Origin of the sequence: Paraliomyxa miuraensis (assembly GCF_026337845.1) — a bacterium.
GTDB classification, from domain to species: domain Bacteria; phylum Myxococcota_A; class Polyangia; order Nannocystales; family Nannocystaceae; genus Paraliomyxa; species Paraliomyxa miuraensis.
On record NZ_JAOVZF010000151.1, the window covers coordinates 115,343 to 173,013 of the forward strand.

Annotated in this window: 45 protein-coding genes (2 of these 45 running past the window's edge); 19 read left to right on the plus strand and 26 right to left on the minus strand. The window is 70.4% G+C overall.

Going from position 1 to position 57,671, the window contains the following annotated elements; genetic code table 11:
* Positions 1-114 carry the 3' end of a RidA family protein gene (locus tag OEB96_RS18525; protein WP_266217450.1) on the plus strand. The gene continues 270 nt to the left of window position 1, outside the view, so the window shows 114 of its 384 coding nt (coding positions 271-384); its start codon lies off the left edge, out of view; its stop codon occupies positions 112-114.
* 12 nt (positions 115-126) lie between these two features.
* Here OEB96_RS18525 and OEB96_RS18530 read toward each other — a convergent pair whose 3' ends face one another.
* Both OEB96_RS18530 and OEB96_RS18535 read right to left on the minus strand, forming a co-directional pair.
* Positions 127-1,260, minus strand: a complete 1,134-nt coding sequence (locus tag OEB96_RS18530) for a lanthionine synthetase LanC family protein (RefSeq protein WP_266217452.1) — start codon at positions 1,258-1,260, stop codon at positions 127-129.
* A gap of 80 nt (positions 1,261-1,340) precedes the next feature.
* Positions 1,341-1,526 (minus strand): hypothetical protein, encoded by a 186-nt coding sequence (locus tag OEB96_RS18535; RefSeq protein WP_266217453.1) that lies wholly within the window; start codon positions 1,524-1,526, stop codon positions 1,341-1,343.
* 312 nt (positions 1,527-1,838) lie between these two features.
* Between OEB96_RS18535 and OEB96_RS18540 the strand changes: the two genes are divergently transcribed.
* Both OEB96_RS18540 and OEB96_RS18545 read left to right on the plus strand, forming a co-directional pair.
* A complete protein-coding gene (locus OEB96_RS18540) occupies positions 1,839-2,993 on the plus strand; it encodes a lanthionine synthetase LanC family protein (RefSeq protein WP_266217455.1) in 1,155 nt (384 codons plus the stop codon).
* A gap of 14 nt (positions 2,994-3,007) precedes the next feature.
* Positions 3,008-4,276: a JmjC domain-containing protein gene (locus OEB96_RS18545; protein ID WP_266217457.1), complete on the plus strand. Its 1,269-nt coding sequence runs from the start codon at positions 3,008-3,010 to the stop codon at positions 4,274-4,276.
* Positions 4,277-4,308: 32 nt separating this feature from the next.
* Here the strand turns inward: OEB96_RS18545 and OEB96_RS18550 are convergent, their stop codons facing one another.
* Positions 4,309-5,655: an arginase family protein gene (locus OEB96_RS18550; protein ID WP_266217459.1), complete on the minus strand. Its 1,347-nt coding sequence runs from the start codon at positions 5,653-5,655 to the stop codon at positions 4,309-4,311.
* Positions 5,656-5,796: 141 nt separating this feature from the next.
* Here OEB96_RS18550 and OEB96_RS18555 point away from each other — a divergent pair, with 141 nt between their 5' ends.
* The 4 genes from OEB96_RS18555 to OEB96_RS18570 are packed head-to-tail and all read left to right on the plus strand — an operon-like array spanning position 5,797 to position 13,106.
* Positions 5,797-8,925, plus strand: coding sequence for a lantibiotic dehydratase (locus tag OEB96_RS18555; protein ID WP_266217460.1), 3,129 nt, complete (start codon positions 5,797-5,799; stop codon positions 8,923-8,925).
* 52 nt (positions 8,926-8,977) lie between these two features.
* On the plus strand, positions 8,978-10,945 hold the full coding sequence (locus tag OEB96_RS18560; protein WP_266217462.1) for a RiPP maturation radical SAM C-methyltransferase: 1,968 nt from the start codon (positions 8,978-8,980) through the stop codon (positions 10,943-10,945).
* Positions 10,942-12,162, plus strand: coding sequence for a JmjC domain-containing protein (locus tag OEB96_RS18565; protein WP_266217463.1), 1,221 nt, complete (start codon positions 10,942-10,944; stop codon positions 12,160-12,162). The genes OEB96_RS18560 and OEB96_RS18565 overlap by 4 nt, the downstream gene beginning before the upstream one ends.
* A gap of 23 nt (positions 12,163-12,185) precedes the next feature.
* Positions 12,186-13,106, plus strand: a complete 921-nt coding sequence (locus OEB96_RS18570; RefSeq protein ID WP_266217465.1) for a JmjC domain-containing protein — start codon at positions 12,186-12,188, stop codon at positions 13,104-13,106.
* Here the strand turns inward: OEB96_RS18570 and OEB96_RS18575 are convergent.
* The 8 genes from OEB96_RS18575 to OEB96_RS18610 all read right to left on the minus strand — a co-directional run bounded on the left by OEB96_RS18575 (position 13,084) and on the right by OEB96_RS18610 (position 23,498).
* Positions 13,084-15,153, minus strand: a complete 2,070-nt coding sequence (locus tag OEB96_RS18575) for a sulfotransferase (RefSeq protein ID WP_266217466.1) — start codon at positions 15,151-15,153, stop codon at positions 13,084-13,086. The two genes, OEB96_RS18570 and OEB96_RS18575, sit on opposite strands and share 23 nt — an antisense overlap.
* A 2-nt stretch (positions 15,154-15,155) precedes the next feature.
* Positions 15,156-15,950 (minus strand): sulfotransferase family protein, encoded by a 795-nt coding sequence (locus tag OEB96_RS18580; protein ID WP_266217468.1) that lies wholly within the window; start codon positions 15,948-15,950, stop codon positions 15,156-15,158.
* A gap of 7 nt (positions 15,951-15,957) precedes the next feature.
* Positions 15,958-17,118: a sulfotransferase family protein gene (locus OEB96_RS18585; RefSeq protein ID WP_266217469.1), complete on the minus strand. Its 1,161-nt coding sequence runs from the start codon at positions 17,116-17,118 to the stop codon at positions 15,958-15,960.
* Between the two features lie 5 nt (positions 17,119-17,123).
* Positions 17,124-17,798 (minus strand): DUF6445 family protein, encoded by a 675-nt coding sequence (locus OEB96_RS18590; RefSeq protein ID WP_266217471.1) that lies wholly within the window; start codon positions 17,796-17,798, stop codon positions 17,124-17,126.
* Between the two features lie 29 nt (positions 17,799-17,827).
* Positions 17,828-18,844, minus strand: a complete 1,017-nt coding sequence (locus OEB96_RS18595; protein ID WP_266217473.1) for an aldo/keto reductase — start codon at positions 18,842-18,844, stop codon at positions 17,828-17,830.
* Positions 18,845-18,952: 108 nt separating this feature from the next.
* Positions 18,953-20,911, minus strand: coding sequence for a carbamoyltransferase family protein (locus OEB96_RS18600; RefSeq protein WP_266217475.1), 1,959 nt, complete (start codon positions 20,909-20,911; stop codon positions 18,953-18,955).
* Entirely contained in the window at positions 20,908-21,729 is an 822-nt protein-coding gene (locus OEB96_RS18605) for a flagellar basal body-associated FliL family protein (RefSeq protein ID WP_266217477.1), read from the minus strand. Before OEB96_RS18605 ends, OEB96_RS18600 begins: the two co-directional genes overlap by 4 nt.
* A gap of 467 nt (positions 21,730-22,196) precedes the next feature.
* Complete coding sequence (locus OEB96_RS18610) at positions 22,197-23,498, minus strand: ABC1 kinase family protein (protein ID WP_266217479.1); 1,302 nt, start codon at positions 23,496-23,498, stop codon at positions 22,197-22,199.
* Between the two features lie 210 nt (positions 23,499-23,708).
* Here OEB96_RS18610 and OEB96_RS18615 point away from each other — a divergent pair, with 210 nt between their 5' ends.
* Both OEB96_RS18615 and OEB96_RS18620 read left to right on the plus strand, forming a co-directional pair.
* Positions 23,709-26,180 carry an FG-GAP repeat domain-containing protein gene (locus OEB96_RS18615; protein ID WP_266217480.1) on the plus strand — a complete coding sequence of 824 codons (2,472 nt, stop codon included), beginning with the start codon at positions 23,709-23,711 and terminating at the stop codon, positions 26,178-26,180.
* Positions 26,181-26,297: 117 nt separating this feature from the next.
* Positions 26,298-27,356, plus strand: coding sequence for a choice-of-anchor D domain-containing protein (locus OEB96_RS18620; protein ID WP_266217482.1), 1,059 nt, complete (start codon positions 26,298-26,300; stop codon positions 27,354-27,356).
* A gap of 37 nt (positions 27,357-27,393) precedes the next feature.
* Here OEB96_RS18620 and OEB96_RS18625 read toward each other — a convergent pair whose 3' ends face one another.
* Genes OEB96_RS18625 through OEB96_RS18635 form a run of 3 tightly spaced genes read right to left on the minus strand, consistent with a single transcriptional unit; the run spans position 27,394 to position 29,863 of the window.
* Positions 27,394-28,437 carry an MlaD family protein gene (locus OEB96_RS18625; protein ID WP_266217483.1) on the minus strand — a complete coding sequence of 348 codons (1,044 nt, stop codon included), beginning with the start codon at positions 28,435-28,437 and terminating at the stop codon, positions 27,394-27,396.
* On the minus strand, positions 28,434-29,087 hold the full coding sequence (locus OEB96_RS18630; protein ID WP_266217485.1) for an ATP-binding cassette domain-containing protein: 654 nt from the start codon (positions 29,085-29,087) through the stop codon (positions 28,434-28,436). The genes OEB96_RS18625 and OEB96_RS18630 overlap by 4 nt, the downstream gene beginning before the upstream one ends.
* Positions 29,084-29,863: an ABC transporter permease gene (locus tag OEB96_RS18635; RefSeq protein ID WP_266217487.1), complete on the minus strand. Its 780-nt coding sequence runs from the start codon at positions 29,861-29,863 to the stop codon at positions 29,084-29,086. Before OEB96_RS18635 ends, OEB96_RS18630 begins: the two co-directional genes overlap by 4 nt.
* A 105-nt stretch (positions 29,864-29,968) precedes the next feature.
* On the opposite strand from OEB96_RS18635, the gene OEB96_RS18640 reads away from it, so the two are divergent.
* From OEB96_RS18640 to OEB96_RS18650, 3 genes are all read left to right on the plus strand, one after another.
* On the plus strand, positions 29,969-30,763 hold the full coding sequence (locus OEB96_RS18640) for a hypothetical protein (RefSeq protein ID WP_266217488.1): 795 nt from the start codon (positions 29,969-29,971) through the stop codon (positions 30,761-30,763).
* 77 nt (positions 30,764-30,840) lie between these two features.
* Positions 30,841-31,584 (plus strand): hypothetical protein, encoded by a 744-nt coding sequence (locus OEB96_RS18645; protein WP_266217490.1) that lies wholly within the window; start codon positions 30,841-30,843, stop codon positions 31,582-31,584.
* 235 nt (positions 31,585-31,819) lie between these two features.
* A complete protein-coding gene (locus OEB96_RS18650; RefSeq protein ID WP_266217491.1) occupies positions 31,820-33,619 on the plus strand; it encodes a peptidoglycan DD-metalloendopeptidase family protein in 1,800 nt (599 codons plus the stop codon).
* Between the two features lie 132 nt (positions 33,620-33,751).
* On the opposite strand, the gene OEB96_RS18655 is transcribed toward OEB96_RS18650, so the two are convergent.
* Entirely contained in the window at positions 33,752-34,384 is a 633-nt protein-coding gene (locus OEB96_RS18655) for an MSMEG_1061 family FMN-dependent PPOX-type flavoprotein (RefSeq protein ID WP_266217493.1), read from the minus strand.
* Between the two features lie 160 nt (positions 34,385-34,544).
* On the opposite strand from OEB96_RS18655, the gene OEB96_RS18660 reads away from it, so the two are divergent.
* Together OEB96_RS18660 and OEB96_RS18665 are read left to right on the plus strand one after the other, a co-directional pair.
* On the plus strand, positions 34,545-35,645 hold the full coding sequence (locus tag OEB96_RS18660; RefSeq protein WP_266217495.1) for an efflux RND transporter periplasmic adaptor subunit: 1,101 nt from the start codon (positions 34,545-34,547) through the stop codon (positions 35,643-35,645).
* Positions 35,646-35,654: 9 nt separating this feature from the next.
* Complete coding sequence (locus OEB96_RS18665) at positions 35,655-38,792, plus strand: efflux RND transporter permease subunit (protein WP_266217497.1); 3,138 nt, start codon at positions 35,655-35,657, stop codon at positions 38,790-38,792.
* 412 nt (positions 38,793-39,204) lie between these two features.
* Here the strand turns inward: OEB96_RS18665 and OEB96_RS18670 are convergent, their stop codons facing one another.
* From OEB96_RS18670 to OEB96_RS18685, 4 genes are read right to left on the minus strand one after another with little or no spacing between them, the layout of a single operon-like run.
* Positions 39,205-40,398, minus strand: coding sequence for a choice-of-anchor L domain-containing protein (locus OEB96_RS18670; RefSeq protein WP_266217498.1), 1,194 nt, complete (start codon positions 40,396-40,398; stop codon positions 39,205-39,207).
* 30 nt (positions 40,399-40,428) lie between these two features.
* Positions 40,429-41,289, minus strand: coding sequence for a hypothetical protein (locus OEB96_RS18675; RefSeq protein WP_266217500.1), 861 nt, complete (start codon positions 41,287-41,289; stop codon positions 40,429-40,431).
* A complete protein-coding gene (locus tag OEB96_RS18680) occupies positions 41,286-41,876 on the minus strand; it encodes an RNA polymerase sigma factor (RefSeq protein WP_266217502.1) in 591 nt (196 codons plus the stop codon). Before OEB96_RS18680 ends, OEB96_RS18675 begins: the two co-directional genes overlap by 4 nt.
* Positions 41,877-41,887: 11 nt before the next feature.
* Positions 41,888-42,955, minus strand: coding sequence for a hypothetical protein (locus OEB96_RS18685; protein WP_266217504.1), 1,068 nt, complete (start codon positions 42,953-42,955; stop codon positions 41,888-41,890).
* Positions 42,956-43,194: 239 nt separating this feature from the next.
* On the opposite strand from OEB96_RS18685, the gene OEB96_RS18690 reads away from it, so the two are divergent.
* The gene (locus tag OEB96_RS18690) at positions 43,195-44,172 is read left to right on the plus strand and encodes an SGNH/GDSL hydrolase family protein (protein WP_266217506.1); all 978 of its coding nucleotides are present in this window, start codon (positions 43,195-43,197) and stop codon (positions 44,170-44,172) included.
* Between the two features lie 17 nt (positions 44,173-44,189).
* On the opposite strand, the gene OEB96_RS18695 is transcribed toward OEB96_RS18690, so the two are convergent.
* On the minus strand, positions 44,190-44,576 hold the full coding sequence (locus OEB96_RS18695; RefSeq protein ID WP_266217507.1) for a hypothetical protein: 387 nt from the start codon (positions 44,574-44,576) through the stop codon (positions 44,190-44,192).
* Positions 44,577-45,250: 674 nt separating this feature from the next.
* Here OEB96_RS18695 and OEB96_RS18700 point away from each other — a divergent pair.
* A complete protein-coding gene (locus tag OEB96_RS18700) occupies positions 45,251-46,423 on the plus strand; it encodes a PDDEXK nuclease domain-containing protein (protein ID WP_266217510.1) in 1,173 nt (390 codons plus the stop codon).
* Positions 46,424-46,501: 78 nt separating this feature from the next.
* Here OEB96_RS18700 and OEB96_RS18705 read toward each other — a convergent pair whose 3' ends face one another.
* Both OEB96_RS18705 and OEB96_RS18710 read right to left on the minus strand, forming a co-directional pair.
* A complete protein-coding gene (locus OEB96_RS18705; RefSeq protein ID WP_266217512.1) occupies positions 46,502-47,104 on the minus strand; it encodes a hypothetical protein in 603 nt (200 codons plus the stop codon).
* A gap of 107 nt (positions 47,105-47,211) precedes the next feature.
* Positions 47,212-48,147: an NmrA/HSCARG family protein gene (locus OEB96_RS18710; RefSeq protein WP_266217514.1), complete on the minus strand. Its 936-nt coding sequence runs from the start codon at positions 48,145-48,147 to the stop codon at positions 47,212-47,214.
* A 111-nt stretch (positions 48,148-48,258) separates the two neighbouring features.
* Here OEB96_RS18710 and OEB96_RS18715 point away from each other — a divergent pair, with 111 nt between their 5' ends.
* On the plus strand, positions 48,259-48,657 hold the full coding sequence (locus OEB96_RS18715; protein WP_266217516.1) for a hypothetical protein: 399 nt from the start codon (positions 48,259-48,261) through the stop codon (positions 48,655-48,657).
* Positions 48,658-48,721: 64 nt separating this feature from the next.
* Entirely contained in the window at positions 48,722-49,285 is a 564-nt protein-coding gene (locus OEB96_RS18720) for a Uma2 family endonuclease (RefSeq protein ID WP_266217517.1), read from the plus strand.
* A gap of 11 nt (positions 49,286-49,296) precedes the next feature.
* Here OEB96_RS18720 and OEB96_RS18725 read toward each other — a convergent pair whose 3' ends face one another.
* The 3 genes from OEB96_RS18725 to OEB96_RS18735 form a co-directional block, all read right to left on the minus strand.
* On the minus strand, positions 49,297-50,961 hold the full coding sequence (locus OEB96_RS18725) for a serine/threonine-protein kinase (RefSeq protein ID WP_266217519.1): 1,665 nt from the start codon (positions 50,959-50,961) through the stop codon (positions 49,297-49,299).
* A gap of 114 nt (positions 50,962-51,075) precedes the next feature.
* The gene (locus OEB96_RS18730) at positions 51,076-53,928 is read right to left on the minus strand and encodes a M16 family metallopeptidase (protein ID WP_266217521.1); all 2,853 of its coding nucleotides are present in this window, start codon (positions 53,926-53,928) and stop codon (positions 51,076-51,078) included.
* 103 nt (positions 53,929-54,031) lie between these two features.
* Entirely contained in the window at positions 54,032-54,751 is a 720-nt protein-coding gene (locus OEB96_RS18735; RefSeq protein ID WP_266217523.1) for a hypothetical protein, read from the minus strand.
* 164 nt (positions 54,752-54,915) lie between these two features.
* Between OEB96_RS18735 and OEB96_RS18740 the strand changes: the two genes are divergently transcribed.
* Entirely contained in the window at positions 54,916-57,216 is a 2,301-nt protein-coding gene (locus OEB96_RS18740) for a YgiQ family radical SAM protein (protein WP_407674646.1), read from the plus strand.
* A 35-nt stretch (positions 57,217-57,251) separates the two neighbouring features.
* Here OEB96_RS18740 and OEB96_RS18745 read toward each other — a convergent pair whose 3' ends face one another.
* Positions 57,252-57,671 carry the 3' portion of a DNA glycosylase AlkZ-like family protein gene (locus OEB96_RS18745; RefSeq protein ID WP_266217525.1) on the minus strand. The gene runs 864 nt beyond the window's last position, so the window shows 420 of its 1,284 coding nt (coding positions 865-1,284); its start codon lies beyond the right edge, outside the window; it ends in the stop codon at positions 57,252-57,254.

The window sequence follows — 57,671 nt, forward strand, 5'->3', positions numbered from 1 at the left end:
CGGGCCCACGCGGAGTTCTTTGGCGAGCATCGACCGGCCACCACCATGGTGCAGGCCGGTCTCATCGGCGAGGAGTTCCTGATCGAGATCGAGGCCGACGCGGTGGTGGGCTAGGGAGGCCGTGCGTCAGTCGGGCCACAGCAAGAATCGCGAGGCCCAGTGGGGTGGCCGTGGCGAGATCGCGGCGACCCAAGCCAGGCCGATCCCCGCGAGGCCCTCGAGCATTCCCCAGGGAGCGCGGTCGGCGGGAGGGCGCGCGAGGTGGAGGCCATGCTCGAGCCAGCGCCGTGCTGCGTCGCGCAGGGGCTCGGCTCGCATGAGGTGATGGAGCAGCTGGAACGTGAAGGCGAGGCCCGCCGCGCCGTGACAGAAGCCGGCGTCGGGCTCACCGGCGCTGGCCAGATCGCGGGCGGCCGCTCGTACGGCCACGTCGACCGCCAGCTCGGACGGCTCGGCTCGTTGCAGGCTCGTGCCCGCTCCCCACAGCGCCGCCGCCACGCCGAGGTCGCCGTAGCACCACGCCAGGCGGCTCGCTACGGGCGGCCGGCCCTGGTAGGCCCTTCCCGGGAATCCTCCGTCGTGGAGCCGATGGCTCGAGAGCTGCGCCGTGGCGCGCTCGAGCAAGGGCACCGTGCGATGCGGTGCGATCCCGAGCCGCACCAGCCTGGCCAGGAACGCGATCACGCCAGCGCTGCCGTGCGCGAGCCCGAGGTCCTCGTAGTGGTCGGCGTCGCTGGCCGCCGCGCGCCAGGTGACGCCGTGGGTGGTGCTCAGGGCCGCACCCTCGAGGCGGTCGGCGATGGCGGCGAGCAACCGGCGGCTGTCACGGCGCGACAGCAGCAGGCGCTCGAGCTCGAGCACGCCGTGGCCCACGCGTCCGTAGGCGAGCTCCGCCGCATGTCTGGGCTCGGGATCCACCGTTTCGAACAGCACCACGTCGTGCACGTCCTCGGTCGGATCATCGTCCCAGCTCCATCCGCGCGGCTCGCTGTCGTGCCTTGGCTGGGGGTGCGCGAGCATGTGCTCGATTGCCCAGGCGACGCCCACCAGGCCGTCGTAGAGGCCCAGGCCCGCATGACCATCGGCGCGCTCGACCGCCATCGCGGCCAGCTCGAGCGAGCGAGTGGCGAGCTCGGGGCGCGCGAGGTGCTGCCCGGCATGGGCGAGGAACACGGCCGCGTCGGCAAGCTCGGTGGCGCTCCGGGCTCCGGGGTCGGCGTTGGCGAGCTCGACGGCGAGGTCTTCGAGCGCCTGCTCCACGAATCGAGCCGCTGCCCCGACGGACAGCGGCTCCCAACTCGCGCGAGCCCTGGAATCAGCGCGAAGAAGCGATGCCAAGGCTACGGGACGGTATGGCTGACGCCGGTGTTGTAGCAGAAGCCGGTTGCAGTACAGCGGCCGACGCGGCCAAAGAAGATGCTGGGCTGGCTGCTGCCTTCCTTGACGCTCTGGAGCGCGTCTTCATCCACGCGAACCGATTGCTTGTCGAGCTTGATGCGCTTCTTGATACCGTTGCTGTCACTCATGGTCGAGGTCTCCTTCTTGACGGATCACCGATGACCAACCGGACGCAGCAGCGACACGACTGGTCGAGGGCAGAGTCGAGGGTATGCGTCGACGATGGCGAGGGCAATGTGCTTTCGTCCCTGGGATCGGTCCGATCGTCCCAAAGTGTGAGCCGTGGGCGAAACCAACCGCGTGTTCCATGGGTCGATGGTCGGGGCGAGTGCTTCATACGAGGTTGTCGGGTGTCAACCAGGCATGTGAGCGACGTTCGTCGCTGGTGACGCCGGCGTTGTCCCGCGGTGGCGCTCCATGGTTCAATCGTCAACCGCGTCATGGAGTGGAGCCCCATCGTGGATCCTGCGGTCGCTCGCCACCACCGCGAGCTCGTGACGCAGTGGGTCGACGCCAACATCGCGGGCGTCGACGGCCTCGACGCCGTACACCTCGCGATGCTGCTGCTCTACGCCGATCTCGACGGCGACCATGACGTGGCCGCGCTGGTGAGCCGCGGAGTCGGCGAGGCGCTGTCGGAGCCCGGGCGCTTCGGGGCGTTCGTGGGGCCGTTCGCTGCGGCGTGGGCCCTGGCGGTGTTGCAGACGTCGGCGTGGAGCGGCATCGAGGCCGACGATCTACTGGTCGAGCTCGACGACGCCGCGCAGGCCTGCGTACGAGGAGCGCGAGCGATGTCCTACGGGCTGCGTGCGGGCGCTGCGGCTCCTGGCGGCTACTTGCTCGAGCGCGCCGAAGGATCCCGTGACGCTCGGTGGGCCCCTGCACTGCTCGACCGGCTGGAGGTCTGCGCGGTGCCTCGCCCCGAGGGCATCGCGCTCTACACCGATCCGCACTGGCTCTCCCCGCTCGTGGGCATCGAGCACCCGCGCGGCCGCTATGACCTGGGCATGGCCGATGGAGCAGCAGGGGCCGTCGCATTGCTGTGCGGTCTGGTCGAGCGGGGGATCGAGCGCTCGCGGGCATCCGAGCTGCTCGAAGGGGTGTGTTCGTGGCTCGTGGCGCAGGTCGAGCGCCATGGCGGCGTGCCGGCGTGGGTGTCGCTCGATGATCGGCCCGGTCCGATCGGCCTGGGCTGGTGCTCGGGAGCGGTGGGAGTGGCGATGAGCATGCATCGCGCGGGTCGAGCGCTGGCTCGGCCCGAGTGGTGCGATTGGGCCATCGATCAGGCCGAGCGCTGGACGCTCGGCTCCGCGTTGGGGGCGAGGGAGCCGGAGGCGAGCGCTGCGGGGTGCCTGTGCCACGGATCCGCCGGTGTCGTGTACGGCCTGGCTCGTCTCCATGGGGCATCCGGGCGGCGATCGCTGCGAGCGGCGGCGCAGGCCTGGATCGATGCCCGGCTCGTGCCTCACTTCGTAGGCGAGCCCAGGGGTGCTCGAGCGGGGGCCACCTTGCTCGGTCGGCTCGGTGGAGCGCTGGTCTTGTCGTCGATGGGCTCGGAACGTCCGCCGAGCTGGAGTCGTCTGCTGCTCTGCTAGCCGTGTGAGCCGACATGCCCGACACCGATCGAGACCTCACGCGGACGTACGAGCAGGTTCGGCTCGCCTGGGAGCAGCGACCCGTGCACGTGCCGGCGCCGTGGTCCCGGCCGTTTGCGAGCGAGGCGCTGGTGATGGATGCGCTGCGCGCCGCGGCCGATCGCATGCGCCGCGACGGGATGGGGACCCAGCGCATGCGTTGCTTCGTGGAGACCATGCAGGTCGAGGCCGACGTGGGCGACCTCCTGCCGCAGCGAGGCGAGGACCTCGGTGGCTATCATGCGCGGGCCAAGGCGCGGGTCGGTGGTCGCGGCTTTGCGCTGATCGCAGACGAGCTCGACCACGTGAGCCGACCGCTGTGGTTGGCGGCCACCGAGCTCGTCGGGCCCATCGTGGCCGGGACCTCGCCCCGACACTCCTCGATCGGGGTGTTCCTGGGCGACGGGCGGTTCACGGGCTTTGGGCTCCACCGCGATCCGCACTCGACCCTGATGGTGGTGGTGCGTGGTCGCAAGCGCCTGCGCCTGTGGCCTGGCGATGGGGTGCTCGAAGCGGCCCTGGTGGCGCACGGTCGTAGCACGCGCTACGAGGCGCTGCTCGACGACTCGATCGTGATCGACGCGCAGGAAGGCGACCTCGTCTACTGGCCATCCTCCTACCATCACGTGGCCGAGAACCCCGAGGGCACGCTCAGCCTCACCGTGAACCTCGCATTCGGCAGCGAGCAGGTGACCCCCCAGCTGCTGTGGCGGCACTATCGACAGCAGTGGTTTCGTCGCGTGGGCGAGCTCGAGGAGCCGAGCTGTACTCGCGACGGACGGGTCGACCTCGAGGCGATCGAGGCCGCGTGCACGGCGATCGAGGCCGTGGTCCCCGACCCACGCGCGGCCCGGCAGGCGGTGCGACGCTCGCTGGCCGTGGAGCTGCTGCGCCTCGAGACCGCGCTGGGGTTTGGTGCCCCGCCGCTCGTCGACGGGGTCGAGCTCGGAGACGACGCGGTGGTGCGATGCGTTCCCGGGCGACCGATCCGCGTCGAGCAGCTTCGCGAGGCAGGGCTCGTCGTTGCTGCCCAGGGGCACGTGCTCGAGCTCCGCGACGAGCCCCGGATCGCAGCGCTGTTGGAGGGCGTTCGCGGCGATCGCCCGAGGCGCGTGGACGGGCTGGTCGATGCTGCGCAGCGTGCTCCCGGGGCCGCCGAGCGGGGCGAGCTGTTGGAGTTGCTCCACGCGCTCGCCCGCATCGGGGCGGTGCAGGTGGTGGAGCGGACGGGGGACGAGCGGTGAAGTCCTCGTGGCCTGCGTGCGGTCGGGATGCTTCAGCGTGGAGCCGATGCGCGCGCGAGGCGGTCGATCATCAGCACCAGCAGGGCGGGCAGCTCGAGGGGCTCTTCGCGCGTGGTGCCGTTGCTCGGGCACAGCTCCACGATGTCGGCCGCGATCACTCGCCGTTCCTCCATGATGATGCGCACCGCATCGTAGAGCTCGTGCCACTCGAGGCCAGTGCCGGCCGGGGTCGAGACGCGGCCTCGCATGGCCTCGGTCGAGAGCACGTCGAGATCGATGCTCAGGTACACCGGGCGCTCGGCGGGGATCGAGCGCAGCAGGGCCTGCAGCCGCTCGGGGGTCGCGATGAGCCGCTTGGTCTCGGCCAGCGAGTAGGGGTGCAGGCGCGGGGCGAGCCCGGAGCCGGCGAGATCGTCGTAGCCACGCGCGTTGGGGTCGAGCCCCGCTCGCAGCCCGAACGAGTACACGCTCTGCAGGTTGGAGTGGGCCAGCAGGCCACGAATGGGCAGGGCGTGATCGAAGGCGATGCGGTCGTCGTAGAGCGCGTCGTGGTGGGCGTCGAAGTGGATGAGGCACAGATCGGGGTGGTGGTGCAGCAGGGCGTGCACGATGGGAAACGTGATCGCGTGGTCGCCTCCAATGAACACCGTGGGGCGCTCGGCCTCGATCACGGTGCGATCGACCACGGTGCGGAGCTCCTCGAACAGCGCGCGGACGGTTCGGGCGTCGGCCCCCACGTCACCACCGTCCTCGAGCACGACGCCGCGGGCCAGGGGCTCGGGCAGGCTGCCGTTGCAGGCGATCTCGGAGTAGAACCCACGACGATGGGCGTCGAACCATGTGCCCATGCGCATGGTGAGCTGGCGCAGGTAGCCGGGGCCGAGCACGGTACCGCTCGACACCGGGCGCGAGGCCACCGGGACCCCCACCACCACCACGTGGGCGTCGGAGTCGTCGAGGTCGGTGGGTACGTGGAACAAGCTGCGCGGCGGCAGCGAGTAGCCCAGGCCGGCATCCGCGAAGTCGTCCACCTGCGCGCGCAGCCGGGTGTCGGGGTCGGGATCGGCGTTGGCGTCGGCGTCGGCGCTGGAGGTCCCGGGGGGAGCCTGCTCGAGGTAGCCCGCGGCCCACAGCCGCTCGACGTGAGCCTGGCGCTCCGGCTCGTCGGCGAACAATGCCGCGATCTCGTCGGGGGTGAGTGTCCCCTTGGCCGAGGCACTCGCGGCGAGCTGCTCGAGCGTTTCGAACAGCGGCGAGGAGATCCGCTGGGTCGGCACCACCAGCACGCATCGTTCCTGCGCACGAGCGTCGTAGACGTAGCAGTGCGGGCCGAGCCGTGCGAAGGCAAGGGAGGGGATGAGTCGAAGGGAGCTCAACATCGACCTCGTACGATCGTGATGCCCACGCGTCAATGCTCATCCGTCGGGATCGCATCGAGAATTGGCTGCGATCACGATCACGATCATGATCATGGGAGGCCTCGACCGAGGTAGCCAGCGATGGGGGAGACGCACGCTGAAGTGGAACGGCTGCGAACGGCGAGCGGGACCTACGAGGTTTCCGGCTTCTTCGCGTGGCGAGTGCCGCTGTTGTCGTGGGACGAGCTGATGTCGCTGTTCCACGACGAGGAGGGACGGAGGTGGGAGAGCCCGCTGCTGCGCGAGGCGATCTGGCTGGCATCGCCGGGTCTGCTCGAGGCGGTCGATGGCGAGCGCAGGGGTCCCGGGGGACGGCCCTCGCCGGCCGTGGACGCGGCGGTGCGGCGCTACCTGGTGCGCGCCGCCACCCGGCCCACGCCGTTCGGGCTGTTCGGAGCCTGGTGTGCGGGCGAGCTGGGGAGCGAGGCGCGGCTCGAGCTGCTCCCGCGGGCCCGTACCACCCGCTGCTCCCGACTCGACGCCGCGATGCTCGAGGCGCTGGTCCGCGGGCTGCGGGCGAGCGTGCCCGCGGACCAGCGAAGCTACCGCCGCAACCCGACCTCGTACCGGGTGGGCGAGCGGCTTTGCTTTGGCGTGCAGACCGACGGCGGCCGAGCCGAGGGCTACGAGCTCGCGTCGGTGCTCGATCATCCGGTGGTCTCGGGGCTGCTCGAGCGCTGCGACGAGCCGCTGTCGGTGGCGGCCCTGGTCGAGCACGTGGTGTCGCTGGAGCCCGAGCTCGCGGCCGAGGACGCGGCCGCGCTGGTGCTGGAGCTGGTGGACGCGGGGCTGCTGCACGACGAGCTCACGCCTCCACTGACGACCGTGCACCCGCTCGAGGCGGTGGGCGCGGTGCTCGAGCGGACGGGAGCGCCACCAGAGCTGCGCGAGGCGCTGGCGCGGGTCGTCGCCTCGCTGCGGCGGCTCGATGCGCAGCTCGTGCCCGCCAAGGCGAGCTACGACGAGCTCGGGCGAGCGCTGGAGCGGCTGTCGGTGTCGATGCCCCCGGGCTGTCCCGTGCAGGTCGATGCCGAGCGACCCTGTGCCCGGGCCACGCTGCCGTTGCCCGTGGTGCGGGCGCTGCTCGCCGGAGTCGAGGCGATGCGGCGCCTCGGCGCGCGCCACGAGCCCTCGGCGCTCGACCGCTTTCGCGAGCGCTTCGAGGCTCGCTTCGGCGACGTCGAGGTCCCGCTCGGGCTTGCGCTCGACGAGGACCACGGGGTGGGCTTCGATGGGCTGCATCACCCCGCGCGGAGTCATCCGCTGCTCGTGGGTCTCGGGGGGCCCGCGTCGGTGCCCCGCGTGATCTGGGGGGAGCGCGAGCGTCGACTGTCGATGAAGCTCGAGGCCATCGATCGCGGCGGGGGGCTGGAGCTCGAGCTCGACGACGAGGATCTGCAGGCCTGCGCCGAGGTGGGGCCGCTTCCGTCCTCGTTTGCCGTACACGGCATGCTGCTGGGGAACGCCGACGACGTGGCCCGGGGGCGCTTCACTGTTGCGTGCAGCTCGTGGGCGGGACCCCCGGGAGGGCGCACGCTGGGCCGGGCGGCGCACCTCGGCGGGCTCGAGCGGGGCATCGCGGCGCTGATGCAGAGGGAGCAGGCCGTCCATGGCGAGGCCGTGGTCGCCGAGATCGTCCACCATCCCGATCACCCCGAGCGCATGGCCAACGTCACCCGAAGGCCGCGGCTGCTGGCGCACGAGATCGACTGTCTGGGGCCCTCGTCGGCGCCACCCGGCATGCGGATCGGGCTCGATGATCTGTGGCTGAGCGTGCGCGGCGGGCGGCTGTGCTTGCGCTCGCGCCGGCTCGGGCGCGAGGTCGTGCCGCGCCTGACGGCGGCGCACAGCTTTCGCCAGCCATGGCACCTGCCGGCCTATCGATTCCTGTGCGAGATGCAGCACGACCCGCGGGTCGGCGCGCAGAGCTGGAGCTGGGGTCCGTTCGAGAGCCGCACCTTCCTGCCGCGCGTGCGATACCGACGGGCGATCCTCGCCCCGGCGTGCTGGAGCCTGGCCGGCGCATCGATCCCCCGCACGCAGGGTCGGGCACCCGACGAGCTGCTGGCCGAGATCTCCGCCTTGCGCCGCCAGTGGGGCATTCCCCGCTGGGTGACCGTCGACGAGCTCGCGGTCGATCTCGAGGATCCCACCATGATCGAGCTCGGGCTGCGCGGGCCCGAGCGTGGTGCAGTGGTGCGCCTGGAGGAGCTGCTGCCCGCCACGCTCGGGATGCCGGCGATGGGTCCCGAGGGGCGCTATGTGCACGAGCTGACGGTTCCGTTCGTTCGCCACGAGGACGTCGGTGAGCATTCCGCGATCGCTCGCCCCCCCGACGTCGTCTCGGTCGGCGAGCGGAGGCAGGCCGTGCTGGTCCCGGGCTCGTCATGGCTGCAGATCAACGTATTCGCGGGGGGCCGCACCATCGATGCCTTGCTCGTGGGTCCCGTGCTCGAGGCGCTTGGCGAGCTCGACGCGACCAGCCACCTGCGGCGATGGTTCTTCGTGCGCTACGACGACCCCGACCGTCACCTGCGGCTGCGGCTCGAGGGTGAGCCGCGGTGGCTGAGCCGGGAGGCGTGGCCCCATCTGCTGCAGGTGCTCTCGCCCCATGCCGAGGCGGGAGCGGTGCATCGCATCCAGGCCGACACCTACGCGCGCGAGCTCGATCGCTACGGTGGCATGCTGGGAATCGAGGCCGCAGAGTCGATCTTCTGCGCCGACAGCACGGCGGCGCTGGCGATGCTGCGCCTTGGCCCATGCGGACACGAGGCCCAGGTCCAGCGCATGCTGGCCAGCCTCGATGCGCTGGCCCGAGACCTCGGACTACGCACGCTCGAGCAGCGCCTGGCGGTCGCGCAGCAGTGTCGATCGAGATTCATCGACGAGCACGCGGACCCGGCCGCCATGCGGCGCGAGCTCGGTCGCCGCTATCGCACCCTCCGTCCCGCCTGTGAGGCTCTCGGGGCCGATCCTCCGCCGGTCGCGGTCGCGGAGCTCGAGGGGGTGCTCGCAGAGCGTGGCCGTGCCATCGCCGCCGCGCTCGCGCGACTGCGGGAGGCCGACCCGTCGCACGTGCTCCTCGGTGAGCCCGCTCGCTTGCTGCCCTCCTATTGGCACATGCACCTCAATCGCCTCCAATCCCATCCTTCGCGGACGCTGGAGACCGTGCTCTATGCGTTCCTGACCCGACTCTACGCGGCTCGCCGTGCTCGGTCGAGCCGAGCATGATCACCGAGCGTGGTCACCGAGGTACATCGTCATGCGCACTGCTCTCATCGCCATGCCCTGGGCCCAATGCGACATGCCCTCGGCCGCCCTGGGGATCTTGGCGGCCTTCGTTCGGGATCGGCGTCCCGAGCAGCGCGTGTCGTGCGAGCATGCCTTCGTCGAGGTGGGGCAGCGCCTGGGTCGGATCTACGGCGTGGTGGCTGCGGACGATCGCATGGGCGAGGTGCTCTACGCCTCGTTGCTGCACCCCGAGAACGTCGCGCGCACGCAGGAGTATCTTCGGGGCTGGCTGGCCGAGCGAGACCATGACGAGCACGAGATCGACCGCGCCGTGGCCACGGTACACGGCGCTCTGCGCGAGCACGCCGAGGCGCTCGCCGAGCGGCTCGCGGGGCGCCACGAGCTGCTGGGCTTCACCACGTCGTACAACCAGCTGTTCGCCAGCCTGCTCGTGGCCAAGCTGGTGCGCGAGCGCGATCCCGACGTCCGCATCGTGCTCGGCGGGATGGGGGTGCCTCAGCCCACGGGGTCGTCGGTCCTCGAGCACTACCCGTTCGTGGACTACGTGATCCAGGGGGCGGGCGAGCAGCGGCTGGTGCAGCTGCTCGACCGGCTCGAGGCGGGTCGGCCCACGACCGAGCTCGAGGGGACGCTCGACCGCGCCGCGCCGGGGGCCGTGGGGGCGCACGCGGCCCCGCGCGAGGAGCTGCTCGATCTCGATGCGCTGCCGCGGCCCGACTACGACGCCTACGCCGAGCTGGCCGAGCGCCACGAGCTCCGCTGGACGATCCCGCTCGAGGGCTCGCGCGGGTGCTGGTGGGATCGCGTCGAGCGAACCGGCGACGTGATGGACACGTGCTACTTTTGCTCGCTCAACACCACCGCGTACCGCGAGAAGAGCCCGGCCCGGCTCGCCGCCGAGATGCACGAGCTCGCCGACCGCTACGAGGGCACGTCGTTTCGCTTCCTCGACAACATCATCAGGCGACGCGGGGTCGAGGAGCTCTGCGCCCACATCCGCGAGCGCGGACGCGACTATCGCTTCTTCTACGAGGTGCGGGCCCAGATCTCTCCCTACGAGCTGCTGTGCCTGTGGGAGGCCGGGTGCTTGGAGGTGCAGATCGGCATCGAGGGGCTCTCCACGGGCTACTTGCAGCGCATCGGCAAGGGGACCACCACGATCCAGAACCTCCAGGCCATGCGCACGTGCTACGAGCTCGGAATCTCGAGCGCTTCGAACCTCATCGTCGACTTCCCCGGGGCAACGGCGGCCGAGGTCGCGCAGACCCGGGAGACGATCCTCCGGCATGCGATCGCGTACCAGCCCGCCGATCTGGCCTCGTTCGCCGTGTATCCCAACAGCTCGGTCCATCGCCTCCCCGAGCGCTTCGGGGTGGCCTCGATGAGCAACGCCGAGGAGTTTCGCCATGCCCTGCCCGAGCCGCTGTGGCAGGCGCTCGAGCTGTTCTGGAAGGACGTGCGCTACGAAGACGAGGCCGTGGACTGGTCGCCGGTGCAGGAGGCGTGCGTGCGGTGGAGGAGGCTCCACCGTGCGCTCGGGGCCAGCTCGGGGGTGCAGTGGTTCTCGAGGCTGCGCACGCTCTCGTACCGGGACGGGGGGGCCTTCCTCGAGATCATCGATCGAAGGGGCCAGCTCGAGCGACCCGGTCACGAGCTCGTCACGCTGCAGGGGGCCGCGCGCGAGATCTTCCTCGAGTGCCTCGAGATCCAGTCGCGGGCCGACGTGATGCGGCGGTTCGCACCCGAGCACGGCGAGGCGAAGGTGATGGGGATCCTCGACGAGCTCGTCGCCGAGGATCTGCTGTTTCACGAGCGAGGGCGGCTGCTCTCGCTCGCCGTGGCCGAGCGACCCGAGGCCGCGGCCGCACGCATCCGCAAGGCTCACGCACGCCGCCGCCGCGCATCGGCGGCCCCGGCCGGACCTCGTCTGGCGGTGCTGAGCACGCCTCGGGTGGGCGAGCCCGCCTCGACCGATCCCGCTTCAGGAGCACCGCGATGAACGATCCCTCGCTCCCTTCTCGAGCGCCCCTCGAGACCCTCGTGGGTCGGGCTCGCGCCGAGGAATTCGCGCGCAGCGCCTGGTGGCCGCGACCCTTCGTCGCCCATGGCTCGGTGGATCGCTTCGGGATCTCGCGCGAGCTGGTCTCGGCTCCCTACGACGAGCTGATTCGCGACTACGAGGGCGAGCGACGGGTCTGGTGCAACGATCGGCACGGTGCGCAGCGGATGATCCAGGTCCACGATGGTGATCTGGCCGCGTGTGCGCTCCACTCGGGATCGGCCGTGACCCTCGAGTTCATCGACCGTACCCCCCACTTCGACGCGGGCTGGGGCCTCGAGGTGATCGAGGCGCTGGGCTACCCCGCGGTCCCGGCCCTGCTGGCGGTGACGTGCTTCGTGACTCCGGCGGGCACCGGGGCCAACAAGCACCTCGATGCCGCGCCGTTCTTCATCCTGCAGGTGCGCGGGCGCAAGCACTGGTGGGTGGCCGAGAACCGCGAGGCACCTCATCCCCTCGAGGGCTGGGGGCCGAGCTGGGTGACCCCGGTGCCGCCCGAGCTTCGCGCCCACGCCGCTCGGATCTCGGGTGAGATGCCCCCCGATTGCGAGCACTTCGAGCTGGGCCCCGGCGATGTGCTCTACGTGCCGGGGGGCGCCTGGCATCGCACGCACTGCGACGAGACCTCGCTCTCGCTCAGCTTCATCCCGAGGGTGCCTTCATGGGCTCAGGTGATCATCGATCACCTCGTGGAGCACCTGCGGGCCCAGCCCGCGTGGCGTGCCCCCGCCGTGGGGCTGTCGTTGCCGGGGGGCGACGAGGCCTCGGCCCGGGCCCATCTCGATGGCCTGCTCGAGCCGCTCCGCGCCGAGCTGCGCGAGCTGGATGCACGGACCTTGCTCGAGCGCGCGACCTTGCGAGCCATGCTTCCGCAGCTGAGCGCCGAGGAGCTGTGGAGCCCTCGCTACCGCGCGGCGGCGGCCACGATCCGCGGGGTGGAGGACGGGCTCGAGCTGATCACCGAGCACGCCGAGATCACCGTGGATCGATCGCTGGCCGCGCTGTGTCGCTGGGCGCTCGAGAGCACGAGCCCCTTTTGCATCGCGGCGGCCTGCGAGCGAGCGCGAGGGGTCCTGGCCCCGCGCGAGGTCGTGAGCCTGCTTCGCACCTTGGTGGAAGCGTGCGCCCTCGTCGACGAATTCTCTACGGGGCAGTGACCCCGGAGCCCAGAGTCACGCTCATGGAACGCGCGGATGTCGATGCTCTGGACGCGTTCGTGGGACCCGAGCACAGCCCCGGCTTTCGCGGCCTTGCCTGGCCCACGGCGCCGTTTCGGGCGAGGGCGACGGGGGCGTGCGAGGCCATGGGGGAGCTTCGATCGCAGCCGATCCGGGAGCTGATCGCGGGCTACCGAGGCCACCGTCGGGTGTGGCATCGCGGACGCGACGGCATCGAGCGCATGCTCGAGGTGCGGGAGCCGGAGCTCGCCGTCTCGCTGTATGAAGCGGGTTGCACTGTCATGCTCGCGCATGCACACCTCGATCGCCGCATTCCCGCCGCCTGGATCCGTGGGCTCGGGCGCTCGCTGGGGCTGCCCGAGCACCCCGAGGCCGTCGCGGGCACGCTGTTCGCCTCTCCCGGGGGTGGAGGCGCAAGCCTGCACTGCGACCGCTCGGCGTTCTTCGTGGTCCAGCTCCGCGGCCGCAAGCGCTGGCGGGTGGCCGAGAATCAGGTCCCGTTCCCCACGCGCGGCTGGGGGCCCGAGCGGGGCACGCCGATGCCATGGGAGCTGCGCGCGGCGGGGGTGTCTCGGCACTCGACGCTGCCCGAGCATGCCCAGGCCTTCGAACTCGAGGAGGGCGATGTGCTCTACGTGCCCGCGGTTGCGTGGCACCAGACATGGGCACACGAGGAGTCGCTCTCGCTCACGTTGATCCCCTCGGTGCCGCGCTGGTACCAGCTGGTGTCGAAGGTGATGAGGTCGCGCTTGATGGCGGACGCGCATGCCCGCATGCCGGCGTCGCTCGTGGGGCCGCAGGCGGCGGCGCTGGAGCCCATGGTGGCCGGCTTGCTCGAGGCGCTCGTGGAGCAGCTCGGCACACTGTCGCTCGACGAGCTGCGAGCGGCGGCGGCCGCCATCAGCGACGAACCGACGCGGTGAACGCATGGATCCGGGCCTGGATGCTCTGCAGCCCGGGAAGGAGCGGCTCGATCGCTTCGCGCTCGCGGGCCCACTTGTCGGGCGCCGGGGCCGAGACGGTGTGACGCGAGAGCGGCAGGTCGCGGTTCGCCGTTGGCGCGTCGAGGGGGGTGGGGATCTCCGCGAAGTCGCACAGCATCTGCAGGGTGGTCCGGGGCCTGGCGACGAGCTGCTCGTACTCGATGGTCGTCCAGCGGTGCGCATCGATGCTTGCGAGCGCGTCCATGATCGCAGCATTGGTCGCGGCCCACTGGAACGCTGCCACCTCGGCCAGCGGACGGCCGTCGAGCGGCTCCCACTGCGGCGGGAGCAGCAGCGACCACCTTCGCGCCGTCCACCCGGGGAGCCGGGCACGGGTCACGAACCCACCCGAACGCCAGGCCTCCATGATGCTCGCGACGCTGCTGGCGGGGTCGCGATGCAGGTAGACGAAGCGGGCATCGGGCCACAGCGCGGCGAGCAGCGGCAGGCGCAGCGCATTGCGAGGGGTCTTCTCCAGCAGGCGAAGCGAGCGAGGCAGCTCGTCGGGGGGTAGGGCACAGAGGCGGGCGCCGCGGCCGTCGACGAGCTCGGTGAGCAAGCGGTGGCGCAGCGCTCGCTCGAGCTCCGGGGTGGCGTGCTCGGCCCCGAGCGCGTCCGAGCCGCTCGAGGCCGGAGCGACCGCGGCGAACACGTCGTCGCTCTCGCGTCCCAGACTCCATAGCGGCGGGCATCGGGTGAGCAGCTCGAACAGCATCGTGCTGCCGCTGCGAGGTGCGCTGACGATGAACACGGGGCGATCGAAGGTGGGAAGGACCTCCCAGGCGCGCTTGAGCAAGCCCTCGGCGAGCAGGTGATCGAGGGCCCCGCGCTTGCTCGACGATGCCGGCGCTTCGGGCTCGTGGGCGAAGCGCTCGAGCTCGGCGGAGAGGTTGCGACCTGCGGGCTCGGTGGGCAGCCGCGCGGGACAGCCCATCGCGTGGTGGGCAAGATGCTCCGCACCGCGGGCCGAGGCCTGGTATCGGGCGCTGGGGCTGGCGAGCGGAGCGGTGGCCGCGGCCTCACGCCCTTGCGCCGCACTCACGCTCTGCAGCGGAGCCGAGCGGTTGGAGACCTGCAGCACCGTGTTGATCACCGCCAGCGCCGAAGCGGCGGCACCGCCCGGCTCGAGCCCGCACCACAGGCCCCGCGGAAGCTCGTCGGCAAGCGCGGCGATGACCCCCGCGTACTCGAGTTCTCCGCTGCGATCGTGCCCATGGCGTTCGAACGCGGCCTGCCAGCGCGCGAGCAGCCGATCGAGGTGGCCTCGGAGCGCCGTGCGCATGCTCGTCGTGGTGTGCAGCACCTGCAGCTCGCGCCAGATCGTCTCCGTGAGCCCCTCGAGCTCGCTGGGCTCGAGCACGGCGAAGCGGTAGGGTTCGAACGGAAGCGCCGACGGCCGGGCTCCCGGGGCGAGCGCCACGTCCACGGGGGGGGCTCCGGAATCCGCGGCCGCGATCTTCTGCCACAGCGAGGGCGAGCCCAGGGTGTCGACCACCAGGTGGATGCGATCGATCGCGCTGGGGTTGTCCACGCGGTGGGGTCGCTCGTTGTCGAACGTCCAGCACTCGCCGGCCGCCATGTGGACCCGAAGGCCTCCGCACGAGAACGTGATCGACGGATCGGTGACGATCGGCACGTGGATCCGCAGGCGTCGCCACCAGTGGTAGTTGTCGTCGACGTGCTCGGGTACGGACTGGCCGGGGTGCAGTCGCATCAGGCGCGTGCGGCTGATCGGCACGTCGAGGCTCGCGAGCACCGCACGAAGGTGCTCGCAGCGCGCGAGGTGGGGGGTGGCACGCATGGGCCCCGCGATTGCGAAGTCGTCGTTGATGCTGCCGTGTGCGGTGACCAGGACGATCGACGAGCTCCCGAGGTAGCCGGTGGGATGCACCAACCATTCATCGTCGCCGAAGCAGGCGACCTCGGCTGCGAGCTCGGCGGGATCGAACCGCAGCGGCAGACGGACCAGAGCGTGCTCGAGTCGCATGGTCAGTAGCCCCAGCGCCGCAGGCAGGCGTGGAATTCGGGGGAGAGCGAGGCTTCCACGTCGACGGGGCTCTCACGCCACGCACCCACGTGGGTCGGTCGGTAGAACGCCCGGAAGGCCGAGTGCTCGGCGGGCTCGAAGGGAACCTCGGCAAAGCCCAGCAGCCGGCGTAGCAGGCCGTCGACGTCGAGCACGGCCTCTTCGTAGCGCAGCTCGATCCACCGCGCAGGATCGATGCGCTCGCGCCAGTGCTCCCACGCCAGCATGTACTTGAGCCACAGCGGCTCGGCGTCGCGCACGGTGGGGCGCCGCCAGTCCTGGGCACCGAACTCGGTGGGGCGTTCGAAGTTGCGCAGCTGCGAGGCGACCACGTCGCGACCATCGCGGATCGTCACCACCAGCCGCGCACCCGGCTCGCGTTCCATGATCGTGCCGAGGTGCTTGAGGTACGCGCCCGGCATGTTGTCCCCGTACACGAGCAAGCCGGCGCCCATGCGCCGCTCGGTCTCGCGAAACAGCCACGAGCGTACCTCGGCGTTGCTCATCCCCACGCGGAGGGTGGTGGCGGCCTCGTCGTATGGCGGACACTTCTGGGGCCATACGTGGGGCACGGAGTTGACGATGTGGGGTCCGTCGACCACCTGGGTCACCCGCCACGCGGCCCAGGGCTGGGGGTGGTACAGGCACAGCTCGTTGAAGATGCAGACTCGCGGGTGCTGCGAGAGCCCGGCACACAGCGCGGTGGTCCCCGTGCGCGGCGAGCCCGTGACGATGAGGGGGTGTGGATGGGAATTCATCGATGGGTCAGCTCCTCTCGAAGCGACCGACCCTCGACTCCACCCGTGCGATGAGCGGCCGTAGCGTGGGCAGCACGCGCATGAGCGCGGTCTCGTCGCGACGCCACTTGCCGGGCTCGGGAGGGGTGACGGTGGCGGCGGACTGAGGGAGGGGTGGGGTGCAGCGCTGGCGTGCACGCTCGTCGAGCGAGAGTCCGGCGAACGCGGCGATGGTCTCGATGGCGCCGAGCGGATCGGCCACGAGCTCGTCGAAGCGCAGCGCGTGCCGTTGGTCCGCGGGCAGCTCGTCCATCGCGGTGAGCATGTGGAGGGTGGCCTGGGTCCACTTGAGGGCGGCCACCTCGACCAGCGATGCGCCTGCGAGCGCTCGCCAGCCTGGCGGCACCAGCCCCAGCCAGCGCTCGGGGGGCCAGTGCTCGCCACCCGGCCATCCGGGCAGCCGCACGTTGAAGCCGGTGCTCGCGGCTCGGCGCCACTTCTCCATGATGCTGCTGAGCACGGCGCGAGGCTCACGAAACAGGAACACGAACCGTGCGTCGGGGAAGGCTCGGCGCAAGAACGGCACGCGTAGGCAGTTGCGTGGGGTCTTCTCGACCAGCCGAAGCGTGCGCGCGGACGAGTCGCCGCGGGGTCCGAACACCAGCTGGTCGTCGCGATCGCGCAGGCCCGCGGCGAACCCGACCCGAATTGCGGTGATGATCGGAGGGCTGGCGTCGGCCGCGGTGAGGACGTGGGAGTCGTGGCCGTGATCGTGGAGCGCCAGCCCCTGGAGTCGATCGATCACGTGGTAGCTCTCCGAGCCGATGCCGTGGACCTCGGGGAGCGACGTCGCGAGTTCGTAGAGCAGCGTGCTGCCCGAGCGCGGCGGCGAGATGATCACCACCGGGGCGTGGAGGCGGTCGGCGATCTCGCGGCCGTAGACGCGGTGGTGAAGGGCCGCGTCGGGCCAGGCCCGCAGGAGCTCGAGATGGCGGGCCAGCAGCGCGTCGAGGGGGGCGCGCTCGAAGAACACGGCGGTGGAGGCCACGCGTCCCTCGTGCGGTGTGGTGGGGATGTGCTGGATCGCTGGTGGGTGCTCGTCCAGGGCGGCGTCGAGCGCCCGGGCGAGCGCGGCCGAGCCAGACCACGTGGCCGGAGGCGGTTGGAGCTCGAGCGACAGCACGTGCATGGGTCCTAGCGGGGGAGGCCGGCGACGTAGTCGGACTGCTGCGTGCCGAAGTTGAACCATGCGACCAGCGTGAGGCGGCCATCGGCGATCGAGCTCCCGAACAGCGGTGGAATCACCGAGTGGAAGCGGGGGGCGGGGAACACCACGCAGCGGTTGAAGGCCATGGGAATCGCCAGCAGGCGATCCCACGCGGCGGGGTCGCGATAGTCGTAGTCGTGAGCACGGGCCGGCACGAGCTCGACGTCTGCGGTCGCATGGTGCCGGAAGAAGGCCGTGCCGCCGCGGCAGTGCTCGGGAAGCGTGAGGTAGAGGACCGCCGTCGCATCCCCGAGGTCCCAGTCGGTGTGGCACACCAGCGCCTTGGCCGCGGTCGCGGTCGTATGGCGAAAGTTGGCGAGGTTGATGCGCACGGCCCGGTCGAGCCGATGGGCCAGCGTGGCCTCGAAGCCGTCGCAGATCTCCGAAGAGCACGAGCAGCGCGCGGCGGGCCCGGCCTGGGGATTGCCCGGCTGCACGTAGCTGGCCTGCAGCGCGCTGGCTCGCATCGCCGCGGGGTCGGGGAGGAAGTCGTCGAAGGTCAGCACCCCCAGGCGCTCGGCCCAGGCGGGACTCTCGAGCGGAGGCTCGGGGGTGGGCGGTGCGTCTCCGTTCATGCCGAGGCTCGTGCTTTCCGTTCGCATGGCTTGGGATCGAAGACGGGTCCGATGGCTCATTGGGTGGGGTCGAGCTCTCCTGCGTCGATCCGGCGCTGTCGCTCGAGGAAGTGGGCGGGAAACCCCAGCTCGATCTCGCTCACCTCGTCGAGTCGTCGCAGCTGCTCGCGTTCGAGCCGCAGGGACAGGCATCCCATGTTCTGCTCGAGCTGGGCCAGCGTGCGCGCGCCGAGCAGCGGGATGGTGGTGACGCTGCGCTGTCGCAGCCAGGCCAGCGCGACCTGGCTGGGAGGGCGCTCGAGCTCGTGGGCGAGCTCGCCGATGGCGGCGGCGATCCTCAGGGAGCGCTGGTCGAGCCGGTTCGAGCCGCGGGCTCGTCCCGAGGCCTGCGGATCCTCGTTGTACTTGCCGGTGAGGATTCCTGCGCCCAGGGCTCCCCACGCCGTGATCGCGAGCCCGAGCGCGCGGGCCATGGGGACCAGCTCGCGCTCCACCGTGCGCTGCATGAGGCTGTAGGGGATCTGCAAGGCCACGAACGGAGTCCAGCCCCGTAGCTGTGCCATCGTGTTGGCCCGCGCCACCACCCAGGCGGGTGCGTTCGAGATCCCCAGGTACCGCACCTTGCCGCCCCGCACGAGGTCGTCGAGCCCGCGCATCAGCTCCTCGAGCGGCGTGTACGGGTCCCAGACGTGGACCCAGTAGACATCGACGTAGTCGCTTCGTAGGCGCCGCAGGCTGCCCTCGAGCGCGTCGGCCATCGCCTTGCGGCTGCCGGTGGCGGCGTTGGGATCGTTGGTGCGGGTGCCCATGCCGAACTTGGTCATGAGCACGATGCGCTCACGCTCCGAAGCGATGAGCTCGCCCAGCAGCGCCTCGCTGACTCCGTCTGCGTAGCCGTCGGCGGTGTCGATGAGGTTGCCGCCCGCCTCGCGGAACGCCTCGTAGATCCGGGTGCTCTCGGCGCGGTCGGCTCCGTGCCGCGCGTGGCCGAAGGTCATCGTGCCCAGGCCCAGCTCGGAGACGCGTAGCCCGCTGTGACCGAGCAGGACGTAGCGCATGTCGTACGAGCGCAAGACGTGAGTATACGACCTCCATCGCCGGCCGTGCCAGGCGCGCCCGGCCGGTGTTCGGTTGCTGTTCGACCGCCTGTTTCAGAATGGTTGACAGGTGGATGCGGACGCTCAGGCCCAGCTCCCCAGCCACGGCCGCGGCACCGTGTCGGGAACGGAGGCGATCGGCGCGGGGGACAGCACGAGCGCTCGCTCCGACCACAGCTCGAGGAGCTCGTTGGCCAGGTCGGGCTCGAGCGCCTCGGTGCCGAGCAGCTCGCCGATCGTCGTCGTACCGTCGGCGCGGGCCAGCAGCATCGCGACCGCGGCCGACGCAACGCGTCCCGCCACGGTGCGGTTGCGATGCTGGATGGTGAGCGGGACCTCGAACGGCAGCGCGACGTAGAGCTCGGCGAGCCGCTGCGCGGGGCCCGGATCGGTCTTGGTCACCACGAGGTCGCCCACGATCAACACCTCGATCTGGGTGGTGAGCAGGCACGTCACGGCCTCGTCGACCGTCGTCACGATGGGCTCGCGATGGTTGTTGAACGAGGTGTTGAGGACCACCGGGACTCCGGTGAGCTTCTCGAGCTCGCCGATGAGCCGGTGAAAGCGCGGCTCGTCTCGGGCGGTGACGGTCTGGACCCTCGCCGTGCCGTCGACGTGGGTGACGGCTCCGAGCAGGTGCTGCTTGTCGGTCCGGACCGGCAGCGCCGCCGTCATGTGGGGGAAGTCGTCCTGTCCCGGGGGCAGCTCGAACCACTCGCGCGCGCGCTCGTGCAGCACGGCGGGGGCGAACGGACGAAAGTCCTCGCGCTTCTTGATCGCGTGGTTGATCCGGCGGCGGTTCTCCGCGGGCCGCGGGTCGGCCAGGATGCTGCGGTGACCGAGCGCTCGTGGGCCGTACTCGCAGCGTCCTTGCACCCAGCCCACGATGGTTCCACTGGCGATCAGTCGGGCCGTGTGGGCGCAGACGTCGTCGGAGGGCTCGACGTGGACCAGGCGGCCCCATGCCCGCACGCGTTGCTCGACTGCGTGGGGCGTGCCGATGTCGGGGCCGAGGTACACCATGGGCTGGCGCCGGTTGTCGAAGCCGCCTCGAGGGGAGCTCCAGTGCGCGAACAGGGCCGCGCCACAGGCCAGGCCCGCATCGCTCGATGCCGGCTGTACGAAGAGCTCGTCGACCACGCCGTGACGCAGGAGCTTGCCGTTGAGCGAGCAGTTGTGGGCCAGGCCACCCGCGTAGCACATGCGGCGCAAGCCCGTGCGCCGCTGGAAGCGGGAGACGAAGTGGATGACCACCCGCTCGGTCGCCTCTTGGAGCGCAGCAGCCACGTCCTCGTGCGCGTCTCCGACGGCCTCGCCCCGGCGTCGAGGTCGGACGTGCCGTCCGAGGGCGCGGACGATGCCGTGGCGATCGACCTCGAACGAGCCGTCGTCGTGCAGCGCGATGCCCTCGTCGAAGATCGGTCGAAATCGGGTTGGATCGCCGTGGGACGACAGCCCCATCACCTTGTACTCGTCGTGGAGGCGAAACCCGAGGAAGTTGGTGACCAGCGTGTAGAGGTGACCGAGCGAGGCGCGTGGTCGGACGCGATGGAGCTCGGTGAGCGACTCGGCGTGACCCGCGAGGACCAGACCCGAGCAGCCGTCGCCGCCGCCGTCGAGGGTGATCACCAGCGCCTCGGAGAAGCCGGACAGCCCGTAGGCGCTGGCGGCGTGGGCGAGGTGGTGCTCCACGCACTGCAGCCGGGCGCTCACGTCGACCCCGAAGAATCGGGCCAGGGTGCTGGTGACCAGCGCTCGCATGGAGGGGACGTCTGGCAGGTCCGGGTGGGCCACGAGCTGCTGGAACAGCTTGTCGTCGACGAATTCGAGATCCGAGCCCACCGCGACGATGTCGACCTCGGCCAGGTCGATGCCCGCCGTCTCCAGGCAGTGGCCGATCGCGCGGATGGGCGGGTGCTCGGAGTGCTTGACGCGGTCGAGGCGTTCCTCTTCGACCGCGGCGACGAGCTCTCCGTCGCGAAGCAGGACCGCCGAGCTGTCGTGGCTGAGCCCGAGGCCGAGCACGTACATCGGGCGGCTCACTTGCACGAGGCCATGCAGGCTCGCAGGGTGGTCTCGTCGGGGGTGTCGATCTGCGCGATGTCTTCGGGGGTGGCGCAGCGTACCGAGCAGGGCTGCGCGTTGCGGTCGGGGTGGAGCTCGATGGGGTCGCCCGCGCGTCGGCCCTCGAGCACCCCGTAGAGCCCTGCGTTGTTCCAGCGCTCGCCGAGCTGTCGCCAGCTCCCCACGAGTCGCTCGCCATCGAGCGCAAACACGAACTTGGTGTCGATCCCCTGGTCGTCTTCGTTGCGCAGCATGAACGGACCCGTCCAGCCGTAGGCCTCGGCCCCCTCGCCACGGACCAGGTCGGCCTCGGCACGGGGGACCTTGTGGTCGACGAACACCTTGCGATCGGTGCGGCCGGTCTTGGCCATGCTCGCGCGGGCCGTGCAGGCTTCGGCGTCGACGTCGATCTGCATCTCGTAGAAGCCGCGCGTACCCGGCTTTTGCTTGCGCCGGGAGCCGGTGGTGGTGGTGGTGAACACCCACGAGCCCGCCAGCGCCCTCAGCTGCGCACAGCCGGTGGGCGAGCCCTCGATCACGGTGATGGCGGTGGGCTCGAGCTGGGTCTTGGCCTCGGGGGCCGGGCCCTGGGTGGAGAACCAGATGGTGGCACCGATGCCCGCGGCGACGGCCAGGATGCCCACGGTCAGCAAAACGATCTGAGTGCCTCGGCCGCCGATCTGCGGCATGGGCTGTGAGATTCCGGCCGGGAGGGGAGTCGGGGCACCCAGCGGCGGGGCACCGAGCGGTGGAGTGACGAAGGCGGGCACCTCGACGGCGGGCATCGAGATGGCCACGGGGACGGGGGCCGAGATGGGAGCGGTCGAGGGGATCGGGATTCCGACCACGCCGACGGGCGCTGCTTCGGAGGCCGGCACGGCCATCGGCACCACGCCGGAGGTGGGTGCTGCCCTGGGGGCCACCCCGGAGGGAGGCGGGGGGACCGGGACCGGTCCGACGGCGGTCACCTCCTCGGAGGGAAGCGGGGGGTTGGCGGGAGGGATGGCCGCGGGTACGGCTCCGGAGAGGGGCGCCACCATGGGGACGGGCTTGGGCGCGCCCGCGGGTGCCTCCGTGTCCGGCGGAACGGTCGTTCGTCGCGGCGCTCCGCAATCGCGGCAGGTGGAGGCCTCACCCTCCCAGCGAGCACCGCAGAGCTGGCATCGCTCCGCCATCGGTCACAAGCGTAGATCAACTCGCGCCAATTACCCAAGCGCTGGCCATTTGCTACGTGAGCCGAGGTGCGAGCCCACGGGTTGGCCACTCACCCCGCCAGGTGCAGCTCCAACAACGGCCGGTACTGTGCTCGCGCCCCGAGCTTGCGCAGGTTCCCGTAGTGCCCCACCACCACCCGATCGAGGAACACCAGCTCGACCGGTGGCTGGAAGCTCTTGAGGTACTTGGTCAGGAAGCCAGGCACGAGCTTGATGGCGTCCTGCTGGAGCTGCGAGCGGCCGAAGTCGTAGGGCTCGTCGCCGAGCAGCGGACGCATGAAGATGTCGCGCCAGGGCTTGTAGTAGTCGAGCGGGACCTTGGGGCCCTCGAGGTTGCGCGCGCCCAGCCGCACCAGGCCATCTTCCACCCCGGCGTAGTCCTCCGCGAATCCAGCCCGGATGGTGTCCTTGTAGGCATCGATGATCGTGGGATCGAGATGCTTGACGCAGCCGAAGTCGTAGAGCACCACCGAGCCGTCCTCGCGAAAGGCGAAGTTGCCGGGGTTGGGATCGGCGTGGAGGATCTTCAGGCTGAAGATCTGATCGGCCAGCACCCGGAACAGCGCCGCGCCGATCGCGTTGCGCAGATCCTGTGAGAACTCCTGCAGCTCGCTGATGTGGCGCCCGGGCTCGTAGGTCAGGGTGAGCACGCGCTGGCTGCTGCGCTCGCCCACCACCTCGGGCACGACGACTCCGGGGTCGTCGCGGTAGTAGTCGGCGAACAGCCGCACGTTGTCGGCCTCGTTGCAGTAGTCGAGCTCCTCGTGCAAGCGCGCGCGCAGCTCGGCGAACACGTCGTCGAGCGCCTTGCGCTTGACCTTGACCAGGCCGCTGGCCCGAAGGGCGATCTTGAGGTGGGCGAGGTCGGAGTCGACGGCGGCGTCGACCCCGGGGTACTGCACCTTGACCACCACCTCGCGCCCGTCGTCGGTCCGCGCGCGATGGACCTGACCGATGGACGCCGAGGCGAACGGCTCGGTCTCGAAGCGCTGGAACAGCGCGGGCGGCGGGGCGCCGAGCTCCTTTTCGATCTGCTCGGCGATGACCTCGAAGGCCATGGGAGGGGCCTCGCGCTGCAGCGCCCCGAGGGCATCCTGCAGCTCCTTGGGCAGGAGGTCGCCCGCGATCGAGGCCATCTGGCCGACCTTCATCACCGCGCCCTTGAGCTCGCCCAGGGTCTGGGCGATGAGCTCGCCCGCCTGCTCGTGGGCGCGGGCTCGATCGCGCTCGGCCGCCTCCTTGGACTGGAACACCGACTTGACCCGCGACGTGGTGTAGCCGGTCGCGACCCGCGCGGTCATTCCGGCCAGTCGCATCAGCCGTCGTCCCTTGGTGGCCGGTCGGTCCGTCATGCGTGCACGGCGAGCGTGCGCTCGCGGGCCCGCGCTGTCAAAGCAAGCCCTCCGGACGGGCTCGACGGCGCGGGATCGAGAGCAACACGCGGGGTCGACCCGCGTTTCCGCGGCATTCGCCGATTCCGGTCGAAGGCGTGGCCCGATGACGAGAGCCGGAGACGTGGCCGAATCCGGTGTCGTACCCTGAGCATGGCGAGGGGGCAGGGCATGAGCGACGAGCGCGTGGAGGTGAGGATCGGAGCCGGGGTGGTGCTGCTTTGGGGGCTCCTCTCGGGCTGCGGGGACGAACCGGCCGGCATGCCGACGTCGACCACGGGAATCCCCCCGATCACGGCCAGCGAGGGCACCACCAGCGAGGCCACCGTCGGCGACACCACCGCGGCCACCGAGGCCATGACGTCGGGGCTCGACTCGACCAGCGACGGCGGCGGGATGAGCTGCACGGCGAGCATGGACTGCCCGGAGGCGCAGGCCTGCGCGGCGGGTGAGTGCGTGCCGACCGATGGCCCGTGTCGCACCGATTCCGATTGCAGCGGCGACACCTACTGCTGCGCCGAGGGCTGCTTGCCCGAGGGCGAGCAAGGGGGCTTTTGCATTCCGTTCGGCGAGGGCCCCAAGGGCGACGTCAACGAGGAGTGCCTGGGCGACGTGGTCATCGGGTTGTTCGAGCCCGATCTGCAGTGCGAGTGGCTGGCGCCTCCGGCGGGCGATCCCTTCCCCAATCACGTCAACGTGCTCACCACCCCGATGGTCGCGCAGCTGCCCTACGACAGCGGGCACCCGGGGGAGATCGTGCTGGTCACGTACAACTGTACGGACGGCGGCTCGGCCTCGAGCTGGGGATCGGATCCCAACTGCTACGGGGTGATCCGCATCCTCAACGGGCAGACCTGCGAGCAGATCGACACCATCGACGATCCCGCCAACCGCGTCATCGCAGCCACGCCGCCGGCGATCGGCGATCTCGACGGCGACGGGGTGCCCGAGATCGTGACCCTGCGGGCGGTGAGCGGAGTGGTGGCCTTCACCTGGGACCCGGGGTCGCAGCGCTACGTCACGGGCTGGGTCGCGCTCGACACCAACATCTCGGGGGCCAACCGCTGGGATGGACCCGCGATCCACGATCTCGACGACGATGGCCTGCCCGAGGTGGTCAGCCAGAGCGAGGTCTACGACGGCGTCTCGGGGGCCCGCCTGAACCCGGGGCAGGTCGTCGCCGGGGGCTACGGGGTCTCGCCCGGTGTGTTCTCGGTGGTGGGCGACCTCGACCGGGACGGGCTGGCGGAGCTGGTGGCCAGCGGGATCTGGCGCTGGGATCCGGCCACCAGCCAGTGGGTGGCCGACCAGGCCGGGACGCCCGGCGGACGGCACTACGGCTTTGCAGACTTCGGGACCCCGGGGCTCACGCCCGCCGAGTTCGATCGCTTCACGCTCGACGGGATCGCCGAGGTGGTCACGGTCGGTGCGGGCACGGTGCAGCTCCACACGCTCGACGGACAAGAGCTGCTGTCGGTTGCCGGCATCGCCGGGGGTGGACCGCCCACCATCGGCGACTTCGACGACGACGGCTTCCCCGAGATCGCCTCGGCAGGGGGCAACTACTATCGCGTGTTCGACCTGGGGTGCACCGATGCGATGACGCCCGGCTGCGTGGCCCAGTGGGTGCGGTGGCTCCAGCCCTCGCAGGATCTGAGCTCGCAGAACACGGGCTCGTCGATCTTCGACTTCGAGGGCGATGGGCAGGCCGAGGCCGTCTACGGCGACGAGTGCTACCTGCGGGTCTATGAGGGGGCGACGGGCGAGGTGCTGTACTCGGCCGCCCGTACCTCGTGCACCTGGTACGAGAACCCGATCGTCGCCGACCTCGACATCGACGACAACACGGAGATCCTCGTGGGCTCCAACACCAACTGCAGCGTGAGCTGCCCGGCGATCGATCCGATCCACAGGGGCCTGCGCTGCGAGGACGGGGCCGGCTGCCCCTCGGGGGTGTGCGACGCCGGCTTCTGCCGCTGCGTGGACGACACGGGCTGCCCCGACGGGCACGGCTGTGCGCCGCCGCCCGCGGGCACGCCGGGGGCCGGCACCAACACGTGTCGCTCGGTGCATCCGCCCGGCATCGCGATCTCGGGGGTCCGGGTGCTCCGCGATCGCCTCGACCGCTGGGCCAGCTCGCGGCCGCTGTGGAACCAGCACGCGTACTCCATCACCAACGTGGAAGGCGACCTCTCGATCCCGGCGACCGGATCGTGGGACCAGAACTTCGCCGACCCCACGCTCAACAACTACCGCCAGAACCAGCAGGGCGATGCCACGGCGGAGGAGCTGCCCGACATCACGGGCAAGCTCGAGGACACCGCGTGCACGCTCGATGGCAGCGACGTGATCCTGGTGGGCACGGTGTGCAACCGCGGACTCAAGGCCGTGGCGGCGGCGCTGCCCGCCACCTTCTACCTCGGTGATCCGGCGGCGGGTCAGATCCTGTGCGTGGCCTACACGGCCGAGCCGGTGCCGGTGGGCGAGTGTCGCGAGGTGAGCTGTCCGATCGGGGCCGAGGTATCGGGTCTCATCACCATGGTCGTCAACGACGACGGCATGGGCAACGCGCTGACGGTGGAGTGCAACGACGACAACAACACCGATACGGTCGAGGTCGCCGAGTGCAACCCTCCGGGCTGATGGAGCGCCAGGGAGGCTCGGGGAGGGGTGGGAGCGTGCAAGGGCGTTTCCGAGGGCGTCGAGCCGGGTCGGCGATTTGGATTCGTCGGTCGCGCGGTCCTTGGTATCATCGCGGCCGTGGTGCGTAGGCTCGAGGTGATCGCGATGGCGTGGGTCATCGCCGGATGCAGCCCCAACTCCTCGGGGGTGGGCTCGGCCTCGGGGGCCGTGGGCCCGGGAGAAGGCTCCGAGGGCGACGGTACGCTCGACGACGGCGACGGTACGCTCGACGACGGCGACTCGAGCGTCATGACCACCGGGGCCGATGGGACCGCCGACGGTGCTCCCATGGACTCGGGGGATGGTCACCCCGTGATCATCATCTCCGACGGTCCCACCCTCGACTTCGGGTCGCTGGTGATCAACAGCTCGCTCGATCGCCTGCTGACGATCACCAACGAGGGCGATGCCGAGGCCACCGCGCTGCAGGTCCTGGGCCTGGCCGGGGTGTTCTCGGTACAGGGCAGCGATTGCCCGGGAACCCTCGGACCCGGGCAGTCGTGCGCGGTCACGGTGAGCTTCGGCCCCGCGCAATTCGGGCCGCACGCGGGGGAGCTCCAGCTCGCCTTCCAGGACGCCGGCATGCCCGCATCGGCCTCGCGCCCCCTGGCCGGCCTCGGGGTGGGGATGACGGGCAATCTGGTGATCAACGGTGGAGGCGAGGAAGGCAACGGCTTCGAGACTCCAACGGGCTGGTCCAGCGCCAAGGGCGCGTGGGTCACCACCACGACGGGGGTGATGCCCGAGCAGGGCATCCGGACCATCGTGGGCGGCTGGACCTTCAGCTGGGATCCCGACGACTACCGCCTCCACCAGTCGATCTCGGTCGCGCCGCTCACCACCTGGGGAGACGCGGCGGGCGTGCGGTTCTACTTTCGGGTCCACCATCGCCCGGCGACCGCCGGTGAGGATCCCACCTGGGCCTCGCTGCGATTCCTCTCGGGAGAGGGCAGCGTGCTCGAGAGCCAGCCCACCGCCACCAACTCCACCGCGGTGTGGCTCGAGAGCACCGGCGACTGGGTGGCTCCCGCCAATACCCACACCGTGCAGGTCGAGCTTGCCTGCGATCGCACGACGCTCTACGAGTGCAACGGCCACTTCGACGGGGTCGAGGTCTGGGCCGAGTGGAACGGCTGATCGACCCCGGAATGCCCCAGCCGCGGCCGGTGGGCGCTCACTCGGCCTGGCGCTCGGCCTTGCGGGCGTGCCGGCGCAGCACCCACATCTTCTTGGCCGCCTCGGCCACGTCGTCCATGTCGTTGACCATCTCGTCCATGTCCTCGACCAGTGGGCCGAGCGCCTCGACCACCTTCTGCAGCTCGCGGGTGGTCTTGGCGAACGCCCTCACCGCCTCGTCGAGCTCCTTCATGGCCGCGTCGGTGCTGTCGAGCACGGGGGCCATGCCCACGAACGCGGCGTTGCCGGCCTCGACCATGCCGCCGGCTTCGTCCATGACCTCGGCGCCCTTGCCGATCATGCCGTCGGCGCTGCCGATGAGACGGCCGGAGCGGGCCAGCACCTTCTCGAGGCGCTCGAGCGAGCCTTCCACGTCGTCGAGGGTTCCCATCAGGCGCTCGTAGAGCTGGCCGTCGTCCTTGAGGATGCGGCCGATCGAGCTCTGCTCGTCCTGCACCGCGGCCAACAGCTTCCCCGACTGATCGAGCAGGGTTCGCAGCGGCGACTCGGGATCGGCCAGCGCGTCGCTGAGCTTGCGGGCGTTGTGCAGCAGGGCCTCGAGGTCCTCCACCAGAGGATCGCCCGGCACCACGGGCAGCAGGTCGGCAAAGCTGTTGGGCTCGTCCACGGGGATGAGCGAGCCCTCGGGCAGCGGGGCCCCGTCGCTGGGACCCGGCGTCACGGCCAGACCAACCCCGCCCAGCACGCCCTGCAGATCGAGCGAGGCCTTGACCCGGGCCACCGAGCCCTCGCGCACCCGCGTGGCGAAGCGCTCGCGGATCTCCAGGCGTGCGGTCACGCGGTTGTCGTCGGTGATCGCGAGGGTCTCGATGCTCCCGATGTCGATGCCCAGCATCTCCACGCGCCCGCCGGGGGTGATGCCGTAGCCGTCGGTCAGCACCACGTCGTAGCGCACGGTGGCCTCGAAGCTGCTGCCCGCGCGCGACAGCAGCACCAGGCTGCCCACCAGCCCGATCACGGCCAGCAAGAGGAACGCCCCGGCCACCCACTCGGCCCGGCGAACGCGAAACGGGATGCTCACCGCACGCCCTCCTCGACCGTGAGCTGGCGGTCGGTCAGCTCGGCCGCGAAGTCTTCGTCGTCGTCGGTGACCAGCACCGTGACCCCGCGCGCACGCAGCTGCCGGTGGATGTCGCGCACGATGGTGCGGCCGCGCGGGTGCAGCAGGGCGCTCGGGTCCTCGACCAGCAGCACGCGGGGCTCGAGCGCCACCGCCCGCAGGTAGGCCGCGCACTTTTGGATCTCGGCCGGGAGCGTGCAGGCGCGCTCGTCGGCCCGCGCGCTCAGCCCGGCGTCGTGCAGCAGCCCGGCCGCCCGCTCGGCGATGGCCGCCGGAGGCAGGTGTCCGTGGTAGCGCAAGGGCAGCTCCACGTTGTCGCGTAGGCTCATGTTGGCCAGCAGGCCCCCGTGGATCGACACGTATCCCACCGTGCGCCGCAGGTCCAGCAGGGTGCGGCGATCGGCGGTCGAGAGGTCGATGCCGGCGACCCGCACTCGGCCGCGATCGGGGCGCAGCAGGCCCCCGCAGCAGCGGACGAGCAGGGTGAGGCTCGGCTGGTCGTCGCCCACCACCGCGACCGCCTCGCCCTCGTTCACGCGCAGGCTCACGTCGTGGACACCGGCAGAGCCCCGCTGGATGCTCAGCGCATCGATCTCGATGGACGCGTTCATAGGGTGATGAGGGTGATGGCCACGCCGATCACGGTGCACCACGACAGGGCCTCCACGAGCGCGCGGCTGGCCCGGCGCGGTACCTCGGTGAGATCGTCGCGGACCGAGAGCCCGTGGTAGCACGACACCGCCGCGACCACTCCGCCGAACAGCAGGCTCTTGACGAACGCGATCACCACGTCGGAGGGCAGCAGCATCGTGCCCAGGTTGTGCCGGAACACGGAGAGCGACGAGGTGATCCCGAAGGTCTGGGCGGTGAGCAGGCCCGCGCCCACGGCGGCGGCGCAGAACAACAGGTTCATGCCCACGGTGGCCGCGGTCAGGCCCACGAAGCGCGGCAGCAGCACGAACTTGATGGGGTCGATGCCGAGGGTCTCGAGCGCCTCGATCTCGCCGCGCCAGCTCATGTAGCCCAGCTCCACCGCCACCGCGCCGCTGCTGCGCAGGATCACCAGGATCGCGGTCATCAGCGGGGCGAGCTCGCGCACCAGCACCAGGGCCACCACGCGGCCGAGCACGCTGGTGGCCTCGAGGCTGGGCATGAAGGTGGCTGCCAGCGCGACCAGCGAGACCGACAGCAAGCCCGCGATGAACACGACCATGGGGACCGCGTCCCAGGCGCTGAACACCACCTGGCGGGCGATCTGCGTGCGGACGATGCCGTGCCCCTCCGTGGGCCGCCGCAGCAGGGACGCGGCCACCAGCACGGTGAGGGCCGAGTACGACACCAGGCGTCGTATCTCCGCCAGCAGCCATCGACCCGAGGCTCGCAGCACGGGGCGGAATGATAGCAGGGGCCTGGCCGGGGGGACGGAGCCGCGGCCCTTCGCACACCGCGTGGGGATCCGCGGGGCGGCCGGCCCGGGTAGGATCGCCTCGCGATGACGAGGTCGGGGCGGATGCGGGGGCGAGCGAGGGGGGTGGTCTCGGGGCACGGCTTGGTCTGGGCCCTGGCGGGCCTGGGAGCGGCGATGGCGGCCTGCGGTGGCAGCGAGCCCGCGACGTCGAGCACGACCGAGGCGGTCTCGACCGGCAGCAGTACCGGCTCGGGGAGCACGACCGGCGCCGACGGCAGCAGCGATGGAGCGAGCACCACGTGGGTGATCCCCGACTTCGGTCCGCCGCCGCCGAGCCAGAGCGCCACCTGTGCGACCTACGTGGCGTGTGCAAGCGAGCTCGGCGTGGACGAGCTCGATGCGATCGAGCAGATGTACGGCTGGGATGGCACGTGCTGGGACGGTGACGCTGCTCAGGCGAGCGCGTGCACCACGACGTGCGAGCAGGAGCTGTCCACGCTGGTGATGGGGCTCGAGGCGATGGGGGAGCCCGTGCCCGAGGTCTGCGCTCCGCCGGCCTACGTGCCGTGGGCGGAGATCGAGGCGATGCTCGAGGCCAACTGCGTGACCGGGTGCCACGAGCCCGGCGGCGAGGACTCGTCGCTCGATCTCAGCGACGGGGCGTACTACGCGATCTATCAGGTGGCTTCGGATCAGAGCGATCTGTACCTGGTGGATCCGGGCGATCACGAGCAGAGCTATTTGTGGCACAAGGTCAATGGCTCGCAGGGCGGAGCGGGTGGGGGTGGGGCGCGGATGCCGAAGGGGGCGGCACCGCTGACCGCCGAGCAGATCGATGCGCTCGCCGACTGGATCGACGGTGGTGCGGCCATGTTCTGAGCGTCCTCCGCGTGGAGGGGCCGGCGGGTGGAGGGCAAGCGGTGGGACGGCGCCCTGGAAGCTGGTAGGATCCGGCCATGAAGACCTGGACTGGATTCTCGATGGTGCTCCCGATGGCGCTGGTGGTTGCCTTGGGGGCATCGCTCGGTGGTTGCAGCGACGATGGGCTCGCGCCCCTGCCCCTGGACACCGACTCGAGCTCGGGAGGCATGGGCACCACCGGTACGGCGACGACGCCGCCCGCCACCACCGCCGACGACAACAACACGCTCGACTCCAGCGGCGAGTCGCCCGGGACGTCGATCGGCCCCGAGAGCACGAGCACGGGACAGACCACCGGTGAGTCCACCAGCGGGGACTCGGGTGAGCCGGGTACCACGGGCGGGAGCGACAGCGGCTCGACGGGCTCGAGCGGGAGCGACAGCGGCTCGTCGGGCTCGAGCGGAACCGACAGCGGCTCGACGGGGGGATCCACGGGTGGCTCGACGGGCACGACCGGAACCACCGGCGTCATGGGCAACCCCTACGAGGGCAGCTACGACGGCACCTGGGGCGGCGTCTGCCTGGGCATGATGGTGGGCGGGAACTTGATGTTCGACGTGGCGATGGATGGCATCCTCACCGGCTCGTTCGGGGGCATCGTCATGGGCACCCTCGACGGTACCGTCGACGACATGGGCGTCGTCATGGCGACCAGCAACGCGGGCATCGCCGGCGTGTGCAACTTCGACGGTCAGATCGACATGATGGGCGACGTCACCGGTACGTGGACGTGCCCGGCCATCGGGTGCATGGGGACCTGGATGGGGGCGGAGATCTGAGGAGGCGACCTCCGAGGGTCGAAATCGCTCGGATGAAGGCTCGGAGGTCGTTGCCGGCGCGCGTGCTCGCGCGCCGGCTCGTGGTACTCATGGCGGCATGAGATCGCCATCGAGGGCTCGTCGTGGGAGACGGATCGGGATCGCGGCCGCGGGTGCCTTGCTCGCGAGCGTGGGCCTCGGGTCGGGGGCCGTCGTGGCTGCCCCTGCGCCCACCCCAGAGGCCGATGATCACCCGGTGCAGTGGCCGCTCGGCGAGTGCGTGGACGACAAGCTGGTGCTCGGTCACCTCCACGACGTGCAGCAGGACTTCGACCAGCACAACACCAGCGTCGGACGCTGTGGTCCCACGACCGAAGCGTCCATGATGGAGGGTCTGGTTCGCGATCTCAAGTGTCGTCACGCCGGCTTCGACATGCATCGCAGCGACGACGTGACCGAGACCCTCGACGAGCCCGTGCTCGCCATGGCCGATGGCGAGGTGGTCGACCTCATCGACTGGGGCACGGAGGGGGTGGGCGTGCTCGTGCGGCACGACAATGGCGTCATTGCCAACTACGTGCACCTGGCCAAGGACACCGCCAAGGTCTACGTGCGTCGAGGTCAGCGGGTGCGCGTTGGACAGCCGCTGGGGCGGGTCATGAACTACCCCTACAACAACGGCACCAACCAGAACAACCATCTCCACCTGGAGATCCGCAGCGGGATCCAGGTGACCAGCTGCGCGTCGGGGACCTGCGGGAGCGGGCTCGGCAGCTCGTGCAAGGGCAATGGCTACGCGCTGGCCCCGTCCACCACGGACATCGCCGATCTCAGCGCCACGTCCTGGGGGTTCTCGGATCCTACGGATGCATACTTCGATCACCGACCGTCGTTCCCCGCCACGATCGCGGTGGAGCGCGCGCGGCTCGACTTCTTCGAGCGCGTGGACGCCACCGAAGCGCTGGGCCAGCTCGACCCCGATGTGTTGATGGCGTCGCCCGAGGAGCCAGAGATCAGCGGCGAGCACGGCTGGTACAGCGTGGTCGTGGGCGAGGGCACCGAGGCCGTCACTCGCTACGCGCGAGGGTTCGCGGACCTGGGCTACGGAGGCGACATCACGATCGGCGAGGTGCCCCAGCTCGGGCGCGACTGGAGCCCGCCCACCAGCGAGCCGATGGTCGACCTGCGCTTCGGGTCCGCGGCCAGCACCACCAACTGGGGGGCGGGCGCCGCTCTCGCGGTCGACAGCGCGCTGACGACCACGCCGCCCTATTCTGGGCTGGATGCCAGCTTCTGCGACCACGTGGCCGACCTCGACGGCTCCACCACCATGAAGGTGGCCGTGTCCGAAGAAGAGGGCTTCGTTGGGGGGGTGGCGATCGATCTGTCGCTGCGGCTCGATGTGTTCGAGGACCCGGGCACGATCGCGATGTCGGGCGACCCCGAGAACCCCACCTGGAAGCTCTCCGTGCGCATGGAGGGTGACGTTCGTCAGCTGGTGTTCGAGGTCACCACCGAGTCGAAGACCTCGCAGTCGATCGTCATGGAGCTGCCCGAGCCGCGCTGCGCCGTCGCGGGGCCGGTGATCGCGTCGGGGTGCGACGCCGTGCTGGGCAACGCGTTTGCCCCCGCCGATTGTCCCGCCACCGCCTGCGACCCCGACGAGGGCATGCCTGCCCACTGCTTCGAAGACCTTGGCTATCGCCAGTGGCGCCACGTGGCCGCACGCTACGACGTGGGCGCCAACACGTTCGAACTCATGTGGGACGGGCTCTCGGTGGAGAAGCGCACCGCCTCGGGGCTCCTGCTCGATGACGACGATCGCAACATCAGGATCGCCGAGGATCTCTCGGCCGCGGTCGACGACCTGCGGATCTGGCGGCTCGCGTCGGACCTCTCCTCGTCCGACGAGCTCGACGGCTTTGGCGGTGACCGGCGTGGGGGCGAGGACCAGGGCTGCGCGTGCACGTCGGGCTCCGGCACCGGCTCCGGCACCGGGGGCACGTCGCTGCTGCTGCTGGGGCTATGGGCGCTTGGTCGCCGTCGCCGGCACTGAGCGGATCCCAGCGGCGTCCTCGCTCACGGCCACCGCAGGGCACGGGCGCGCGGCGTCGAGCATCATCCAATCGTCTGCCAGCGACACGAGCCCGCCCATGGCAGGCAGACCCATCGGGGCTCGATCGTCAGCTCAGTACAGCCCCTCGCGGTACAGCTCCTCGATCCCTTCCTGGATCTCCTCGGCCGGAGCCTCGATGTGGGCTTGATCCTTGATGATCTGACCAAACGACGGCAGCGTGCCCGGCTCGACGACGTAGTCCCGATCCCACAGCCGACCGCGCACCAGGGCCATGCCACAGTGGAGGTACGCCTTGGTCACGTGGATCTCGAGCGACGTGAGGGGCAGCTTCTTGCCCACCCGCCCCAGCTCGAGGGTCTCGGCGTCGCGCACCAGCGTGGCCGTGCCGTGGACCCGCACCGTCTCCCTCACGCCGGGTACGAAGAAGATCAGCGCGACCTTGGGATTTTGGACCAGCGCGTCGAGGGTCTCGAGCTTGTTGTTGCCCGGGCGGTCGGGGAGCACCAGCGTGTGCTCGTCGCGGATGTGGACGAAGCCCGGCTGACCGCCTCGCGGCGAGACGTTGGGGAACCCATCGCCGGCGATGGTGGCGATGCAGACGAACGGCGAGCACACGATGAAGCGGCGGTGGTGCTCGTCGAGGTAGGTACGCGCGACCGCCACCGCATTGGGCGACGGGTCGCCATACTGCTCCCGCAGTCCATCCCGGGTGGTGATGGCTTCCTCGTCCGTCCGCTCGGCCATGCGGTTCGCCGGGAGCATAGCGTGTACGTGGCGGTTCGGCCCGTCGGTCTCGCCCCGATCAAGGCTTCCCCTACTCCATCTACGCCTGGTTGCGAAACTCCGGTACCTTCGGCGGCGTTCCGTTCGCGTCGAGGATCCCGATATCGCCCCAGGCTCACCCATGACGTGGACGCGCCCCTTGCTCGCTCTGCTCTCGCTCGCCGCGCTGGCGGCTGCACCGGCGTGCACCGAGGCGGAGTCGCGAGGGGCCAGCCCTGCCCCGGCCTCGGCCGCTCCGCCGGCGCGGGTCGTCGTGGCGACCGCCCGTGGGGGGGGCCTCGATGATCGGTGGGTGTTCCTCGGGGAGGTCGAGGCCATGCGCCGCGCCGAGCTGGCCGCCGGGGCCGACGGTGAGGTGCTCGAGGTCGCGGTACGCGTGGGCGACCGCGTGAAGGAAGGCGATGGGCTGCTGCGGGTGGACGGGAGCCTGGCCAAGGCCCGGCTCGCGGCGGCCAAGGCTTCCCGTACCGAGACCACCCAGGAGCTCGAGCAGGCCCGCCGCGACCGCGAGCGCGCCGAGTCGCTGGGCGCGAGCATCGTTCCCGAGGCGGAGATCGAGCGCGACGTGACCCGTGCCACCACCCTCGAGACCCGCCGCGCCCGGCTGTCGGCGGCGGAGCGCGAGGCCAAGGTGCAGCTCGGTCGCCACCGCGTGTTCGCGCCCTTCGACGGGGTGATCGCCGCACGCTGGGTCGACCCCGGCGACTGGGTGTCCCCCGGATCTCGTGTGCTGGATCTCGTGGACGACGAGACGGTGGAGATCATCGTCGATGGATCGGCCGAGCTGGTCCAGAGGATCGAGCCCGGGGCCGAGGCCACGGTGCAGCGGGGCGACCAGCAGGTCCCCGCCGAGATCGTGGGGGTGGTGCGCGCGCTCGACCCCATCACCCGCACCGCCAAGATCCGGCTGATCCCCCGGGAGCGCGTGCCCTGGCTGTTGCCCGGGGCCTCGGTCGACGTGGGCTTCTCGATCCACCGCGACGAGCCCGGGGTGGTGGTGCCGCGCGACGCCCTGGTCTACGGCGCGGTCGGAGTGCGCGTGATCGAGGTCCAGGCCGACGCGGCGACGCCGATCGAGGTGGAGGTGATCGCCACCGCCGACGAGCTGGCGCTGGTCCGTGGCGAGGGCCTGGCCGAAGGCGACGTGGTGGTCGTCAAGGGCAACGAGCGGCTGCGGCCCGGGCAGCCGGTGGCGATCGTCGAGCCGGAGCCTCCACGATAGGCGAGCGTCATGGTCGGCACCCCCACGCGCTCGGACCTCATCCGCACCGCGGTGCAGCGCCCGGTCACCACCTTCGTGGGGGTGGTGCTCATCTGCATGTTCGGAGCGCTGTCGGTGGTGGGCTTGCCGATCCAGCTCACCCCCGATGTCACCGTGCCCACCATGACCATCACCACGCGCTGGCCGGGCGCGTCGCCGCGCGAGGTGGAGTCGGAGATCCTCGAGGAGCAGGAGGACGCGCTCAAGGCGATCCCCGGGCTGGTCCGGATGGAGAGCGAGGCCCGACCCGACCAGGCGCAGGTGACCCTCGAGTTCGAGGTGGGCACCGACCTCGACGAGGCGCTGGTGCGGGTCAACAACGGGCTGACCCAGGTGCCCGACTATCCGCTGGCCGTGCGCGAGCCGGTGATCAGCGCGGCCAGCAACTCCGGCCCGCCGCTGGCGGTGATCACGATCCGCTCGCCCACCGGGCAGCCGGTGGGGCAGTACCGCACGTGGGTCGAGCAGCAGATCGTGCCGCGGCTCGAGCGGATCCCCGGGGTGGCCAGCATCATGCACCTGGGCGGACGCGACAGCCGGATCCACGTCGACTTCGACATGGCCGCCCTCGCGGCGCGACGGATCACCGTGCAGCAGGTGGCGGCGCGGATCGGGTCCGAGCTGCAGGACGTGTCGGGCGGTGATCTCGATCTGGGCAAGCGCCGCTACCTGGTGCGGACGCCCGTGGCGCCCGAGGACCCGGCGCAGCTCGAGCGCATCGTGCTCGGTGCAGGTCGCGATGGCACGCCGATCCTGCTGGGCGACGTGGCCAAGGTGCGCCGTGGGCTGCGGGACGCGACCGACGTGGCGTTCTCCGACGACCGGCCGTCGATGGTGCTGCTGCTGTTTCGCGAGGCCGGCACCAACGTGCTCGAGGTCTCGCAAGAGGTGCGCCGCACGGTGGCCGAGCTGCACGAGACCCGCTTCGCTCCCGAGGGCCTCGAGATCGAGCTCGTGTCCGATCAGGTCGGCTACATCACGGGCGCGCTGGAGCTCGTGCGCAGCAACCTGCTCATCGGGGCGGCGCTGGCGATCGTGGTGCTGCTCTTGTTCCTGCGCTCCATCGCCGCCTCGGCCGTGATCAGCGTGGCGATCCCCGTGTGCGTGCTGGGCACGGCGCTGGGCATGGCGTTGATGGGGCGCACCATCAACGTCGTCTCGCTGGCCGGCACCGCGTTCGCGGTGGGGATGGTGGTCGACAACTCGATCGTCGCGCTCGAGAACATCGACACCTGGCGGCGGCGCGGCGCCTCGGCGGCCGAGGCCGCCTACCAGGGCGTGCGCGAGGTATGGGGGGCGCTGCTCGCCTCCACCGTGACCACGGCGGCCGTGTTCCTGCCGATCATCGCCTGGCAGGACGAGGTGGGCGAGCTGCTGCGCGACGTGGCGGTGGCGATCGCGCTGGCGGTGGGGGTCTCGCTGGTGGTCTCGGTGCTGGTGATCCCGAGCTTCTCGGCCAAGCTCCTGCGCGCGCCCCCCAGGGCTGCGGACGACGCGGGCGAGGTGGGTGAGGCGCTCGAGCGCGGGCTCGGAGCCGCAGTGCGGCGCTCGATCGGGCGACAGGTGGCCGTGCTCACCCGAACGTGGCGGCGGGGCCTGCTGGTGACGATCGCGGCGGTGGTGGGCGCGGTGTCGCTGGCCCAGGCGCTGCTGCCCTCGATGGAGTACCTGCCCACGGGCAACCGCAACCTCATCTTCGGGATCCTGCTGCCTCCGCCGGGGTACTCGCCGGACGAGCTCGACGCGATCGGACGGCAGGTGCAGGGCCAGATGGCGGCGCACACCAAGGTGGAGCGCGACGGCCTGCCGGCGATCGAGCGCAGCTTCTTCGTGGGCAGCCCCAACCAGGTGATCTTCGGGGTGATCGGGCAAGAGGACGCACGGGTGGGCGAGCTGCTGCCGTTCGTGCGGCAGGCCGGCAGCCAGGCGCCCGGGGCGTTCGCGTTTGCGTCGCAGGCCTCGCTGTTCGGGCGCGACATCGGCGGAGCGCGGGCCGTCGAGGTGGAGATCTCCGGGGCGGATCTCAACGCGGTGATCGCCCTGGGCGGTCGCTTGATGGGAGCGATCGGGGAGGCGATCCCCGGGGCGCAGACGCGGCCGATTCCCTCCCTCGATGCCGGTGCGCCGGAGCTGCACGCGGTGCCGCGGCGCGACGAGGCAGCCGGGCTGGCGGTCAGCGGGTCCGAGCTGGGGCTGGTGGTGGACGCCTACGTCGACGGCGCGATCGTGGGCGAGCTCGGACCGCAGGGCGAGCCCAAGATCGACGTGGCCCTGCGGGCGCTTGGACCCGGGGGCAAGGAGGTCGACGATCCCGAGGCGCTCGCGGCTTCGCCCGTGGCCACGCCCAGCGGCGACGTGGTGCCGCTTTCGAGCCTGGCGCGGCTGGAGGAGCGGCTGGGACCCACGCTGATCAAGCGACTCGAGCGGCGACGGGCGATCGTGCTGCAGGTCTCGCCGCCGGAGTCGGTGCCGCTCGAGCGGGCGATGACGATCATCCGCGACGACGTGATCACCCCGCTGCGCGAGGCCGGGGCGATCGAGTCGGGCATCGACATCACGCTCTCCGGAACCGCCGGCAAGCTCGAGCAGGCCAAGGGGCGGATGCTCGAGGTGCTGCTCTTGGCCGTGATCATCTCGTATCTGCTGCTGGCCGCGCTGTTCGAGGACTTCCTGGCGCCCGTGGCCGTGCTGGTGACGGTGCCGCTGGCCGGCGGCGGCGGGGTGCTGGGGCTGTGGCTGGTCGATCGTTACCTGGCGCCGCAGCCGCTGGACCTGATGACCGCGCTCGGGTTCGTGATCTTGATCGGCGTGGTGGTCAACAACGCGATCCTGGTGGTGGACGGGGCGCTGGCGCGGCTACGCGACGGGGAGACGCTCGCGCACGCCGTGCCGCGCGCGGTGGAGGGACGCGTGCGGCCGATCTTCATGAGCACGGCGACCTCGGTGGCGGGACTCTTGCCGCTGGTGATCTTCCCGGGCTCGGGGGCCGAGCTCTACCGCGGCGTGGGGGCGATCGTGCTGGGCGGCCTGGCGCTGTCGACGGTGCTCACGCTCTACGTGGTGCCGAGCCTGTTCGTGGTGCTGTGGCGGATACGCGGGGTGAAGTGACCAACGCGCCCACCGGCCGACGAAAACGACGCGAGGCCATGCTCCGGGGAGAGCACGGCCTCGATGGACCCAAGGGGATGAGCTTCGTGGGGAAACGAAGCGAGCTCGGAAGGCATCCCACGACTTCGCTGGGTGTGTGGCCTGCGGAAGTTGTGGCGAAGCTCGCAGAAGGCGACGCGGGCTCCCAGTATGGAGGGAAGCTCGCGCGTGGGATGCCGTCCCGAGTCATCCTCTCCATGGCCGCCGGACCCGACGTCCTTCATGGCCCCCCTCACTTTTTCGCGGGGGCATCTGGAATTCCGCACCAACCCCGAATAACAGCGTTCGTCCGCCGCGAGGCCGTCGATGCCGGACCGTGACGACCGACCGAGCCATGCTCCCACCGGCCGGTCGTCTCTCCTTGGCTTGGATCTCATCCCTCGGGCTGAGTCAGCGGCGGCAAGTCCGTGCATCCCCAGTGCACGTTGTCGAGCAGCACCACCGTGTCGAACCAGGCATCGCTGAGATCGAACAGCCCGAACACCACCTCGATCTCCTCCCCGGGAACCACCGGCGCCACCGTCTCCAGCCATCGCGTCCCGGCGTGCCCGTCCATGGCAAAGCCGTCGAGCTGCGGTGCCTCGCAGGGGGTGCGCTTGCACAGGGGCCCCTCGGCATCCACGTAGTCGAGGAACACGCCGTTGATCGAGATGGGATTGCCCTGGTCGTCGAACGAGATGTTGCCCGTCCACGCCTCGGACTCCAGCCATGCCACGTACATGTCGTTCCATGGCGCGTTCTGGCTCGCGAACAGCGGGTACTCGGCCGAGAAGAACGCGAATTGATAGATCAGCGCGTCGGCCTCGTCGGGGACCTTGGCCGTCATGCGCAGCTCGGCGTAGTCGTAGGCGCTGCTGCCCGCCTCCCACTCGTCTTGGAGCGTGTTGGAGCAATCGCCCGTACCCACCAGGGTCGGATCGTCCGCGCACGTGCGCGCCGTGTCGACGCGCTGCACGTCGATGGGCGGCGGCAGGGTCGGCAGCGAGCTCCATGGATCGAGCGCACTGCTCGGGCACAGCTCGGGGACGCAGTCGATGTCCTCGTGCGTGCGCGGGACGTCGGCGGCTCGACCCGTGGACAGGATCACCATGCGCTCGCCCTCGCGCGGGGTGTACTCGCCATGCGTGCCGAGCAGGCCCTTGTGAACGTGCAGCGCCGCCGGATGCCCCGAGAACGCGGTGGTGGTGGTGGTGAACGAGCCCGGGCAATCGATGCCGAGCGCTTGCCACGGATCCTCGCTGCCTTGATCACAGCTGGTGGATAGCGGAGCCAGGCACACCTCGGGCCCGTCCCCCGGGCCCACGTCGAACACCAGAGCGTCGGTGGTGCCCGTGCTGGTCTCCGCCAGGCCCGTGGAGCTCCCCGTGGTCACGTGCGGCTCGATCGACGTGGTGTCGTCGGCGAACCCGGTCGACGTACTCACGCCGGTCTCGGCCCCGCTGTCCACGCTTCCCGTGTCGGCGTTCGGGTTGCTGCCGATGAGTCCGTACACCTGACATGCGCAGAGCAGGGAGAGGACGGACGACGCCGTCCCCAGTCTCCATGCCCCACCCACCGGACTCGTCATCACCGCGTTCGACGATAACGCGCCCTCGGGTCAGGGGCGAGGTGAATCGGTTTCGCTGGTCGGTCGTGCCTCGGCGAGGGACCTGCGCACGGCAGCCGCATGCGCGCCTCGCCCATAGGTGGCCAGGAACGGCTCGGCGCGTCGCTGTGCCTCATCGACCCGGCCCAACGCCAGCAGGGCTCGAATCGCGATTGCACGTCGTTCCTCGACCAGCTGTCCCGTTGGGAAGTCGCGCTCGGCTTCCTCGGCCAGGGCCAGCGCCGCGGCGGGCTCGCGCCCCAGCTTGGCGCGGGCCTTGGCGACCAGCTGCGCTTCTCGGAGCACGTCGTCCCCGGCCGGTGCCTCGGGAGGATCGTGTGCATCGTCGTGGCGCGAACGGTTGCCGTGGCTCGAGTCGTGGCGCGGGCCGGATCCGGTCGTCGCCTGGGTGTCCTCGTGCGCGCTCGGATCGACGTCTTCGTGCGCGCGCGGATCGACCGTGGCGGGCGACTCGACGGGGCTCGGGATCGACGCGGGTGCGTCGCCTCGGGCCGAGGCGGGCTGCTCGGGGAGCTCCCCCGCACCCTCGTTGGCTGGAGCCACGCCCGTCGACGATCGCTCCACCGCGGCGATGGGCTCGGCGGCGGGAGTCAGGGCCTTGGGCGATGGATCCCCACCCAGGGCCAGCCACAGCACGACCGCGCCGCCACCGAGCGCCGCACCCAGGCCGAGCTTGGTTGCCAGCGAGGATCCGGCTGCCGGCGTACTCGTTGCGGTGGCGTGCTGCAGCGTGTGCAGGCCTCCCGCGAGATCGAGGCCGGCCACCTCGACCTGGACGGCCGAGGCGAGGTCGTCACGCAGGGACGAGGCGACCGAGGGGTCGTCGAGCAATCGAGTGGGATCGGAAGTCATGCACGTGCTCCGGCTACGGCACCCGGCGCCGGGCTGGCCGAAGGAGTCTCGTCCGCCAGGCGCTCGTGGGCCCGCGTGAAGTCGCGACGCGCCGAGTGGAGGCGGGAGTAGACGGTTCCCACGGGGATGCCGAGCCCCGTGGCGATGGCATCGCAGCTCTCTCCCTCGAGCTCGTACAGGATGAACACCGTGCGCTTCTCGGGGGTGAGGGCATCGAGGGCCGACTGTACGCGCTCGAGGGCCTGGCGCTTCTCGGCACGCTCGCTGGGCGAGCTGGCATGGGAGGGGGCCACGGTGACGGTCTCGGAGTCGGCATCCTCGAGCTTGCGGCGGGACTTCTTACGGCGATCGGAGAAGACGCGAAAGGAGATTTCGGCGAGCCAGGTGGTCGGCTTGGCGCGGCCCACGGTGAAGCCCCCACGACGGTGGGCGACCAGGAACACCTCCTGAACCAGGTCGGGGACGTCTTGTCCGTGGGCCCCGAGGCGCAGGAGGAATCGGGCGACGAATTCGGCATGGGCGCGATAGAGCGCCTCGGCATCCAGGTGATCGCCCGTGTGCGGCGCGGTGTTGGACTTGCCCTTCATGGCCCCGTCCCTCACCGTCCTTCATCGAACGGCTTGCCGATCGCGATCACCACTCCGCCATGGAGCAGCGCCCCGAAGCGAGGCATGGGCTCCTGTGCGCCCTGTAGGGTGTAGAACACGGGTTGGACCACGTTCACCAGGCCCTCGAGACCAAGGCCCAGGGCCACGCGGCGGTGGAGGGTGACGCGCACGTCCCCGCGAGCGGCCATGGCCAGCCACGGCAGCACCGCGCGGCCGTTCTGCTCGAAGCCGCGACCCTGAGCCATCGCGTTGCCGGCCCGTGTGCCGAGACAGCCACGCGGACGGACGCGGCCGAGCTGCGGTCCGCCGCACACGTCGAGCCGGGCTGCGAGCAGCGTCACGGCCAGGGTGCCCCCGCCGATCGACCGCGGGGCGGCCGTCGTGGCCATGGCCCCGAGGTGGAGATCGACCCGCTCGCGCCAGCTGGCGTCGAGCCCGACCATCGCGCCCCCGGCCACCGTGGGTGGGGTGTTGATCCCGAGCAGCCCGCGGGCGTCCAGCCGCAGGCCCCAGGCCGGCACGGGAGGAGGATCGAGGTCGAGCAAGGGCTGCACGAGGGCGGCGGCCGGCTCGGGGGCGGGGTCGGGCTCGAAGGTGGGGGGCGGCTCCGACGGAGCGGGTGGTGGTGATGGCACCGCGGTGGCACCGATGCCCACCGACTCGAGCACGGTTGCGTCCACCGCCAGCGCGATCGCCAGCGCCACCACTGCATGGAGATCGTCGCAGCTCGAGGGGCCGGGGTCGAACGCACGCTCGGCGATCACCACCCCGCGATCGCGCAGCGTGAAGCGAAGGGTGCGGACCTCGGTGGGATCGCCCTCGACCACGACCGTCAGTCGGGGGTCGAGCGCGTCACGCCCGAGCCAGGTGACGACCTGCTCGGACAGGCGGTCGTGCTCGAGGCACGTGGCCCCCGGGTCCACGCTCAGGGCATCGGCGATCGCGGCCGCGTCGTCATCGGGCGCCGCCTCGGGCGCGGCGCTCGCCGCCTCGGGCTCGGCGCTCGCCACCCCGGGCTCGGCGCTCGCGAGGACGGGACCGCCGAGCCACGCGGCCACGGCCAATGCCGCGCTCCATGGTGCCCTTGCGCCTCCCATCCCGCGGGATCGTTGCACAGCCCGAGGCGGGGGGTGAGCAAATCGTCGGCTCGTGTAGAGGGCGCGATCCAAGACACGCAACGAGCGGTCGATGAGTCATCCCGGGGGTCGTCGGGTTCGCCGACGGAATTCATCGACGAGCCACGCCGGAAATCGCGGGGGCGAGCGTTGTCTGGTGTGTGGCGCTGTAGGTGAGGAGCATGGACATGGATCTCGGGTGGCGTGGCGTGCTGGGGCTTGGGTTGTTGGTGGCGCTGGGGTGCGGCGGCGAGGGGCAGGGCGGCTCCGAGGTCGGTGGTCCGCTGAGCGTGGGCGAGGGATCGATCGGCGCGACCGACGACGATGGCAGCAGCGGCGAGCCCGGGACCAGCGGTGGCCCCGAGGGCACGACTGGCGAGGCCACCACCGGGGTGACTTCGGTGGACGGTACCACCACGGCGGTCGATGACGGCTCGACCGGCGCAGGGGAGGAGAGCACCGGCGAGCCGCCGCCGATGGGTCTGCCCGATGTCGGCAGCTTGGTGATCCTGGGTGATTCGATCGGCGACGGCGGGGGCCAGGCGCCCTACTACTACACGCTGCTGCGCGACGATCTCGCCGCTCACTACGGGGGCATCGAGTACGTCAATCGAGCGCAGAGCGGCTCGGAGACCGGAGCGCTGGTGGGGCAGATCAACGGGCTGCCCGCGAGCCTGCCGGGGCCGGTGGTGGTGGTGATCACCAGCGGGGGCAACGACATGAAGAGCAACCTCCCCGCCGTGGTCACCGGGTTCGACGCGCCGATGTTGGCCCAGCTGAGCGCCAACATCGACGCTGCGCTCGAGGATCTGCTCACCCCGGGGCGCTTCGGCGCCGGGGTCGAGGTGTTCGTGTTCGAGGGCAACATCTACGACGCCAGCGACGGGGCCGGGGACTTCGGCCAGCAGGACTGCAACTTCGCCAACGGCGTGCCCGCGATCCCCAGCGACGTGTTCTTCGACCGCTGGAACGACGCCATTCGCGACGCCGTGGAGGCCCGTGGGCAGACCGCGGTGGACATGCACGAGTACTTCCATGGGCACGGGTACCACGCCACTCCGAGCTGGTACGCGTCGGACTGCACGCATCCCAATGCGCTCGGGCACGACGAGCTGCACCGGCTGTTCTACGAGCACGTCACGGGAGAGGCGGCGCCGTAGCAGCGAGCGCTTGGCGTTCACTCGAGCGTGTCGACGTACTCTCGGCTGAAGCGTACGTCGACGGCCGCATCGAAGCGTGACTCGAGGTTGTCACGGCCCGCCGCGCATGCGCTTTCGAAGCTCACCAAGGTCGGCTCGGTGATCTTGGTGGCCTCGAGGAGCTCCTCGTCGCCGTGGTCGACCAAGCGCCGAAGCTCTCGACGATCGAGGATGAGGCGCTGGCTCCTGCGCTCCCAGAACTCTGCGTGCGAGGCCGAACTCCGCCAGTCGCCCACGAACCTGTGGCCGTCGACCAGAACCGCCAGCGGGTAGAGACAGATGTGCTCCATGCACGCCGCGAACATCAGCGAGAGGTCGTGGCAGGTGCCTCGCCGATCCTCCATGATCTGCGCGGGCGACCGCACCGCTGCCCGGCTCGGCCCCTGGCTGCGCTGGCCGAGGAGGGCTGGTCACTCCCGAACGAGCTCGAGTTGATCGAGGCGGTCGCGACTGGGGCCTCCGAGGCGGTCGAGATCTCCGAGGCCGACCCGCTCCCCGCGACCGATGGCTGCATCACCGAAGGGGTGGGGTGCAGACGAATCCTCCGATCCGAGATGGACGAGGGGACTCGTCACCCCGCCTGCCCGGGGTGGGCTGGCCACCGGCCTGCTCGTGCCCACACGTCATCGCGCGCATGCGAACTCGACGATGACGCTCGCTACACACGGGAGACTGGAAGTCTGGCCCATATGGAATATCGCGAGGTCATGTGATTGCATCCACGGGCCGCCGACGACCTCGCCCCAGTGATGTTGCCTCGGTGCCACGAGCGTCGAGCGCCCCATGAATCGAACTCGTAGGAGTGTTCGCGAAGTGCACTGTAGAGACCGCGAGATCGAGGAGAGAGAGACGTGTATTCGTTCGGCATCGCTGTCGTTCTCGAGTGCCGAGGGAACAGGGCAGAGCAACAGACCCCGGGATCGGCCCCGAGGCCGTTGGGTCGTAGAGGACCACGGATCACAGCCATGGCCGCAGCGGCTCGAGGGCCTCTACGCCTACGACCCACGACCGAGAACGACGCACATCGAGCAGGATGGCCATGAACACCGATACCGACGATCTCTACGAGCGCATCGCCGAAATCCTCGAGGAAGCGCGTGCCGGGGTCGCGAGGGCGGTCAATACGGCGATGGTGGTGGCCTATTGGGAGATCGGGGCATCGCTCGTCGAGCAGGAGCAGCGTGGCCGAGCCCGCGCCGACTACGGGCGTGAGCTGATCGAGGGTATTTCGGATCGGCTGACCAGGCGGTTCGGCCGCGGTTTCAGCAAGCAAAATCTGTGGCGAATTAGACAGTTCTACGTCGCCTTCCCCGAGGGATCCATGGTTCGCGATCCTCGGATTGTCGCCGCAGTGCGGCGACAATCCGAGCCAAGCGGCTCCCTGGAGCCTCCTTCCAGCTCTCCACGCCGTGGAAGGGCAATCGTCGCCGCGGCGCGGCGACAATCCGCCCCTGCGGCGCGATTTCCGCCCAATCTGAGCTGGACCCACTATCGCAAGCTCTTGACCGTCGATGACTCGCAGGCTCGTGCGTTCTACGAGCTGGAGGCGGCGCGCAACAATTGGTCGACCCGTGAACTGGAGCGGCAGATCGACACGATGCTCTTCGAGCGGCTGGCCAAGAGCCGCAACGCCGAGCAGATTCGCGTGTTGGTGCAGGAAGGGCAGCGAGCCGAGCGTCCCACCGATGTGGTCAAGGACCCCATGGTCCTCGAGTTCCTTGGCTTGCCCGAGCGCCCCCATTGGCGTGAGCACGATCTCGAACAGGCGATCATCGATCGCCTCGAGACGTTCCTGCTCGAGCTCGGCAAGGGCTTCTGCTTCGTCGGTCGACAGAAGCGCCTCACCGTCGACGGTGATCACTTCTTCGTCGATCTCGTGTTCTACCACCGCCTACTACGGTGCTTCGTCCTCATCGATCTCAAGCTCGGCAAGCTGACGCATCAAGATCTCGGACAGATGCAGATGTACGTGCATTACTTCGATCGGTTCGAGCGGGTAGAGCACGAGAACCCCACCGTCGGCATCGTGCTGTGCTCTGACAAGAACGACGCCATGGTGGAGATCACCCTCCCCAAGGACAACGAGCAGATCCTCGCCTCGAGATACCAACTCCACCTGCCTTCGGCGGAGGAGCTTCGCGTGGAGCTCACCCGTGAGCGCGAAGCCGCCGAAGAGGCACTCGAGATCCCTGATGACGAACCGGGTGGGTGAGGAAGAGGGGAGTGAGCTGGCGCGCGCGGGCGCTCTCCCGCCCGCGGGTCCGTCATCGGGCGTGAGGTGGGCCTGGGGCTACGAGCACGCCCCCAGCGCTCCTGGAATGCAGCAGCGCTTCCCCACCGAGACGGTCGACTTGCACTCGGCACGCGGATCACAGCACGCTTCCCCGCCATCACAGGATTGCTCGTTCTCCTGACAGAACAGGCAGCCGCTGGCGTCGAGGGTACAAACCCTGGTGCAGGTCAGCCCGTTGCCCGTGAAGTTCGGGAGGTCGTCGCAGGACATGCCACCCAACTCGGTCCCATCACACTCCTCCCCCGGTCCAATCTCGCCATTGCCACACTCGGGGTAGTCAGGGCACACCGCGTAGATGATCGCCGAGCAATCGAGTGCGCAGGCGGGCAGGCCTCGTCCGTAGCCATGGGCCTCGCAGGTTTCTCCGTCGGGCAGCGCCTCGCCGTCGCATGCCTCCTCGGGGTCGAGGACACCATCACCGCACGAGCCCGGCTCGCCCGACCCGGAGGAGTCGAGCCCCGTGCTGCCCGAGGTCGTCCCGCTCGAGGACGCCTCGCCCGAGGTCGTCCCGCCCGAGGTGCCGGTGGGCTCCGTGCCGCTGCTTCCATCCGTGGGGGGCAACGGGGAGGGGCAACCCGAGCCGCCGATGCCAAGGGCCACGAGCAAGCACATCCTCGGACCGCGTCCTTCGACCGTCACGCTCATTGATGGCGGCAAGGGAGGTTCGATGTCAATGGCTGGATGCGGTGGCGAGGGCTCACGACGGCTCACGATCCCTCGGACCCGGGGACGCTCGCATCGAGCACCGCGGTCACGGACTCGACCCAAGCGCGAAGATCGGTCGGCGGATGGGTCGCCACCTCGTTGGCCAGGGCGATCTTCTGCTCGGCATCCGGGCCCATGTACGTGTGCGCCTGGAAGAACCCAATCATCTCGGCCATCTCCTCGGCTTCCGGGTAGAACCCCGCGTAGACCTCGCGCGGGACCTGCACGAAGCCCACGTTCCAGCCGCGACCACGGAACGCCGCGACCACGTCGTCGAACGCGACCAGGCTGCCGCACAGCGACAGCACCTGCCCCTGCCCGACCCGCTCGGGGTTGGCGAAGGCCCCGGCCACGACGTTGCCCAGCTCGTCGATGTCGCCCATGTGGATGCAGCGGACCGAGGGATCGAGCGGCAGCACCCAGGCCTTGCTCCCGTCCGGCTGCGGCTGTGGGCTCATCACCGAGGTGAGGTTCTGGAAGTAGAACGGTGCCTCCACGAACGTGTGGAAGGCAAAGCCCGCGCTGCTCACCACCGCGTCGGCCAGGGCCTTGTTGGTGAAGTGCGGCACGTGGAACTTGCCGCCGCTGATCTCCTCGACGTTGGGCAGGGTGGACCAGACGAAGTGCTGCACGCCCGCCGCCTTGGCGGCCCGGACGGCGGCGGTGCACTGGGCGAGCTCGTCGACGCCGCCCCCACCCTCCCAGAAGTTGGTCACCACGAACGCACCGTGGGCTCCGGCGAACGCCTCGGTCAGGGTCGCGGGCTCGGACAGGTCGGCGCGCACCACCTCGTCGGCAAGACCTTCGTGCTCGGCGGGATTGCGGGTCAGCGCGCGCACGCGGAACTTGCCCTGCGCCTTCAGGGCTCGGACCACGCCGCCGCCCTGTCGCCCGGTTGCGCCGATGACGGCGATGATCTGCTCGTTGTTGGTGCTCATGGGTCTTGGCCTTCCCGGGTGAGGGTACCCGAGGGGCGCGCTCGAGGCCCCATTCGGCCCCCTTTACGCCCCCTGCGCTCGGCCCGCCGAAGGTGCTACGATCCTCGCCTCATGGTCGAAAAAGAGTACATGGGCGGCAGCAGGGCGAAGATGTGGACCTACCTCATCCTCGCGGTGGTGTTGGTCGTTGGCATCGTGGTCGCCAACTTCGCGCTCAGCAATCCCGCGCTGGCGCGCGACGGCGTCGATGCCTTCATGGGCCTGCCGCCGTGGGCGTTCCCGGCGATCCTCGCGGTGGTCGGCCTCGGGATCTACTGGGTGGGCCTCAAGCTCGAGACCGACTGGCCCGAGGGCCTGGGCGCGCTGCTCATCGCCGGAGGCCTGGCGTGGGGCGAGATCATGCTCGGCTGGGAGAACTTCCAGCTCGGCGGCATGGTGGTGGTGCCCTACGTGATCCCGCTGGTCGTGTTCCTGGGACTGATGGGCTACAGCGTCGCCCGCAGCCGCTAGTCGCGGCACGCAAGGGCTGCGGGCTGGGCTCGCCCCCGGCCGTGGGCTGGGCTACGATCGCTTCGTGGCCGAGCCCGCCCAGCACGTGAGCTACGCGGAGTACCTCGAGTTCATCGAGCACGCCGAGCTCAAGCACGAGTACATCGACGGCGTGGTGGTGGCCATGGCGGGGGGCACCATCGAGCACAGCCGGCTGGTGGCGCGCACCAGCTACCTCTTGCAACAGGCGCTCGAGGGCAAGCCGTGCAACGTGTTCAGCTCCGACGGGCGCGTGCGCATCGAGGCCACCAATCGCTCGACCTACCCCGACGTGAGCGTGGTGTGCGGCTCGGTGCAGGCGGCCGGTGACGATCCGCAGGGGATCTCCAACCCGGTCGTGCTGGTCGAGGTGCTCTCGGACAGCACCGAGAAGGACGATCGTGGCTCGAAGTTCGCCCACTACCGCAGGCTGCCGTCACTACGCGAGTACGTGCTCGTGGCCCAGGATGCTCCGCGGGTCGAGGTCTTCGTGCGTGAGGGCGAACAGTGGGTGTTCCGTGAGCACGGGCCGGGGCAGGAGGTCGAGCTGACGAGCCTCGGGGTCACGCTGGCGGTCGATCGTCTGTACGCCGATCCCACGCGTGCGTGACGGGGCCCGCGTCAGCGCAGCGCGGGGTCGCGGCGTCGCAGCGGCCGTCGCAGCAACAGCCCGGTCGTGGCCGCGATCCCTGCGGCCACGCTGGCGAGGATCGCGGCCAGGAGCCCGCTCGAGCTGTGCGGCTCCTCGGACAGGCCCAGGTCGAGCACGCGGCCCAGCAGCATCACGCAGGCATAGGCAGAGGCGGCGGCGGCCACGGTGACGGTGGAGCGACGGGCCAGCGCCACCGCCCGCAGGCTGTTGTGCCACACCCGGGTGACGAGCATGCGGATCCAAAGGCCCAGCGGGGTGGCGAGCGTGGCGATGACCCCCAGCACCACCAGCACGCCCTCGTTGGCGGTGAGCCTGCCCTGCTCCGAGGAGGTCACGATGAGTCGGGCCACGAGGTCGGAGACGATGCCCACCATCAGCAGCAAGCCCAGCGCCGTGGTGGCGACGATGGTGGGACGGGCCCGCTGCACCACGCGTCCCGCCTCGGCGTTGGCGTCGAGTGGGAGCGCCCCCGGAGACGCGCTCGAGCCCTCGGCGGGCGCCGGCTTGCCCGCGGTCACGGGGCCGGCCTGGCCCACGAGGCCCGCGAGCGCGGCATCGAGCTCCATCATGGTCTGGAAGCGCTCTTCGGGCTCGCGTGCGATGGCCCGCTCGATCACCAGCTCGACCGCCTCGGACAGCTCGGGCACGAGCTTGCGCGGCCGCTCGGGCTCGCGGGTGAGCACGGCCGTGAGGGTGGCGGCCGGGTCCTCGTGATCGTAGACCGGGTGCCCCGTGAGGCAGCGGTAGAGGATCGCCCCCACCGCATACACGTCGCAGCGATGATCCACGCGCAGCCCGGCCGCCTGCTCGGGGGCCATGTACGCCGGCGTGCCCATCACGATGCCGGTCCGCGTGCGATCGGCGGTGCCCACGTCGGTGAGCCTCGCGATGCCGAAGTCGAGCAGCTTGATCTCCGGGTAGGTCTCGCCCACGAGGAACACGTTGTCGGGCTTGAGGTCGCGGTGCACCACCCCCACCGCGTGCACCACCGTGAGCGCCGCGCAGAGCTGCCGCACCACGTGCACCGTGTCGATGAGCGACAGCGTGCCCACGCGATCGAGGCGCTGGCCCAGGTCTTCGCCCTCCAGGTACTCGCTGACGATGAAGGGGACCCCCTCGGGGGTCTCGTCGAGGTCGAACACCGCGACCACGTTGGGGTGGCTGGCCATGCCGGCCACCTCGGCCTCGCGTCGAAAGCGAGCGGCCAGATCGCCCTTGCGCACCAGCTCGTCGTGCATGACCTTGATGGCGAACCGCCGCGAGGCCAGGCGCGTGTGGCTGGCCTCGTAGACGGCCCCCATCCCGCCGATGCCGATGCGGCGCACCACCCGGTACGTCTGCGCGAGCGTGGTGCCGACGTACGGATCGCGATCGTCGTCGGCCTCGACCTCGAGCTCGATCACGTCGCGCGGGCACACGCGGTAGTCGATGGGAAAGCGCTCACCGCAGGTGGGGCAGCGCTTGGTCGGTCCCGCGGGACCCGAGGGCAGCGAGCGGCTCGGCGCGCTCGCGGCCGGGACGGGCGTGGGCGCGGGCACCGAGCCCAGCATCGCGATCGTCTCGGCGCGCTCGGCCGAGCGCGCCGTGGGAGGCCGTGGAGCACCGGGCGGGGGGGAGGGAGGCTCGACGGGCATGGCCGCACCCATGGTACTGCGTCCACGCGGGCGATGGCGCCAGGCAAAGGCGCAGGGCGCCGTTGACCGTCGAGCCGGGGCCGATGGCTCACCCGCCGGGAGCCGGGCTCGAGGCTAGTCGTCGTCCTCGTCGTGGATCACGTCGGGCAGCTTGAGGTCGACGGTCATCTTGTTGTGCGTGACCACGTTCTGGATGCCCTCGGCCGGGCCCTGGACGAGGATCACCGACCGCGAGGGCACGAGCACCTTGTCGATCTGGGCCTTGACCGTCTTGGGCTCCAGCGTGGCCACCGCACGGGCGAGCTCCTGGAAGTAGTCGTAGGAGCGGCCGTTGCGGACGGCGTCGGCGAGGCGCCCGGCGAGCAGCTCGGAGTCGGCCTGGGCGTTGAGCATGTCCTTGAGCACGGCCCGCCGCGCGAACGCGAAGCGGCGGTCGAAGTCTTCGCCGTCGCGGATGCTCTGGATCGCGGCGAGGATCGCCTCGGTGCCCACGCCGGCCTTGGTGCTGTCGAGCGCGCCGCCGATGCTGATGTTGGGTCGCTCGGTGGACAGGCCCGCGTACACGCCGTAGCTGGCCCCGAGCTTCTGGCGCACCGCCGCGACCTCCTCGTTGAGCATGTTGGAGAGCACCAGGAGCGCGGCGTGCTCGTCCCCGTAGACCTCGGCGAGCGGAAAGCCAATGCGCAGGTCGGTCTGCACCCGCTCCTTGTCGGCCTCGGTCATCACCCGGATGGTGCCGGGCTTGGGCTCGGGTACCGGGGCCCGCTCGGCGGTGGCCTTGGGCTCGAGCCAGGTCATCCGGCGGTCGCGCAGGGTCGGCTTGCCGAAGAAGCGCTCGACGTACTGGATCGCCAGCTGCATGTCGTAGCCGCCGGTGATGATGATGGCGCTGTTGCCCGCGCGGTAGTGGGTGTCGCGGAACCCCTCCACGTCGCGCAGCGTGATCTCCTTGAGCTTGCCGCGGTCGGAGATCTGCGCGCGCACGTGCGGGTGGCCCTGGCCGTAGAGCGCGGTGTAGAACGCGTTCTCGCGCTCGATCCGCTGCACCGTGTTCTGCTTCTCGAGCCGCTTGGCCACGCCGAGCTTCCAGCTGTCGAGCGCGCCGGTGCGGTACTGCGCCTGCACCACCTGCTCGCTGACCCCGGCGACGAGGAAGTCGAGGTAGATGGCCAGGCCGCGCGAGTAGTAGGTGGTGGACTGGGCCCCCACGTCGCCGCCCCAGATCCCGCCTGCGGCCTGGAAGAACGAGGACAGGTTGCGGGCCTCGAGGTCGTCGCGGAAGCCGTAGAGGCGCTGGGCGGCCTCGGCCAGCTCGGGGCGCGAGCCGTCGACGGTGCCGGCCCCGATGATGATCTGCACGTCCATCACCGGCACCTGCGACGACTGCACCAGCACCACCTGCATGCCGTTGTCGAGCTCGTACTCGACGTACTGGGCCTCGGGCGGGGCGATGTCGGTGAGCTCGAGGGGCTTGTGCGCCTCGGCCGGATCGATGTCCTCGGGCAGCGCGAGCTTCTCCTCGTCCTCGGGCTTGTAGTCGAACTTGGCGCGCTCGGCGGTGGGGGTGTCGGTGCTGCCGTCGGGCACCACCTTGACGACCATGGCCTTCTCGCGGGCGAACAGGCGGCGACCCACCTCTTGCGCCTGCACGTCGGTGAGCTTGTCGATCTCGGCCAGCTCGGCCCCGTAGAACCCGGGATTCTGGCCTTCCTCGAGGTAGTCGGCGTAGGTGCCCGAGCGCCCCAGGATGTTGGAGATGCTGCTGAGCACCTGCAGGCGCGCGCGCTGGCGGGCCACCTGGTACTCGACGATGTCGTCCTTGGTCACGTCGGCCTCGAAGCCGCGGTGGATCGCATCGAGCACCGCATCGATGCCGCGGTCGAGGTCACGGGCCTTCTTGGTCTCGATGGCGACCCCGAACACGAACGCCTCCTCGCCGCCGAAGCCGGTGGGGACGATGCTCTCGATCACGCTCGACGTCGACTCGTCGAGGCTGGTGAGCACGTTGACCGCCAGGAACAGCATCTCCTGGGCGGCCGAGGCGGCCGCGTCGTCTCGGCTGAAGCGCTTGGGCATCTCGAACAGGATCGCGGCGGTGGCCTTCTTGACGGGCGCCTTGATCTCCTTGGTGACCCCGGCGATCTCGATGGGCGGCACGGCGGGGCGCGCCGGCACGGCGACCTTGGGCAGCGGCTCGAGGTACTTCTTGGCCAGCTCGAGCACCTCCAGCGGATCCACGTCGCCCGAGACCACCACCGTGGCCTGCCCGGGCGTGTACCAGCGCCGGATGAACTTGCACGCGTCGTCGGGGGTGATCGACACCAGATCGGCGTCGATGTCGACCAGGCTGCGGCGATAGGGATGCCCCTCGGGGAACACCTGCTCGAGCATCCTGGAGTACACGAACGCGCCCAGGCCCGTGCCGCGCCAGCGGTGCTCGTTGCGGACCACGTCGCGCTCGCGCAGGAACTCGGTCTCGGGCACGGCGTTGCAGTCGTAGCCCAGCCGCAGCGCGGTGTACTTGACGTAGCGCTCGAGCTCGTCGGAGGTGCCCGTGTGCATGTAGTGGGTCTGGTCCGGCGCGGTATAGGCGTTGAAGGTCAGCGAGTGCTGCGGCAGGTCGAGCATGAGCCGGGTGGAGCCCGGGCCGTCGATCGGCATCTGGAACATCAGGTGCTCGACGAAGTGGGCCATGCCCGCCTTGCCCTGCGGGTCCTCGCGCGAGCCGACCTGGTGACGCACGTCGAACTGGATGAGGCGCGTGTAGGGGTCGGGCACCACGAACAGCTTGAGCCCGTTGTCGAACTCCTTGAGAAAGCCCTGGTCGGGGAACTGCAGGTTGCGGTCGGGCTGGGGGAGCTCGGGCTGGTCGGTGCGCGAGGCGAGGTTGCGAGTGCAGCTCGATGCGGCAGCGACCGGAGCCGCAAGCAGGAGGGCGAGGGGGAGGAGCGACCAGCGAGCAGCCATGCCCCTTCGATACCTCGGGGGGCCCAAGGGCTTCAAGCCGCTGGCTTCGATGCGTCGATGGCGGCCCGTGCCGGCCGTACGCCGCGCTTGCGCACGGAATGCCTCAGAACCAGCGTGACACCGCCAGGCCGATGGAGGTGACGAAACGCCGATTGAAGCTGACGTGCCCCGCGTCTGCGCGTAGCTGGTCGGCCCCCTCGGGCACCGTGCTGGGGGTGGTGCCGCGCAGGTACTCCCAGCGGTGCTCCACGCTCACCATGCCGTCGAGCGACACGTGGGGGGCCACGAAGGCGTGCGCCCCCAGATCGACGCCCATCACCGGAAACAGGAGCGAAGACGAGCGCTCGGGGCGGTCGAGGGGGCTTGGGTCGACGATGGTGAGCAGGCCCGCACCCAGGCCCGCCCGCATCGAGAGGTAGGGGCGTACGGTGTTCTTGTCGTCGAACATCACCGTGAGATAGGGCATGGCGCCCACCGTGATGGCACGGGCCTCGGCATCGGGGTCGAGGCTGCGCTGGATCCCACGACTGATCTCGTAGTCGAGGCGCAGGCCCGCCACGAAGCGGTCGCGAAAGCCGTGCCCCAGCCCGCCGTGGAGCTGCAGGCGGCGCAGGCCGATGAAGCCGAAGTCGTCGCGGGAGCCGGTGGGGCCGTCCGCGGTGCGCGGCCAGGGCGTCTGGCGGACCCAGGACCCGAGGTCGGCGCCGAGGTGAGCGCGATAGCGGTTGGTGTCCGAGCCGTCGGGGGCAGCGAGGGCCGAGGGCGACGCGAGGGCACCCAGGGCACCAAGAGCCAAGGCCAGCGTCGAACGAACGGACACCATCGTCCCCGATCGTGGCAGGGATGGCCGACCAGGGGAAGAGGGCGCGTGTTCCGCCATTCGGGTGGCCGCAGCGGGCCGTCCGCGGGTCGTCGCGGGGGGCGGAGAACCGTGGAAAGGCGGCGATCGTGTCGGTGCGGGACGGCCGTGCTACGAAGCGACGGCGCGTGCAGATCTCACCCCCACGACCGCTGTTTGGCTTTGGCCCCGGCGGCTCCAGCTCTTGGCGCAAGCACTGGGCCCATCGCTTCGGGGTGGCCCCGGTGTTGCCGACCACCCGCGCCGAGATGGAGGCGCTGGGCTGGGACGCCTGCGACGTGGTGCTGGTGACGGGAGATGCATACGTCGATCATCCGAGCTTCGGGATGGCCGTGATCGGGCGGCTGCTCGAGGCGCACGGGTTTCGGGTGGGGATCATCGCCCAGCCCGACTGGCAGGATCTCGCCGCGTTCACGGCCCTGGGCAAGCCGGCGGTGATGTTCGGGATCACGGCCGGGAACATGGACTCGATGGTCAACCGCTACACCAGCGATCGGCGGATCCGGCGAGACGATGCCTACTCGCCCGACGCCGCGCCGGACAAGCGGCCCGACCGGGCCGTGCTGGTCTATGCGCAGCGGTGTCGCGAGGCGTTTGGTGACGTGCCGGTGGTGATCGGGGGGATCGAGGCCAGCCTGCGGAGGATCGCGCACTACGACTACTGGTCGGACAAGGTTCGGCGGTCGGTGCTGATGGATTCCAAGGCCGATCTCCTGGTGTATGGCAACGGGGAGCGGGCGATCGTGGAGATCGCCCATCGGCTGGCCAAGGGGGAGGGGATCGCGACGATTCGCGATCTGCGGGGGACCGCGTTCGTGCAACGTGGGGTGCCGCCGGGGTTCTTCGCGATCGACTCCACCGAGATCGACGCGCCGGGGCCGGTGGAGCCGAAGCCGGATCCGTATGCGACGAGCGAAGAGCGGACGGCGGCGGCGTGCGCCACGGGTGACGATGCAAGCCCGGCCGGAGGCTCGGGCGGGCTGGTGACGTTGCGCGTGGGCAAGCGGCCACCCCCACGACCACCCAAGGGGCATCCGCGGGAGTACACCGTGATCCGCTTGCCCGCGTTCGAGGCCGTGCGCGGAGATCCGGTGCTCTACGCCCATGCGTCGCGGATCCTGCATGCGGAGAGCAACCCTCACAATGCGCGGTGCCTGGTGCAGCGGCACGGGGATCGCGACGTGTGGGTGAACCCGCCGCCGATTCCGCTGACCACCGAAGAGATGGATCGGGTGTTCGAGCTGCCCTACACGCGGGTGCCCCACCCGAGCTACGGCGGGGCCCGAATCCCCGCGTACGAGATGATCCGGTTCTCGGTGACGATCACCCGCGGGTGCTTTGGTGGGTGCTCGTTCTGCTCGATCACCGAGCACGAGGGGCGGATCATCCAGGATCGCAGCGAGGGCTCGATCCTCCGGGAGATCGAGAAGATTCGCGACGTGGTGCCCGGGTTCACCGGGGTGATCTCGGACCTCGGGGGCCCCACCGCCAACATGTGGCGGCTTGCGTGCAAGAGCCGGGAGATCGAGGCGGCGTGCCGCAAGCCCTCGTGCATCTTTCCCGACGTGTGCGGGAACCTCCACACCAATCACGATCCGCTGGTGGAGCTCTACCGCAAGGCGCGGGCGCTGCCGGGGATCAAGAAGGTGCTCATCGCCTCGGGGCTTCGCTACGACCTGGCGGTGAGGTCACCGCGGTACATCAAGGAGCTCGCGCAGCACCACGTGGGCGGGTACCTCAAGATCGCGCCCGAGCACGTGGCCAAGGGGCCGCTGCGCGCGATGATGAAGCCGGGGATCGGGACCTACGATCGCTTCAAGGAGCTGTTCGATCGCTACAGCAAGCAGGCGGGCAAGGAGCAGTACCTGATCCCATACTTCATCGCCGCGCACCCGGGCACGACCGACGAGGACATGCTGGAGCTCTCGCTGTGGCTCAAGCACAACGGATTTCGGCCCGATGCGGTGCAGGCGTTCCTGCCCTCGCCGATGGCCAGCGCCACCGCGATGTACTGGAGCGGCAAGGGCGTGCACGGCGGGGTGCGGCGGGAGGGCGGGGAGATTCCGGTGCCGCGGGGGCTCAAGGTCCGGCGGCTGCACAAGGCGTTCCTGCGGTATCACGATCCGAACAACTGGCCCTTGCTGCGGGAAGCGCTGCGGCGGATGGGGCGAGAGGACCTCATCGGCAATGGCAAGCGGCACCTGGTGCCGACGTGGCAGCCGGCGGGGACCGGGGATGCGCCCGAGGGGGCGAGACGGCCGCCGCGGACGGATCGGCGGACGAAGGCGCGGATCGGCAAGGGGGTCGCGCTCACCCAGCACAGCGGGCTGCCGCCGCAGCCGTCGGCGGAGGAGACGAGTCCATCCGGGCCGCGACGCAAGCCGCGGCCACGTGCCGCCGGCCGCAGGGCGGGCGCGAAGAAGGGCTGATGCGTCGATCGATGGCCCGTCGGCGAGCGGGACTTCTACGCGGTCCCCGAGCTCTTGCCTGCCGTTGCGTGCCCAATCGCCCTCACCAGCGCCACCCTCGTGCGCAGTGCGTCGTCGGTGTCGAGGCTGAAGCTCCGCGCGTGCCCGAGCTGCTCGGCGATGAAGTGCTCGAGTGCCTTGGCCTGGCTCGTGAGCGCGGTCTTCTGGCCGCGCGGCGATTGGCCCAGAAGGCCCGTCACCACCGCGCCATGGTCGGGATCATGCTCCCAAAAGCCCACCAGCTCCGAGCCCCACAGGATCGCCCGTGACGCGAGGTGCTTGGCCTCGCCCAGCGTGGCATCGCCGCCTCGTCCCCAGATCTTGACCGAGACTCCATGATGGATGGGGTCGACCAGCACGGCGGGACCACCGTGGAGCGTGGTGTAGTTGTCCTCGAACGAGAGCAGCCGCCAGCC

What these genes read in the sequence shown, in the direction of transcription:
- OEB96_RS18730 (WP_266217521.1), bottom strand. Translation starts at nt 53,928, where the DNA reads ATGGCTGCTCGCTGGTCGCTCCTCCCCCTCGCCCTCCTGCTTGCGGCT.
- OEB96_RS18660 (WP_266217495.1), top strand. Translation starts at nt 34,545, where the DNA reads ATGACGTGGACGCGCCCCTTGCTCGCTCTGCTCTCGCTCGCCGCGCTG.
- OEB96_RS18670 (WP_266217498.1), bottom strand. Translation starts at nt 40,398, where the DNA reads ATGACGAGTCCGGTGGGTGGGGCATGGAGACTGGGGACGGCGTCGTCC.
- OEB96_RS18710 (WP_266217514.1), bottom strand. Translation starts at nt 48,147, where the DNA reads ATGAGCACCAACAACGAGCAGATCATCGCCGTCATCGGCGCAACCGGG.
- OEB96_RS18535 (WP_266217453.1), bottom strand. Translation starts at nt 1,526, where the DNA reads ATGAGTGACAGCAACGGTATCAAGAAGCGCATCAAGCTCGACAAGCAA.
- OEB96_RS18680 (WP_266217502.1), bottom strand. Translation starts at nt 41,876, where the DNA reads ATGAAGGGCAAGTCCAACACCGCGCCGCACACGGGCGATCACCTGGAT.
- OEB96_RS18550 (WP_266217459.1), bottom strand. Translation starts at nt 5,655, where the DNA reads ATGTTGAGCTCCCTTCGACTCATCCCCTCCCTTGCCTTCGCACGGCTC.
- OEB96_RS18630 (WP_266217485.1), bottom strand. Translation starts at nt 29,087, where the DNA reads ATGAACGCGTCCATCGAGATCGATGCGCTGAGCATCCAGCGGGGCTCT.
- OEB96_RS18640 (WP_266217488.1), top strand. Translation starts at nt 29,969, where the DNA reads ATGACGAGGTCGGGGCGGATGCGGGGGCGAGCGAGGGGGGTGGTCTCG.
- OEB96_RS18545 (WP_266217457.1), top strand. Translation starts at nt 3,008, where the DNA reads ATGCCCGACACCGATCGAGACCTCACGCGGACGTACGAGCAGGTTCGG.
- OEB96_RS18570 (WP_266217465.1), top strand. Translation starts at nt 12,186, where the DNA reads ATGGAACGCGCGGATGTCGATGCTCTGGACGCGTTCGTGGGACCCGAG.
- OEB96_RS18700 (WP_266217510.1), top strand. Translation starts at nt 45,251, where the DNA reads ATGAACACCGATACCGACGATCTCTACGAGCGCATCGCCGAAATCCTC.
- OEB96_RS18675 (WP_266217500.1), bottom strand. Translation starts at nt 41,289, where the DNA reads ATGACTTCCGATCCCACTCGATTGCTCGACGACCCCTCGGTCGCCTCG.
- OEB96_RS18690 (WP_266217506.1), top strand. Translation starts at nt 43,195, where the DNA reads ATGGACATGGATCTCGGGTGGCGTGGCGTGCTGGGGCTTGGGTTGTTG.
- OEB96_RS18735 (WP_266217523.1), bottom strand. Translation starts at nt 54,751, where the DNA reads ATGGTGTCCGTTCGTTCGACGCTGGCCTTGGCTCTTGGTGCCCTGGGT.
- OEB96_RS18540 (WP_266217455.1), top strand. Translation starts at nt 1,839, where the DNA reads ATGGAGTGGAGCCCCATCGTGGATCCTGCGGTCGCTCGCCACCACCGC.
- OEB96_RS18615 (WP_266217480.1), top strand. Translation starts at nt 23,709, where the DNA reads ATGAGCGACGAGCGCGTGGAGGTGAGGATCGGAGCCGGGGTGGTGCTG.
- OEB96_RS18665 (WP_266217497.1), top strand. Translation starts at nt 35,655, where the DNA reads ATGGTCGGCACCCCCACGCGCTCGGACCTCATCCGCACCGCGGTGCAG.
- OEB96_RS18715 (WP_266217516.1), top strand. Translation starts at nt 48,259, where the DNA reads ATGGTCGAAAAAGAGTACATGGGCGGCAGCAGGGCGAAGATGTGGACC.
- OEB96_RS18585 (WP_266217469.1), bottom strand. Translation starts at nt 17,118, where the DNA reads ATGCACGTGCTGTCGCTCGAGCTCCAACCGCCTCCGGCCACGTGGTCT.
- OEB96_RS18590 (WP_266217471.1), bottom strand. Translation starts at nt 17,798, where the DNA reads ATGCGAACGGAAAGCACGAGCCTCGGCATGAACGGAGACGCACCGCCC.
- OEB96_RS18575 (WP_266217466.1), bottom strand. Translation starts at nt 15,153, where the DNA reads ATGCGACTCGAGCACGCTCTGGTCCGTCTGCCGCTGCGGTTCGATCCC.
- OEB96_RS18565 (WP_266217463.1), top strand. Translation starts at nt 10,942, where the DNA reads ATGAACGATCCCTCGCTCCCTTCTCGAGCGCCCCTCGAGACCCTCGTG.
- OEB96_RS18580 (WP_266217468.1), bottom strand. Translation starts at nt 15,950, where the DNA reads ATGAATTCCCATCCACACCCCCTCATCGTCACGGGCTCGCCGCGCACG.
- OEB96_RS18725 (WP_266217519.1), bottom strand. Translation starts at nt 50,961, where the DNA reads ATGCCCGTCGAGCCTCCCTCCCCCCCGCCCGGTGCTCCACGGCCTCCC.
- OEB96_RS18610 (WP_266217479.1), bottom strand. Translation starts at nt 23,498, where the DNA reads ATGACGGACCGACCGGCCACCAAGGGACGACGGCTGATGCGACTGGCC.
- OEB96_RS18645 (WP_266217490.1), top strand. Translation starts at nt 30,841, where the DNA reads ATGAAGACCTGGACTGGATTCTCGATGGTGCTCCCGATGGCGCTGGTG.
- OEB96_RS18655 (WP_266217493.1), bottom strand. Translation starts at nt 34,384, where the DNA reads ATGGCCGAGCGGACGGACGAGGAAGCCATCACCACCCGGGATGGACTG.
- OEB96_RS18560 (WP_266217462.1), top strand. Translation starts at nt 8,978, where the DNA reads ATGCCCTGGGCCCAATGCGACATGCCCTCGGCCGCCCTGGGGATCTTG.